We start from the raw sequence: 51651 nt of genomic DNA, 5'->3' as shown, positions 1-51651 counted from the left end.
GGCGACCTCCCCCACCAGCGATCGTCCAACCAGCCGACCTACACCGTCAAGCCAGCCAGCACCTTGACAGCCGATCCCCGATAGGGAATCAGTCGGTCACGATCAGGCTGTCGGTCACGAGGCTGTTCCTGTGGGTGCCGTTCGGCTCCGGATAGGTGGCCCCCTCACTCCCACTCCAGAACACCGTCGCCCGGTACTCACCGGCCTTGCCGGCACCCAGCCCGGGGCGTCGGACCGAGACGGACAGGTCGAGCGCCACGGTCTCCGTGACCGCCAGCGCCGCCAAGCGACAGGTGAGGGTGATCGTGCGGTCGCTGGAGACGAACCTGCTGCAACCCCTGGGAAGCGGGGTGACGTCGAACCCTGCCGGGAAATGCACCCTCACCTGCGGTTCCGTAGCTGGCTGCGGTCCTTGGTTGCCGATGATCAGGCTGAGGACGCCCTCCGCCTGATCATCGTCCACCCGGGCGAGTCGCAGCTGGCCGCCGCTGATCGACAGGTCGGTGATCCGCGGGTTGGCCGGGAAGACGGTGGGCCCGCCCGACTGGACGAAACTCGCGCCCGACCAGGAGTAGGCCCGCCATTGGTGCTGCGCGAGGCTGTCCGGGATGCCGTCGCTCGAGAAGTCGACCACCTCCGCCTCCACGGCGGAACCAGCCGGCCGGATCCGTTGGATGCCCGCGATGTCGCCGGTCTCGGCGACCACCAGGCCCGTCGTCACGATGGCGTCGGACTGGTTCCGGTCGAACGCCAGCACCCGTGACTCGCTCATCTCCAGCCCGCCGCAGTTGATCAGCGCGGCGGTCTCCGGTGCCCCGTCGCGATCCAGGTCGGCGTGGACGACCTGGAGAATCTTGACCTGGAGGTCCGCGTCGGGCGAGAGCTGGGCGCGGCCGTCCGAGAACCGTACCCGTCCCGTCGGGCAGTGCTCCCTCAGGTACGCCGGCCAGGCCGGCAGGTCGAGGGTGGCGTTGCCGAGCTCCTTCTCACCGATCCGCCCGTTCGGGGGCGGCGCGGCGGGGCTCGACGTCACCGACGGGCTCTCGCAGCGAATGGCGAACGCGCTGTCGCAGATCGACGGGGTGGGTGCCGTGGTGGCAGGCGAGGTGGGCGTGGGGGTCCCGGCCGGTGGCACCGGAGGTTCCCGGTCGAGCCAGGTGCCGGCGAACGCCGGGGTGGCCACAAGCACCGCCGCCAGCACGCCGGAGGCGACGATCCGGGCCGTACGGCGCCGGCGGGCGACCTGACGTGCGGCCGCGACGCCGGGCGGCACCACCAGCGGGCCGCCGGAGGTGTAGGCGGCGAAGAGGTTGTCCAGGTTCGGTGAAGTGTCGTGCTCAGACATGAGGCTCCTCCGTCCGCGATTCGGAGAGGGCGGCGGCGAGCGCGGTGCGGCCCCGGTGTAGCCAGGACTTCACCGTCCCGGGGGCGACCCCCTCCTGGTCGGCGATATCGGCGATGCTGAGGTCGGCCACGTGGAAAAGCACGACGGCTCGCCGCTGGGTCTCGGGCAGGGTCGCGAGGGCGCGGGCGAGCGCGACCCGTTCCGGACCGGGGCCCTCGACCACTTCTTCGCGATGGAACCTCGCGTGGACGCGGGCGGCCCGCAGCCGGCGCCACCGGTTGCGCACCACGTTCATGGCGACCGTGCGCACCCAGGCCGCCGGGCGCTCGTACCGGACCAACCGGTCCCACCGGGCCCAGGCGCGGCTGAACGCCTCCTGCACGGCGTCCTGCGCCTGGCCGACGTCGGCCGTGTACGCGTACAGCTGAAGCATCAGCGGTTGGAAGTTCGCCGCGTAGAACTCCTCGAAGCTGTCGCCCACGGCCCCCGTGGCCGTGGGTGACAGCTTCTCCCGGACGTCGCCGGGGTCGTGCTCCCGCACCATCACGATGGCGCCTCCCCTGCTGCTTTCGCCGCGTGGTCGCGGCTCTGCCCAGCACACCCCGGGTGGGCGGTGCAGGTTGCAGCCGGTTGGGTGTCGCCTTCGCGTCAGCGGCGCGGGGTCACCGTGGCGAGCAGTTCGGGCATGCGGCGGTCCAGCACGTCGCCGGCCAGGTACGCGCCGAGCAGCGCGGCGCCCAGCCCGTACGCCGCGCCGACCGGCAGGGCCAGCCAGAGCCAGACGTCGCCGAGCAGCCCGGCGGCCACCACCATCGGCACCGCGGCGACCGCCGAGGCGAGCATGGACAGCAGGGTGAGGAAGCTCTTCGCCACCCCGGCGCCGCTGTTCAGCGCGAACGGGTTGCTCGTCTCCGGCAGCGAGTACGCCCCGAGCACCGAGACGAAGGTGTTGACGGCGAGCCCCACGCCGTAGGTGGCGATCAGGGTGCCCGCCATCAGCCCGATCCAGCCGGGCTCGCCGAGGACCACCGCCACGACCACGGAGATCACCGCCAGCATCGGCAGCAGGTAGATCGAGAACGCGGCCATCCGGGCGCGCAGTTCCACCTGCCCCGGCACGCCCGCCACCACGTTTGCGGCGTACGCGCTGCCGTCGAAGCCGAACTGGTTGGCCAGGGTGATCGCGGCGAGCAGGCCCACGAAGAGCATCGACAGGCTGACCAGCACCGGCGACGCCGTGTCGGGGACGGTGAACCCCTGCTCCGCCCCCACGCTGAAGCCCGAGCCGCCGAGGTTGACCATGACCGGCACGAAGAGACCGACGACCGCGACGGTGATCAGGTTGGCCCGCCGCCGGGCGTCCCGCCACCAGTAGCGGGCCTCCCGGGCGACCAGCGCGCCGAACCGGTCCCGGCGGGCCCAGCCGACCACGCGCGGGAAGAGTTGGGCGACCGCCCCGCCGGCCACGCCGCGTCGGTCCCGGGCCGGGCTGGCGCTGGCCGCGCCCACCATGGCCGACTCGAGCGAGCGGGACCACCAGGCCAGCAGCGCGACGATCGCCGCCGCCGTGATCAGCAGCTTCACCGGGGCGGCCCAGGCGCGGCCCTCGGCCACGTCGATGCCGGCCGTCCAGGGGGCGCCGAACGGCGTCCAGCCGATCACCTCGGCCACGCCGTCGAGCCGGTCCCAGTCCGCGTCCCCGAGGGCGGCGACGCCCGCGAGCTGCAACGGGCCGAGCAGCGCGGCGAGCACGGCGAGCAGCACGGCGGCCAGGTCACGGACCCGGCGGGACCGCAGCGCCGTGGCGAACGCGCTGGTGACCGCCCGGGCCCCGGCGACACAGAGCAGGAGCCCGGCGACCACCCCGACCGACATCACCGCGGCGGCGGACCAGCCGCCCAGCGCCCCGGCGGTGACCACCAGCCCGGAGAGGGCCAGCAGCACCGCGAGCGTGGGAACGCTGACGAAGGCGGCGGCGAAGAGCCCGGTGACCAGCGTGCGGCGGGGCAGCGGCAGCAACGCGAACCGGGCCGGGTCCAGCGTCTCGTCCACCCCGAAGAAGACCAGCGGCAGCAGCAGCCAGCCGAGCACGGCCAAGCCGCCGCCGAGGGAGGCGACCATCAGCGCGTAGCGGCCCCCGTCGGCCAGGCCGGGCGCGGCGAAGAGGAAGAAGCCGGTGCCGCCGAGCCAGAGGCCGGCCAGCACGCCGGCCACGAAGAGGCCGACCCGCCAGCCCTGGCCCCGGAAGTTGTTGCCCATCACCCGCAGCTTGAGGCGGACGAAGTGTCGGGCGGAGACCCGTCGGACCGCCGTCGTCGGGCTGGCCGGGTGCGTCACCGCGACAGCCACGCCAGCTCCTCACCGGTCGCCGTGCGGCCGCCGACCACCTCGACGAAGACCTGCTCCAGCGGCCGGCCACCGCGCACCTCGTCGATGGTGCCGACCCGCTTGATGGTGCCCGCCGCCAGGATCGCCACGTGCGAGCAGAGCCGCTCGACGACCTCCATGACGTGGCTGGAGAAGACGACCGTCCCGCCCCCGGTCACGTACCGGTGCAGGATGTCCCGGATCAGCGCGGCCGACACCGGGTCGACCGCCTCGAAGGGCTCGTCCAGCACGAGCAGCCGGGGCCCGTGCAGCAGCGCGCAGGCCAGGCCGATCTTCTTCTTCATGCCGGCGGAGTAGTCGACCACCAGGGTCCGCCCGGCGTCGCCGAGCGCGAGCACGTCCAGCAGCTCCGCCGCCCGCTGGTCGACCACCGCCGGGTCCATGCCCCGCAGCAGGCCGTGGTACGCGAGCAGCTCCGCGCCGCTGAGCCGGTCGAAGAGGCGTACGCCGTCCGGCATCACGCCGAGCAGCTGCTTCGCGGCCACCGGGTCGGCCCAGACGTCGTGCCCCAGCACCCACGCCCCACCGGCGTCGGGCCGGAGCAGGCCGACCGCCATGGACAGGGTGGTCGTCTTGCCGGCGCCGTTCGGGCCGAGCAGGCCGTAGAAGGATCCGGCCGGGACATCCAGGTCGACACCGGCCACCGCGACCTTGCCGTCGAACTGTTTGGCCAGGCCACGGAGGGAGAGAGCCGGGTGCTCAGCAGTCATGCGTCCGACCGTATCCGGCATCGGCCGGCCACCGGTCCGGCCGCAGGATGATCCCCGATCATCCCCGAGACGTACCCGGGGCGTGGCGGCGGTCGCTCACAGCCGCAGCGCCTCCGGCGTGTGCAGCCGGAGCATGGTGGCCCCGACGTCGGCCGGAGCCCGGCGGCGGGTCGCCACGGAGACCGCCACCATCACGGTGAAGGCCAGCGGCACCGTCCACGCGGCCGGCTGCGCGGTGAGCGTGGCCGGCCAACCGGAGAGTGGCGGGCCGAGCACGGTGACCAGGACCGCCCCGACAGCGGCACCGCCGCCGACCAGGATCCCGGCGGCGGCGCCGAGGTCGGTCAGCCCGCGCCACCAGATGCCCAGCACCAGCAGTGGGCAGAAGCTGGACGCGGCGACCGCGAACGCCAGCCCGACCACCTGGGACACGTCCAGCCCGGCGAGGTTGAGCGCGAGCACCGCCGGCACGCCGCCGGCGATCACCGTGGCCAGCCGGAACCCGCGGACCGAGCCCCGGCCGAGCACGTCGGTCGAGATCACCCCGGCGACGCTGGTGAGCAGCCCGGACGAGGTGGACAGGAAGGCCGCGAACGCGCCGGCCGCGACCAGCGCGGCGAGCAGCCGCCCGGTCGCCCCGTCGCCCAGCGTGGCGCCGGGCAGCAGCACCACCACCGCGTCCGTCTGGCCGGTGACGAGCAGTTGCGGGGTGTAGATCCGGCCGAGCACCCCGTAGATGGTGGGCAGCAGGTAGAACGCGCCGACCAGAGCCAGCACCACCAGCGTGGTGCGCCGGGCGGCCGCGCCGTCCGGGTTGGTGTAGAAACGCACCAGCACGTGCGGCAGCCCCATGGTGCCGAGGAAGGTGGCCAGGATCAGCGAGTAGGTCGCGAACAGGCCCCGGTCGTCGTCCCCGGCGGTGCTCGGCAGCAGCCAGTCGGCCGCGTCGGTGGCCACCCCGGAGACCTCCGGCACCGGGTCACCGGCGGCGAACGACAGCTCGTCGCCGGGGCGTACCTCCCGGATCTGGCCGTCGGGAAGGGTGAGGGTCGCGCGGTGCTCGACCACGACGGTGGTCGCGGTCCGGAACGTCGGCCCGTCGGGCGGGGTCACCGCCGGCCGGGCGTCGGCCTGCCACTGCAACGCCAGGAAGATCGCCGGTACGGCGAGCGCGGTCAGCTTCAGCCAGTACTGGAAGGCCTGGACGAAGGTGATCGCGCGCATGCCGCCGAGCGCCACGTTCGCGGTGACCACGACGGCCACCAGTAGGGCCCCCAGGGGGTACGGCGAGCCGGTCACCGTGGCCAGCGTCAGCCCCGCCCCCTGGAGCTGCGGCACCAGGTAGAGCCAGCCGATGAAGATCACGAAGGCGGTGGCGAGGGTGCGTAGCCGGCGCGAGCCGAGCCGCAGCTCGCAGAAGTCCGGCAGGGTGAACGCGCCGGAGCGGCGCAGCGGCGCGGCCACGAAGAGCAGCAGCGCGAGGTAGCCGGCGGCGAAGCCCACCGGGTACCAGAGCACGTCGACGCCGTACTTGAGGATCAGCCCGGCGACGCCGAGGAAGCTCGCCGCCGAGAGGTACTCCCCGCCGATCGCCGCCGCGTTCCAGGTCGGGCTGATCGCCCGCGAGGCGACCAGGAAGTCGGAGGTGGTGCGGGCCAGCCGCAGCCCGTAGAAGCCGATGCCGACGGTGACCAGGGTGACCGCCACGATCGCCGGGACGACGAGATCGTTGCCCACGTCAGCGCTCCGGCCGCTGGACCAGGTCGGTGAAGTCCTGCTCGTTCCGTTCGGCGAGCCGCACGTACGCCCAGCCGACCGCGATCAGGAACGGGAACGAGACCACGCCGAGCAACAGCCAGGGCAGGTTGACGCCGAGCACGGTGATCCGGCCGACGTCGGGCGCGATGGCGAACAGCCACGGCAACCCGCCGAGCCCGATCGCCACCACCAGGGAGAGCCGCAGGGCCAGCGCGAGCTGGGCCCGGACCAGCCCCCGGACGAGCGCCTCGCCGACCCGGGTCTGCTGGGCCAGCTCGGCGCGGGTGCGCTGCGCCCGGTCCTCGCGGCGGGACACCTCGGCCAGCACGATCCGGGCCCGGGGCTGGGCGGCGGGAGTCTGCCGCGGCACCACGGGCCGGCCCGTCCGCCCCGGCGTTTCGGGCCGGCCCGACCGGGGCGCCGGGACGGGATCGTCGGCAGCGGCCACCCCGGCAGTCTGGCCCGCTCACCGCGATTGTCAAGGGCAGTCGTCGCACCGGCCACACCTGCCGCGAACGTCCCAAGCCGTGACGCGGTCGCGGCCGTCGCGCCCGCCGCAGCCGTCGCGGGGATGGTCCACACCGGGCTGTGCACAACCTGTGGAGAACGCGTCACCCCTGTGGATAACTCCCGTGGGCACCCTTTCGATCGGCCGGGGAACCTGCCGCCGTGCTCGTGGGTGGGATAGGTGGAGGAGGGAGGTGACGGTGTCCGACGGCGATCTGATCTCGGAGCTCTACGCCGGGTGTTTCCGCCGGCTCGTGGTGCAGCTCTACGCGGTGACCGGTGACCTGAACGAGGCGCAGGAGGCGGTCCAGGAGGCGTTCACCAGGGCGCTGGCCGCGCCCCGGCGCTTCGCCCGGCTGGAGAACCCGGAGTCGTGGCTGCGGCGGGTCGCGGTGAACGTGGCCCGCAGCCGGTACCGGCGACGGCGAGTGCTCGACGGGCTGCTGCGCCGGATCGGCCCGCCGCCCGCCGTCGCCGACCGTGCGCCGGAGCACCTCGCGTTGCTGGCCGCGCTGCGCGGGCTGCCCGACGGGCAGCGGCACGCACTCGCCCTGCACTACCTGGTCGACCTGCCGGTCGACGAGGTGGCGGCGACGCTCGGCGTCTCCGCCGGCACGGTCAAGTCCCGCCTGTCCCGCGGCCGGCAGGCGCTGGCGGCGCTGCTCACCGAAGACCGCGACCACGAGGTTAGGCGCGACCGCGACCAGGAGCCCGCCGACACCGCCGAGACCACGCAGACCGGGAGGGCCGATGTCCGATCGTGAGTTCACCGGGTTCGACGCCGAGACCGTCGCAGTCGCCGTCCGTCAGCCGCCGCTCGGCGACCTCCGGCGCGCGGCCCGGCTCCGGCGGCGCCGCCGGGCGGCCGGCGTCGGGTCGGCGGTCGCACTGGCGCTCGGCGGCACGGCGGTCGCCCCGTTCGCCGGGCACGGGAGCGGGGTGGACTGGGCCGGTCCGGACCCCACCGACCCGCCGGCCGACCCTCGCGTGAGCCATCTGGTCGTGCTCTCGGAGCGGTCGGCGGTGGCGGTGGAGGAGGCCGACAACGGTTGTCGGCTGAGCTTCACGGCCACCACCGACGCCGGGCGTACCTGGTCGGGCTGGCGCACCAACTACCTCGACGGCCCGTGCAGGTCGGACGCGGAGGGACGCCGCACCTCGGACGTCCGGTTCACCGTGCTCGACGAGCAGCGGTACCTGGTCAGCATCGACGGCAGCCAGGTCGTCTCGCTGGACGCCGGCCTCACCTGGCGGAGTCTCGCGTCGGTGGCGACCGAGGTTCGCGCCTTCCCCGAGAAAGCCCGTCCGGCTCGCTGCGCGGAATCCTGCGGGGCGATGCCGCGCCCGCTGGCGGTCGATTCGGGCACCTGGCGGGTGTACCGGCTCACGGACGCGCCCGGGGAGGTCGTGCCGCAGGCGGTGGACCAGGCCGATGACGGCGCCCTCTGGCTCATGTCGCCCGCGCCCGACCACGGTGCGCCCGCCTCGGTCGCCCTCAGCGTCGACCGGGGAGCGACCTGGCGCACGTCGACGGTGCCCGAGGGTGTGTGGGCGAGCTCGTTGGTTGCCGTGAGCGCGCAGGAGGCGTACGTGCTGGGCGGGACCATCTCCGCCGACCCGCACGGGGAGCGACCCGCCGGTCCGGCCCGGCTGCTGCACACCACGGACGGCGGCCGGTCCTGGGCGGATGTCGGCACCGACCTCCCCTCGACGGACCTGGTGCGGGGAATCACCCGGGGCGCGAACGGGGCCCTGCTCGTCGGCGACGTGACGCAGGACGGCGTCACGTCGTTCGTGTGGATCAGTCGGGACGGCGGGCGGCACTTCAGCCGGAGCACGCGGACCGGCAACGAGGGCACGTCGTTCGGCACCTCTCGGGGGCTGGTCTGGCTGGCCGATCGGGAGGACCCCACCGACGCCAACTCGGTCGTCGTCCACGTCAGTGCTGATGGTGAGAACTGGAGCCGGCTGACGTTGCCCCGGTGAGTGGAGGCGGGACGGCCGGGATACCCACCCGGCCGTCCCCGCGACCGTCAGCCCAGCCCGATGCGCTCGGGGCGGGCGGTGGCGGAGCCGAGCCAGGTGTGCGGGTTGCCGTACCAGCACCAGCCGAGCTTCGGCGCGCCCTGGCTGATCCAGATCGCCGGCACCCGCCTGTCGCCGCAGCGGGAGCCGACCAGCGAGAAGCACTTGTTCTTCGCCAGTGCCTCCGGGTGCAGCGTGACGAAGGCGAGCCCCTCGTCGATGGAGAGCGGCAGCCGGCCCTGGCCGGTGATCACCTCCATCGCGGCGGCGGGGGCCAGGTTCAGCGTCTCCTCGCCCCGGTCGACGTCGAAGAGCAGGTACGCCGGCCCCGCCGGCACCTCCAGCTCCTTGATCGGGTCGAACTTCGGCAGGTCACCCTCGGCGTAGTGCCGGTCTACAACGCCCGGCTTCCGCTTGCCGGCCAGCGTGGTGAGTGCGACCCGCGCCTCCACCGGCACCAGCTCGCGGGTGATCACCAGGAGGAACGGCACCCGGCCCTCGGTCGGCGCCGGCAGGCCCGCCGCACCGGTGACGGCCGCCGCCCGCAGCGGGGCGACGAGGGCACGGAAGGCGTCCTCGGTCAGGTCGGCCAGGGCCGGGTAGCCCAGCTCCACCAGGCGGTCGAGCTGACGGTCGAATTCGGTCGCGGCATCGAACAAGGCGGCCTCCATTTTCGTACGGAGTACCGTACAGCGTACGACAATGCGAGCTTATTCCCGCCTCAGCGGTTCCAGTCCTGCTTCGCCGCGCGCACCAGCTTGTCCTTCAGCTCGCGGGTGTGCCGGCGGCTGACCGGCAGCTCGGCCGAGTCCACCACCACGACATAGCCGGAGTTGGCCAGCCGCAGCTCGGCGATCAGCTTGAGCTGCACCAGGTACGACCGGTGGATCCGGACGAACCCGGCATCCGCCCAGCGCTCGGCCAGGGTCGCCAGCGACACCCGGACCAGGTGCGAGCCGTCGGCGGTGTGCAGCCGCGCGTAGTCGCCCTGTGCCTCCACCCAGCGCACCGCCGAGCGGGGCAGCATCCGGGTGGTGCCGGCCAGCTCGATCGGGATGGTCGGGTCCTCCTCCGCCCGCGCGAGGGCCGCCGGGTGGGACGGCACCACCCGCGCGCCGATCACCCGGCGCAGCGACTCGGCGAGGCGCTCGGCGCGTACCGGCTTGCGGACGTAGTCGGTGGCGCCCAGGTCGAACGCGTCCACCGCCCCGTCGTCGTACGCCGTGACGAACACGATCGCCGGTGGGCGGGCGAACCGGCGCAGCACCCGGGCCAGCTCCATGCCGTCCAGGCCGGGCATCCGGATGTCGAGGAAGACCACGTCCACGTCGCCGTCGCGGAGCACCCGCAGCGCCTCGGTGGCGTCCCCCGCCGTGTGCAGCCGGGCCACCCGGGGGTCGGCCCGCAGGTGGTACGCCAGCTCGTCCAGCGCCGGCGGCTCGTCGTCGACCGCCAACACCCGGAGGAAACCGGACGCGTTCACCCCGCCGGTCCGGTCGGTCACGAGCCCGCCCGTACGCCGGGGTGGAACTTCGGCACCCGCATGCTCACCTTCGTACCGGAACCGAGACCCGTCTCGACGACGAGGCCGAAGCCGTCCCCGAAGACCGAGCGGAGCCGCTCGTCGACGTTGGAGAGGCCGACGTGCTGGCCCGGGTCGTCGCCCGGGTCCACGGTGGCGCCGGCCAGCTCGGCGATGCCGGCGGTCAGCGCGGTCGGATCCATCCCCACTCCGTCGTCCTCCACCGTTATGTGGCATTCCGTGCCCGCGTCCCGGGCCTCGATGCACACCATGCCCGTGCCCGGCTTGCGGGACAACCCGTGCCGGACGGCGTTCTCGACCAGCGGTTGCAGGCACAGGAACGGCAGGGTCACGGGCAGCACCTCGGGGGCGATCTGGAGGCGCACCTGGAGCCGGTCGCCGAACCGGGCCCGCTCGATGGTCAGGTAGCGGTCGATCGAGCGCAGCTCCTCCGCCAGCGTGGTGAACTCGCCGTGCGCCCGGAACGAGTACCGGGTGAACTCGGCGAACTCCAGGATCAGCTCCCGGGCCCGGTCCGGATCGGTGCGCACGAAGGAACCGATCGCGGTCAGCGCGTTGTAGATGAAGTGCGGGCTGATCTGGGCGCGCAGGGCGCGCACCTCGGCGCGGGCCAGCCGCTCCCGGGAGGAGTCCAGCTCGGCCAGGGCGAGCTGGTTGCCGGCCCAGTGTGCCGTCTCCAGGGTGGCCTGCACCAGGCCGGGCTCCGGCTGACCGTCGGCGACCGCGACCAGCGCGCCGACCGTGCGCCCGTCGGCACCGGTCAGCGGGGCGACCACCGCGCCGCGCACCGGGCAGTCCACCCGGTCGCAGTGCAGCTCCGAGTCGCCGAGCACGGTCGAGCGGCCCGTCGCCACGGCCCGCCGGGCCGCCGCGACCAGTTGGTCGTCGTGGTGCCCGCCCCGCCCGTCCAGGGCGAGCAGCGTGTCCCGGTCCGTCAGCGCCAGCCCGGCCGCCCCCACCAGGGCCCGCAGGTGGCGTACGGCCTTCGCCGCGTTGGCCGCGCCCAGCCCGGCGCGCAGCGGCTCGGCGGCCAACCCGGCGGTGTGCAGCACCTCGTAGGTGGCCCGCTGGGTGGCCGTGGCGATGCCCCGCCGCCCGCGCAGCCGGAGCACGGCGAACAGCGCCGCGGCCAGCGCGGTGACCAGCGAGACGACGCCGAAGACGGCCGAGAGGTTGCCACCCACGCAGCGATCCTGGCCCCTGCCGGCCTGTTCGCCAAGGGGTCAGTACGCGCCCTTGCGGGCGAGCACCACCCCGACCGTGCGCCACAGGATGCTCAGGTCGTACGCCAGCGACCAGTTGTCGACGTAGTAGAGGTCGAGCCGGACCGCCTCGTCCCAGGACAGGTCGGAGCGGCCGGAGACCTGCCACAGCCCGGTCATGCCCGGCCGGACCAGCAGGCGCCGGCGCACGTCGCCGAGGAAGTCGCCGTCGTCGGCGGGCAGCGGGCGCGGCCCGACCAGCGACATCTCGCCCTTGAGCACGTTGATCAGCTGGGGCAGCTCGTCCAGCGACGAGGCCCGCAGGAAGCGGCCCACCGGGAAGACCCGCGGATCCTGCTTCATCTTGAACAGCATGCCGTCGGTCTCGTTCTGGTCGACCAGGCTGGCCAGCCGGTCCTCCGCGTCCACGTACATGGTGCGGAACTTCCAGACCCGGAAGGTGCGGCCCTCGTGGCCGACCCGGGGCTGGCGGAAGAACACCGGGCCGGGGTCGGAGAGGCGGATCGCGATCCCGATGGCCAGGAAGACCGGGACCAGCAGCAGCAGGCCCAGCCCGGCGGCCACCCGGTCCATCAGGTTCTTGGCGAGCAGCGCCGGCCCGGACAGGGTCGGCTCCTCGACGTGCAGCAGCGGCAGGCCCTCGATCGGCCGGATGTGCACCCGGGGGCCGGCGATGTCGGTGAGCTGCGGGGCGACGACCAGGTCGACGCCGGAGCCCTCCAGCTGCCAGGCCAGCCGGCGCAGCTCGCCCGGTTCGGCGCTGGCCGAGCCGCAGACCGCGATCGTGTCGCCGCCCACCTCGCGGACGAGGGCGAGGACGTCCCGGCCCGCGTACACCGGGACCGGGGTCTCGATGCCCTTGGCGGCCGCGTAGCCGTCGGTGACGTGGATGGCGACCGGCACCAGCCCGGCGGCCGGGTTGCGGGTGACCGCGGTGTAGACCTCCAGGCACTCCGGCAGGGTGCCGACCAGCACCATCCGGTGGCCGGCCTGGCCGATGTTGCGCCGGACCACGTGCAGCACGAAGCGGCAGAGCATCCGGTTCAGCAGGATCAGCAGCAGCGCGGCGAGCAGGGCGGTGCCGACCGTGTAACGGGACAGGTCGGTCTTGGTGGCGAAGGCGAGGAAGGACACCGTCGCGGTGACGGCCACGCCGGCCCGGATGACCCGCTTGTACTCGTCCGGCCCGAGGCCCAGGTAGCGCCGGTCGTAGGCCCGGTTGGCCCAGAGGCTGACCACCCAGCCGAGCGGCAGCAGCACGAACGCCACCGTGTGGAACCACGTCGGGTCCTGCTCGGCGTTGTAGAAGCCCGCCGTGGACTGGTCGAACGTCTCGATGGCGATCAGGCTGGCGACCGCGGCGGCCGCGAAGTCGAGCAGCAGCAGGAGGGTGATGTAGGGGCGGTGCCAGCGCGACACCCGGCGGCGGGCCCGGGCCCACGCGGACCGGGGCACGCCGTTGGGGGACGGCGACGCCGGCGGCTGGATCTCGAAGCTGTCGACGTGCCGCACGAGTTTGCTCCGGCCTGTGTTGGTTACCGGGCGCTGGAGGCTTGTCGTCACCTCACCCATGTCCTCCCGCATGACACGTGCCGCTCACTCGCCGTGAGGGCCCGGGTCGCCCACCGTCCCAGTCTCCCACGCGGTGCCGACCCCGTACGCCGACCCGAGGGACATTGCGCGGGTGTGGTGCCGCCTGGCATCTGGCCGGCTTCGCGCCATTTCAGAAGCCGGGGACCGAGCCACTATACCGATGGATTGCGGCCCCGGTAGAGCTCCGACTCCGACCTTCGACGCAGGATGGCCGATTCCTCTGCGTAGTGGGGCAGTGTCGTTACTCACCGTACGAGCCGCGACAACCTACGGTCAGCGAGGGGCTTGCCGCCGGTCTGACAGGTGGCGCAGTACTGGAGGCTGGAGTCGGCGAACGAGACCTCGCGGACGGTGTCGCCGCAGACCGGACAGGGCTGCCCGGTCCGGGCGTGCACCTTCAGGCCCGAGCGCTTCTCGCCCTTCAGCTCGGCCGCCTTCTGCCCGACCGACCGGCGCACCGCGTCGCCGAGCACCTCCCGGGTGGCCGCGTGCAGGGCCGCGAGTTGGTCGTCGGTCAGCCGGTGGGTCAGCGCGAACGGCGACAGCTTCGCCGCGTGCAGGATCTCGTCGGAGTACGCGTTGCCGACACCGGCCAGCACCGTCTGGTCGGTGAGCACCCCCTTGACCTGGCCCTTGCGGCTGCGCATCCGCTCGGCGAAGGTCGCCGGGTCGGCGGCGAGGGCGTCGGGGCCGAGCCGGGCCACCCCGGGCACCGCCGCCGGGTCCGCCACCAGGTAGACGGCGAGGCTCTTCTGGGTTCCGGCCTCGGTCAGGTCGAAGCCGGAGCCGTCGTCGAGGCGTACCCGCAGGGCGACCGGGCCCTTGCCGGGGCGCAGCGGGGCGGCGGACGGGAACGCCTCCCGGTAGTGCAGCCAGCCCGCCCGCGCCAGGTGCACCACCACGTGCAGGTCGCCGTCGAGCACCACGTCGAGGAACTTGCCGTGCCGGCGGGCGTCCACCACGGCCCGCCCGGCGGCGGCGGTCGGTGCCGGGTCGTACGTCTTCAGGGCGCTGATCGCGGCGACCTCGACCCGGTCGACGCGCCGCCCCACCGCGCGCTCGCGCAGGTAACCCGCGAGCGCCTCAACCTCCGGTAGTTCGGGCACCAGCCAACGGTAGCCTTCTTTCCCGTGAGCGCGAGGAATGAGCTTGCGAGTCCCGCAGTCGCGAACGAAAGGCAAGCTCCGTGAGAATCGTGGTGGCGCACAACCGGTACCGGGAAGCCCAGCCGTCCGGTGAGAACACGATCGTCGACGCGGAGATCGCCCAACTGACGGCGGCCGGCGTCGAGGTGCTGCCGTTCATCCGCAGCTCGGACGAGATCCCGACGATGCCGAAGACGGCCAAGGCGCTGCTGCCGATCTCCCCCATCTGGGCGCCCCGCGCGCAGGAGGACCTGAGCCGGCTGATCACCGAGCACCGGCCGGACGTGCTGCACCTGCACAACCCGTACCCGCTGATCTCGCCCTGGGTGGTGCGGACCGCGCACCGGCACGGCGTGCCGGTGGTGCAGACGGTGCACAACTACCGGCAGGTCTGCTCCTCCGGGCTCTACTTCCGGGACGGCATGATCTGCCAGGACTGCCGGGGCCGGGCGCTGGGCGTGCCGGCGATCGTGCACCGCTGCTACCGGGGCTCGCGGGCGCAGAGCGCGCTGATGGCGACGACGCTGGCCGTGCACCGCGGCACGTGGCGCTCGGTGGACCGGTTCATCGCGCTCACCTCGGCGGTCGCCGACCACCTGCGCGACTACGGCATCCCGGCCGGGCGGATCGTGGTCAAGCCGAACGCGATCCCCGACCCGGGCCGCCCCGCCCCGCTGGGTGCGGGGTTCCTCTTCCTCGGCCGGCTCTCCCCGGAGAAGGGGCTGGACCTGCTCCTGGACGCCTGGCGGCGACACCCGGACGGGACGCTCGGCCCGCTGCGCATCGCGGGCGACGGCGAGTTGCGCCCGCTGGTGGAGGCAGCGGCCGCGGACCGGGCGGACGTGACCTTCCTCGGGCCGCTGGACCGCGCGGGGGTGCGCGCCGCACTGGAGGCGAGCGCGGTGGTGCTGGCCACCTCGACCTGGCACGACGTGCTGCCCACCGTGATCATCGAGGCGCTCGCCGCCGGCCGCCCGGTGCTCGGCACCGCGCTCGGCGGCATCCCCTACCTGGTCGGCGCGGACGCCCCCCGCGAGCCCGCCGGCACCGGGCCGGCCGCCGTCGCCTCAGCCGTCGCCGGGGACGGGCCGGCGGCCCTGCCGGTGGGTGCGCGGCGGGGCGAGGCCGGCTGGGTGGCACCTCCCGAGCCGGCGGCGTTGGCCGCCGCCCTGCCGGTGGCCGCCGCCGGGGCCGCGGCGCTGGCGCCGGCCGCCCGGCTGCGCTACGAGCGCACCTTCCATCCCGACGTGGTCACCAAGCAACTCCTCGACATCTACGCCGGTGTCCTGCGCACCGGCACGCCGGCCGGCCGCTGAGCCGGCCGGCGTTCCGGTCGACCGCTGAGCCGGCGGCGCTAGGTCGGCTTCTGAGGGTGCCGGCCCTCGGTCGGCGCTGAGCCGCTGTCGCTCCGGTGGGACGCGGAGCGTGCCGGTGAGCCGGTCGGCCGTCACTCCACGTGACTGTCCGTCAGGGAGCGGCTTGCGTCACTGAGCGTGACTGAACTCGCTCTCGTGTGGTGTCCTATATGTCACCTTAGTTGTCACACAAGCCTGTTGAGCAGCGTCTTCGCCATGATCCGCGTTTCCGCCCCGGTGGCCACTCGCCGACGCTTTGCTCTGCACCCATCCACGCACCGGACACGTGCGGTAGCTGGTGCGCCGGTGGGTGCAGAGCAAAGCGAGCGGGGCGGGAAACCGGTGGGTGCCGCGACACGCGCATGACGATCACGGAGGGTGACTGCCCGGTGCCCGGTGCCCGGTGCCGGGCGCCGGGCCGGGTGTTGGTGGCAGCCGGGCGGACCGGGAGGTGGTCGGATGTTCCCCTCAGCGCAGCGAGGCGCGGGCGGAGAAGGCGATGCTGGCGAGCAGGAAGCCGCCGTTGACGATCGTGAAGGCGACCATCACCCAGAGGGCGAGGGCGGGGGCGAACATCAGCACCAGGGCGGCGGCGAAGATCACCGCGCCGTAGTCGCGGACCAGCTTCACCAGGCGTACGGGCAGCGAGGTCGAGGTGACCATGCTGGCCGCGTTCGGGCCGGCCTGCATCACCGAGGTGACCAGGTTGACCATCCAGGTGCCGGCGAAGATCGCGACGAGCCAGCTCGGCGTCGACGGCTCCTGCGCCACCGCCGTCGCCGACAGCGCGGCGACCAGAGCGATCTGGGCGGCCACGTCGCAGAGCACGTCGACCCGGGCGCCGGCAGCGCTGCCCTGCCCGGTCACCCGGGCGAGCTGACCGTCGGCGCAGTCCAGGGAGTACGCGACCTGCCAGCCCACCAGGGCGAGCAGACCGACCGCCCAGGCCGGCACCTCGCCGGCGGCGACCCGACCGGCGAGCGCGACCACGGTGATCGAGGTGGCCAGGCCGAGCACCAGGTTGAGGATGGTCAGCGCGGTCGGGCGCAGCCCGAGGCGCTGGGCGACAAGCGCGAAGACCGCGCCCAGCCACTGGCTGACCGATTCGCTGAACAGGCCGCCGCCCCGGTTCACCCGGTGGAAGTCGGCGACGGTGGGGCGGGGCTCAGCCAAGGTGGTCGCGGATTGCACCGGCGTAGTCTGCCAGCCGCTCCCGGATCTCGGTAGACGACATCGCCAGGTGTTCGAGGATGGTGTAGCGGTCCGGCCGGGTGGCCGGCGCGAACTGTACCGCCTCGACAAACTGGTCGTCGGTCAGCTCGACCTCGGCCGGCAGGCGCGGCAGCCCGTGCCGCGCCAGGCAGGCGGACATCTCTACGAACCGGCGCTCGTCGCCGCGCAGGAACGTGCAGAACAGCGCGCCGATCCCGGCCAGTTCGCCGTGCGACGCGGTGCCGGGGAACAGCGCGTCGATCGCGTGCATGATCTCGTGGCAGCCGCCGCTGCACGGTCGGCTGGTGCCCTCGATGGCCATCGCCAGGCCACTGGAGATCAGCGCGTCGGCCAGCACCGTGACGAACCCGTCGTCGCTCATGTCGCCCGGGTGGTTGAGCACGGCCTCCGCGCCGGCGCGCGACAGCGAGGCGGCCAGCCCGTCGACCGGCTCGCCGCGTACTCGCCGGGCCAACTCCCAGTCGGCCAAGGCACTGATGTTGCTGACCACGTCGCCGATGCCGGCGCGGTTGTGCCGCTCCGGCCCAGCCTCGACGAAGTCCAGGTCGACGATCACCGCGATCGGGATGTGCACCCCGTAGGAGCCCTTCAGGCCCTCGGTGATCAGGCTGGCCACCGGCGAGGCGATGCCGTCGTTGGCGAGACTGGTCGCCACCGAGACCATCGGCAAGCCGCGCCGGGTGGCAGCGTACTTGGCTACGTCAATCGTCTTGCCGCCGCCGATGCCGACGACCGCGTCGTAGGACCGGTGCCGTAGCTTCGCCCCCAGGTCGTCGGCGGCGTCCAGCGTTCCTCCGGCGACCGTGAACACGTCCGCAGAGCGCAGCGACGGCCGGATCAGCTCGGCGATCCGCTCGCCCTGCCCCGGCCCGACCACCACGGCGACGTCGCCACCTGCGGAGATCCGGCCGTCGGACAGGATCGACGCCAGGTCGGCCACCGCGCCCCGGCGCACGTCGATGTGCAGCGGGGTGAGGACGCTACGGGCTAGTAGCGGCACGCGATCTCCCGCGCGCGGGCCAGGTCGGCGTGGTTGTCGACCTCGACCCAGGAGACGTCCCCGATCGGTGCCGCCCGTACCTCGCCGCCCCGGTCGGCGAACTCCTGGTAGCCGTCCTCGTAGTAGAGGTTCGGGTCGCGCCGCCAGGTCGCCTCCAGCGCGTCGGCGAGGGCGTCGGCCACCTGCGGCTCGATCAGCGTCGCGCCGATGTACTCCCCGTACGCCTCGCCCGGGTCCATGATCTTGGTGATCCGGGTGAGCTGGCCGGCCGCGTCGAAGGTGGTCTTCATCTCCTCCTCGGCCAGCGCCTTGATCGTGTCGACGGCGAGCAGGATGCCCGGGCCGCGCTCGGCCAGCAGGGTCTTCTCCACGCTCACCGGGTGCACGGTGTCGCCGTTGACCAGCAGCACGCCCCGGGCGAAGTGCTCCCGGGCCAGCCAGAGCGAGTAGGCGTTGTTCCACTCCTCGGCCTTGTCGTTGTGCACCAGGGTCAGCGTGACGCCGTACCGCTTCTCCAGGTCGGCCTGCCGCTCGCGTACCGCGTCGGCCGCGTAGCCGACCACGATCACGATCTCGGTGAGCCCCACCTCGGCCAGGTTCCCCAGCGCGATGTCCAGGATGGTGGTGTCACCGTCCACCGGCACCAGCGCCTTCGGCAGGGTGTCGGTGTACGGGCGCAGCCGGCGCCCCGCCCCGGCCGCGAGCACCATCCCGATCATTGAGGCGTCCTCCCTCGTACGACTCCCGGTCACCGCTGGAGGATAGCGCCGCGTGACGGCGCCGCTGTGACCAACCGGGTCAGCCGGGCAGCGCCGCCAGGTCCGCCAGCATCACCAGCCGCTCCTCGGCGGTCAGCACGGTGTACGGGCCGGCCGCCCGCCGGTCGGTCTCCAGCTCGATGGCGAGCTGCTCCGGCCCGGGCGGCAGGGCGGCGACGCTCGCCGCGGTGTGCCCGGCGGCGGTCCAGGCGGCGGCGTGCGCGTCGGCCCGGTGGTAACGCAGCGTGCCCAGCCGATTGAGCAGCAGCACACCGGGCGGGGTGCCGTCCGGCTCGTGCGGCGGCGCCATCGCGGCGAACGCGGCGCCGTCGTCGGCGTCCTCCTCCTCGGCGAGCACCAGCGCGTACGCGAGCACCCGGCCGAGCGCCTCCACCAGCCGGAGCACGCGGTCGTCGTGCCCGGCCCAGAGTTCCCTGGTCACCTCGGCGTGCACCTGCCAGATCCCGGCGAGGAAGGCCAGCCCGCGTTCGGTGGCGGAGAGCCCGCCGTCGGGGCTGCGGTGGATCATCCCGTACGCCACCTGCTTGTCCAGGGCCCGCCGGCAGTCGGCCGGGTCCCGGTAGCGGGTGACCGCCGCGAACCCGGCCTCGTCGACCGTCCCGCCGGGCGCCGCGAGGCGGGTGCGGAACTCCAGCAGGAAGCCGGTGGCGGCCGGCCCGCCGTACTGCTGGCTCAGCTCCGCGCCGCCACCGTCGCGGCCGGCCAGCATGCCGGCGACGAAGGCCCGGTCGACCGCCGGGGCGACCAGGCCGGCGAACCGGTGCGGCGCCAGCTCGACGGTGTCGTTCACAGACCGATCGAACGCAGGGCGGCGAAGGCTTCCTCCGCGATCCGCCGGATCAGGCCGTCGTTGACGTCGCGGTGCTCGTCGAGCAGGTCGACCTCGTCGGCGGCGAGCCACCGGAACTCGGTGTGCTTGCCCGCCTCCAGCGTCGGCCGGGCGAGGTCGCCGTCGACCCGGACCAGCCAGTCGCTCTCGATCCGCTCCAGGCCGTCGTCGGCGACGTAGCGGTACTCCCCGACGTGGCCGAGCACGTGCGACACCGTCCAGCCGGTCTCCTCGGTCACCTCCCGGCGCAGCGCGTCGTCCACGTCCTCGCCCGGTTCCAGGTGGCCGCCGACGATGTCCCAGCAGTTGGGAAAGATGCGCCGGTCGGGAGACCGTCGCTGGACGAAGAGGCGGCCCTCGTCGTCGACGATCAGCGCGCCGGCGCAGCGTAGAGGCTCGGTGGACACGCCACGACAGTAGCGAGCGGTCGGGCGTCGCGGCGATGCCCGGTCTTGTCCCGGAAACCTCAGGAGCGGACCATGTCCCCTACCGGATGCCACCGTCCCACAGGGGTGATGCGTGATGCAGGTACGGGAAGCGATGTCCAGCGAGGTCCTCGTGGTCGGCCCGGAGCACACGCTCCGTCAGGCGGCCCGGATGATGTCGGCCCGCGGCGTCGGGTCGGCGGTCGTGATCGATCCCGACTCCGAGGGGGTCGGCATCATGACCGAACGCGACGTGCTCAAGGCCATCGGCGCCGGCCTGGACTGCGACGTCGAGCGGACGGGCGCCCACCTCACCTGGGACGTGGTCTACGCCGGGTCGGAGTGGACGGTGGAGGAGGCGGCCGCCGCGATGGCCCGGGGCGGCTTCCGGCACCTGGTGGTGCTCGACGGGCGCGAGGTGGCCGGGGTGATCTCCGTACGCGACATCATGCGGGTCTGGGCGGCCAGCCGGATGGTCGACGCGAGCTGAGCGGCCGGTCCGGCGCGGGTGTGGCCGGCCGATCGACGGGTAAGGATTCCCTGCGGGCGCGGACGGGCCGTGCCCCGCGGGGAGGCCCTCATGCGCGGCGCGGATCGGCTGGTCGAGCAGCAGTACGCGATGCTCCTGCGGCGGGACGTGGCCCGGCTGCCGGACCTCTACGCGACGGACGCCTTCTACTCGATGCCGGGCGTCACGGTGCGCCCGATCGAGCTGCCCGCACTGCTGCGCACCTGGACCGGGGCCTTCCCGGACCTGTCCGTCGACCGGCTCGGGTCGGTGCAGACCGCCGGGGGCGCGGCCGTCGAGCAGCGGCTCACGGGCACCCACACCGGGGTGCTGCACACCCCGTTCGGCACCGTCGCGCCGACGGGCCGGGTGGTGAGCTGGGACGTGGTCGACGTCGTCCGGGTGCGGCACGGGAAGGTCTCGGCCTGGCGGTCCTACTTCGACTGGGGCCAGCTCATCGCGGCGCTCGGGCTGCACGTGGACGGGCTTTCCCGCGAGGCGCAGCACGACCCGCTCGGCCTTCCGGTCTGATCTGCCGCCGACCGGTTGACGCGGGTCACCCGTCCCGGTGGCTCAGGATGCGGACATCGCCGTGCCGTCGGCGCGCACCCCACCGCCTTCCGTACGCTGAACAGCCATGACCGCCGAGCAGCTGATCTCCTTCGCCCGTGGCGCTCCCTCGCTGGACATCGTCGATGTCGAGGGGCTCAAGGCCGCCGCCGTCCGCGCGTTCGACGCCGACCCCGCCGGGGTGACGGCGTACGGCACCTCCGTCGGCTACCTTCCGCTACGGAAGTGGATCGCCGAGAAGCACGGGGTGTCGGCCGACCAGGTGCTCATCACCAACGGGTCGTTGCAGGCCGACGCGTTCCTCTTCGACCACCTGGTCCGCCCCGGCGACGCGGTGGTGGTGGAGCGCCCGACGTACGACCGGACCCTGCTCAACCTCCAGCGGATGGGCGGCGAGCTGCACGGCGTCTCCATCCAGCCGGACGGCCTCGACACCGCCGAGCTGCGCAAGCTGCTGGAGTCCGGGGTGCGCCCCCGGCTCGCGCACGTCATCCCGAACTACCAGAACCCGGCCGGCGTGACGCTGAGCCTGGAGAAGCGCCGCGAGTTGCTCGATCTCGCCGCCGAGTACGAGTTCACGATCTTCGAGGACGACCCGTACGCCGACATCCGGTTCCGGGGCGAGGCGCTGCCGTCGATGCTCTCGCTCGACACCCGCAACGTCGTGGTGCACGCCTCCAGCTTCACCAAGACGGTCTGCCCGGGGGTGCGGGTCGGCTACCTGGTCGGCCCGGCGGACCTGATCGGCGACATCGCGAAGAAGGCGACCAGCCTCTACATCTCGCCCGGCATGGTCTCCGAGGCGATCGTGCACCAGTTCTGCGTCTCCGGTGACATCGAGCGCTCGATCGAGACGGTGCGCGCCGCACTCGGCGAGCGGGCCCGGGTGCTGGCCGAGTCGCTGCGCCGGCACATCCCCGAGGCCCGGTTCGTGGAGCCGGACGGCGGCTACTTCCTCTGGGTCGAGCTGCCCGAGGACGTCGAGGTCGACAGGCTCGCCCCGGCCGCCGCCGAGCGCGGGGTCGCCGTGGTCAAGGGCAGCGACTTCGTGGTCGACGGCGGGCGGCACGCCCTGCGGCTGGCCTACTCGGCGGTGACCGCCGACCGGATCGAGGAGGGCGTCCGGCGGCTGGCGGAGGCCATGGCGGCCGTACGGGGCTGATTTCTGTCGGATTTCTGACAGTGCGGCGATACCGGCCGTCCCGGGTCTCCCGCCGGGGCGGCCGGTGGCCCACAATGCTGCGAGCGTCACTCACCACGTAGCGCAACTCACCGTTCGGCGCCGGCCCACGCCGCGCCCGACGACGAGATTGACCCGGCCCCCGCCGGGCGGCACGCGGAGCGACGCGAGCAGCACAACCCCCGCCCCCAAGGGTGCCGGGTGGGCCGTGTCGTCCCCTCACCCCCCTGATGCGGCCCGGCCCGCCCGGCGCCACCACGGTCGATCGTCACCGCCCGTGACCGTCGACGGCGGCGTACCCTGCTAGCCGCGGCAGCGCGTGGGGAGGGGGCGTGATGACGGACCGGGGGCAGCGGGGGCGGACGGCCTCGCCGAGCGGCGGGCGGGTGCTCAGGCCCCGGGACTGGGCGGCGCCCGTGCGGGCGATGACCCGCCGGCTCAACCCCGACAACCTCCAGGGCCCCCCGACGCCGGCCGGCCCGCAGCGCAGCGCGGTGGTCGACTGCGCCCTCTACGTCGACGGCCGCCGGCAGCCCGGCGACTGGCGGTACGCCGACGCGCTCGCCGCGGCCCGCCGCGAGGAGAACGCCTTCGTCTGGCTCGGCCTGCACGAACCGGAGCTGGCCGAGATGACCGCCATCGCCGCCACCTACGGCCTGCACGAGCTGGCCGTCGAGGACGCGGTCAAGGCGCAGCAGCGCCCCAAGCTGGAGCAGTTCGGCGAGGTCAGCTTCCTGGTGCTGCGGACCGCGCGCTACTGCGAGCACGCCGAGCTGACCGAGAACTCCGAGGTCGTCGAGACCGGCCAGGTGATGCTCTTCATCGGGCCGAACTTCCTGATCAGCGTCCGGCACGGGGACGCCTGCCGGCTGGCCCCCGTCCGGGCCGACCTGGAGACGAAGCAGGACCTGCTGCTCCACGGGCCCTGGTCGGTGGCGTACGCGGTGACCGACCGGGTGGTGGACATCTACCTGGAGGTCGCCGACCGGCTGGAGGACGACCTCGACACGCTGGAGGTCGAGGTGTTCGACCGCCAGGCGAGCGGCCGGATCCAGCGGATCTACCAGATGAAGCGGGAACTGGTGGAGTTCAAGCGGGCGGTGACGCCGCTGCAACGCCCGCTGATGACGCTCACCGCGCAGCTGAACCGGGACGTGCCCGACGAGATCCGCCGCTACTTCCGCGACGTGCAGGACCACCTCAGCCGCACCGTCGAGCAGGTCAACTCCTACGACGACCTGCTCAACTCCATCCTCCAGGCCCGGCTGGCCCAGGTCACGGTCGACCAGAACAACGACATGCGCAAGATCGCCGCGTGGGCGGCCATCGCCGCCGTCTGGACCGCCATCGCCGGCATCTACGGCATGAACTTCGACGTCATGCCGGAGCTGCGGATGACGTACGGCTATCCGGTCGTGCTGGCCCTCATGCTCGCGATCTCGCTGGCCCTCTACCGCTGGTTCCGCCGCAACGGCTGGCTCTGACCGGGGGCGGGGACGCGGAAGCGCCGGCGGCGCGGGGTGACCCGCTCTGCCGGCGCTTTCCGGGGACTTCGGGGCGTCAGCGGCGCCCGTTGGTCTTGGCGCCTTTGCCCAGCGCCTCGGTCAGGTCGTCCGCCGGGCGGCCCGACACGTTCTTGGCGCCCTCGGCCACCGACGGGACCTTGTCCGTCGCGTGGACCGTCGGCTGCGTGCCGGGGGCGGTGGTGGAGGTGCTGTCGCCGCCGGCCACCGCCGAGCTGCCGGCGCCGGTCGGCCCGCCGGCCATGCCCGAGCCGCTCGACAGCGTCGAGGCGTCGGTGACCGGGGTCCGGATCTCCATGGTCTCGACCTCGTCGCGCATCGGTTCCAGCGTGCGGGTCGGGTCGTACTCGGCCCACTCCTGCTGCTCGCGACGGCGACGCATCGCCATCGCGGCGACGCCGGCCACCGCGCCGGCCGCCAGGAGACCGGTCAACATGGACCCGCCGCGCCGTGCGTTCTTCTTCCGGGAAGCCTTCATGTTCTTCGCCTTGACCTTCCTGGTGACCGCGGCCTGCTTGGCTGCGGCGGCCTTCCTGCCGGTGACCGCCTTGCCCGCCGCCTCGGCCTGGGCCTTGCGGACGGCCAGGGCCAGCGGCGCGAGCGCGGCGACCGTGGACGCGAGACCGCTGGAGGCGCGGTCGCGCACGATGACGGCGGTCGGCGCGACGGCGCCCCGGGCCGCCTGGACCCGCGGGCCGACGGTGGCGCCGGCGCCCTTCGCGGCGTAAGTCGCGGCCTGCCTCAGGTGACCGAGGCCCTGGTTCAGCTCCGCCTTGGCCAGCTGCCCCTGGGTCTTACGCCGCCCGATTCCAAACACGGTCCCACCTCCTGGGAGTTGTTCCTTCGTCATCCTCCACCTTCGGATGCCTCCGCACTGCCAGATCGGGCACATGGGAGGATCCGCATGGAACTGACCAACGAGTGAGGAGTACCCGTGGCCGAGGCTGTCTACGCCACCTTGCACACCAACGCTGGCCCGATCCGGCTGGAGCTCTTCCCCAACCACGCGCCGAAGACCGTCAAGAACTTCGTCGACCTGGCCGAGGGCAACCGCGAATACACCGACCCGCGCACGGGTCAGCCGGGCAGTGGGCCGTACTACGACGGCACCATCTCGCACCGGGTGATCAGCGGCTTCATGATCCAGATGGGCGACCCGACGGGCACCGGCCGCGGTGGCCCGGGGTACAAGTTCGCCGACGAGTTCCACCCGGAGCTGCGCTTCGACCGGCCGTACCTGCTGGCCATGGCGAACGCCGGGCCGGGCACGAACGGCTCGCAGTTCTTCATCACCGTCTCGCCGACGCCGCACCTGAACAACCGGCACACCATCTTCGGTCAGGTGGCCGACGAGCAGTCCGCGAAGGTCGTCGACTCGATCGCCAACACCCCGACCGGCCCGAACGACCGGCCGCTGCAGGACGTCGTCATCGAGCGGGTCGAGATCGAGCGCTCCGCTGCCTGAGCCGTCCGCGAGGTACCTTTGCCCACATGACTGAGCGCTCCGAAGGTCGGGACCGGTTGGCGGGCCGCGCGGCCCGCGTCGGCGGGCGGGCGCGGTGAGCGAGTCGCCGCCGGTCACCCCGGTCTGCTACCGGCACCCCGGCCGGGAGACGTACGTCCGGTGCACCCGCTGCGACCGGCCGATCTGCCCGGACTGCATGCGGGAGGCGTCGGTCGGGTTCCAGTGCCCGGAGTGCGTGGCGGAGGGACGTCGTGGCGTGCGGCCGGCGCGCACCGTCTTCGGTGGCGGTGCCGCCGGCCGGCACGGCTATGTCACCAAGGCGCTGATCGCGCTGAACGTGCTGCTGATGCTGCTCTCCATCGCCTCGGACCGGGGCGGGGACGCGGCGGTCGGCGGCTCCGGCTTCGGCGGCCTGATGGGCGGCAGCACCCCGCTGACCGACTGGGGCGCGGTGCTCGGCGGCGCGATCTTCCCCGACGGCACGGTCGGCGGCATCGCCGAGGGCGAGTGGTACCGCCTGGTCACCGCGATGTTCCTGCACTACGGCGTGGTCCACCTGCTGCTGAACATGTGGGCGCTGTGGGTGCTGGGCCGGTCGCTGGAGGCCAGTCTCGGGCCGCTGCGGTTCGGCGTGCTCTACCTGGTCTCCGGGCTGGGCGGAAACGTCGCCGCCTACCTGTTCAGCGAGCAGAACCAGCTCACCGCCGGCGCGTCCACGTCGATCTTCGGCCTCTTCGCCGCGCTGGTGGTCATCGAACGCAAGATGGGGCGGGACATCTCCCAGGTGCTCCCCATCCTGGTGATCAACCTGGTCTTCACGTTCACCGTGCCCGGCATCTCGATCCCCGGGCACCTGGGCGGGCTGGTGGTCGGCGGGCTGGTGGCGCTCGTGTTCGCGTACGCCCCACGGTCCCGGCGGACGCTGGTGCAGTTCGCCGGCGGCGCGGTGGTCGTGGTGGCGCTGCTCGGCCTGGCGCTGATCCGCACCGCCGTCATCCTCGGCGGCTGACCGTCCGCTCGGTCGTGCCGCGCGGGACCGACCGGCGGCGGGCCGGCGGCTGACCCGCCGCTCAGCGCGGGCGGGCCTCGTGCAGGGCCTCGGCCACGTCGGCGGGGTCGGCGCCGAGGTCGAGGCGGCCGAAGAGGTGCAGCGACTCCCCGGCGTCGATCTCCAGCACCTCGCTGGTCAGGCCCAGCCGGGCGCGGCGGTCCACGGTGACCCGCTCGACGGCCGGCCAGGGCAGCCGGCGGCAACCCGCGAAGCCCTGGACGACGGTGACCCCCTCCGGGTCGACCGCCAGCCGGACCGGCGCCACCAGGTCGCGCGCCGCCCAGCCGGCCAGCGCGGCGGCCGCGACCACGGCCAGCCCCAACTGGACCGGGTCGCCCTCGTCGAGGAGCAGCGCGAGCGCGAGCAGCGCGACCGCGCCGGCCAGCTTGAGTGCCGGCAGGGTGGCCGGCACCCGCCACTGGTGGACGGTCGGGGACGGGTCTGGGCGCATCCGTCCAGGATGCCAGCGCACCCCGGGGGAGGACGGCGGCCCGCCCAGGACGTAGTATCGGTGGCAGCCGAAGTTACCGGGGAGTAGTCATGAGTGACGCAGTCATCGTCGGCGCGGTACGCACCCCGGTGGGGCGGCGCAAGGGCAGCCTGGCCGCCGTGCACCCGGTCGACCTCTCGGCGCACGTGCTGCGCGCCCTCGCCGAGCGCACCGGGATCGACCCGGCCCAGGTCGACGACGTGGTCTGGGGCTGCGTCTCCCAGGTCGGCGACCAGTCGTGGAACATCGCCCGCAACGGCGTGCTGGCCGCGGGCTGGCCCGAGTCGGTGCCCGGCACCACGCTCGACCGGCAGTGCGGCTCCAGCCAGCAGGCCCTGCACTTCGCCGCCGCCACCGTGCTCTCCGGCCAGGCCGATCTGGTGGTCGCCGGCGGCGTCGAGTCGATGACCCGGGTGGCCATGGGCTCCAGCGGGGCCGGCGGGATGCCCTTCAGCGAGCAGCTCCGCGACCGCTACCGGGGCGTCGAGGGCTTCGCCGAGGATGCGCCGCTGCCGTTCAACCAGGGCGTCGGGGCGGAGCTGATCGCCGCGCGCTGGCGCTTCTCCCGGGCCCAGCTCGACGAGTTCGCCCTCGCCAGCCACGAGAAGGCGGCCGTCGCGCAGGACGCCGGCGCCTTCGAGGCCGAGATCACCCCGGTCGCCCTGGCCGACGGCGGCAAGTTCGTCGCCGACGAGGGCATCCGGCGGGACACCTCGCTGGAGAAGCTCGGTGAGCTGGCCACCCCGTTCCGCCCCGACGGCGTCGTCACCGCCGGCTCCGCGTCGCAGATCTCCGACGGCGCGGCGGCGCTCGCCGTCACCACCAGCGAGTGGGCCAGCCGGCACGGCCTGCGCCCGCTGGCCCGGATCCACACCGCCGTGGTCGCCGCCGACGACCCGGTCACCATGCTCACCGCGCCCATCCCGGCCACCGCGAAGGCGCTGCGCCGCGCGGGGCTGGGCATCGAGGAGATCGGGGTGTACGAGGTGAACGAGGCGTTCGCCCCGGTGCCGCTGGCCTGGCTGGCGGAGACCGAGGCGGACGCGGAGCGGCTCAACCCGCGCGGCGGCGCGATCGCCCTCGGCCACCCGCTCGGCGCCTCCGGCGCCCGGATCATGACCACCATGCTCGCCCACATGCGGGACAACGACATCCGCTACGGCCTCCAGACCATGTGCGAGGGCGGCGGCATGGCCAACGCCACCATCGTCGAGCTGCTCTGACGCCCCGCCTGCCGGGGCGGGAGCTACGCCCCGGCGGGCCGGCGCGCCACCATGTGGCCCTGCGGGGTCTTCTCGGTGCCTTCGGGCTCCTTCACGACCGTGGCCCACAGGTCGAAACCGGCCTCGCGCAGCAGCGCGGCCACCTCGTCCGGCTGCTGCCGGTACCAGTCGGCGCAGATCGGTTTGCCGAAGGCCTCGTCGAGGTGCAGGCATTCGTCGCCGACCTGGAAGGCGAGCATGAGCTGCCCGCCCGGCGCGAGCACCCGGTGGAACTCGGCGAAGACCTCGGGCCGCCGCTCCCAGGGGACGTGGATGATCGAGTAGTAGGCGAGTAGCCCGCCGAGGGAGGCGTCCGGCAGGTCCAGCGCGAGCATCGAGCCCACCTCGAACCGCAGCCCCGGGTACGTCTCCCGGGCCAGCGCGACCATCCCGGGCGACAGGTCGACGCCGAACGCGTCCAGGCCCAGTCGGTGCAGCAGGATCGTGACGCGGCCGGGCCCGCAGCCGACGTCGGCGACGGGGCGGTTGCCGTTGGCCTTCACCGCCTCGGCGAAGGCGGCCAGCAGCGCGCGGTCGAGGGGTCTCTCGTCCATGTCCGTGCGGAGCCACTCGGCGTAGTCGACGGCCATGGTGTCGTAGGAGTCGCGGGTGGCGGCGAGGAATGAGGCGTCCGGCATGGCGGTGAAGGGTAGCCGTCCCCTCCGCCGGCCGCGATGATCATCGCCGGGACCGGCGGGGCGTGTCGATCGCCGCCGGGCACGGGGTGCGCCGGGGATAAGGTGTCGCCCCGGCGCCGGGGACCGGGCTAGATTCCGCGGCGTGACCACTGCCTCCATGCCGTACGCCGACTGGGCCGACCCGTACTGGCGGGACACCGCGCTCGGCTGGGTCGGCGACCAGCTCGGCCGGCACGGCCGGCGGGTCGTCGGGCCGGTCGAGCCCCGGGTCCGGCCGTGGTCCCTCGTCTGGCGGGTGCCCACCGACGCCGGGGACGCCTGGTTCAAGGCGAACAACCCGGGCACCCGGCACGAGGCGGCGCTGCTGGCCGCACTGGCCCGGCTCGCCCCGGGGCGGGTGCTCGACCCGATCGCGGTCGACGCCGACCGCGGCTGGTCGCTGCTGCCCGACGGGGGCCGCTCGCTGCGCGACGCGCTGGGCGGCGACCGTGACCTGCTGGCCCGCTGGGAGCAGGTCCTGCCGGAGTACGCCGACCTCCAGCGCACGGTCGCGCCCCGGGCCGGTGAGCTGCTCGCGCTCGGGGTGCCCGACCACCGGCCGGAGGTGCTGCCGGAGCTGTTCGAGTCGCTGCTGGAGGACGAGGAGTCGCTGCTGCTGGGGGCGGAGGACGGGCTCGACGTCGAGGCGTACGGGCGGTTGCGCGCCCATCGGGACACCTTCGCCGAGCACTGCCGACGGCTGGCCGACTCGGGCATCGAGCCCAGCATCCAGCACGACGACCTGCACGACGGCAACGTCTTCGTCGCCGACGACGGGCACCGGTTCTTCGACTGGGGGGACGCCTCGGTCGCCCACCCGTTCGGCACCCTGCTGGTCACGCTGAACTCGGTCGCGGACGCCTTCGAGCTGCCCGCCGGCGACCCGACGTCGGCGCGGCTGCGGGACGCGTACCTGGAGCCGTGGTCGGACCGGCACGACCGGGCGACGCTGCGCGAGGTGGCCCGGCTGGCCGTCCGCGTCACCCGGGTGAGCCGGTCGCTCTCCTGGCGCCGGGCCCTCATGACGCGGGATCCGGCCCGGGCGCAGTACGCGTCCGCGGTGCCCGGCTGGCTGACGGAGCTGTTCGAGCCCGACCCGGTCTGAACCCGGACGGGCGGCGCGCGGCCCCGCCCAGCAGGCGCGAGGGCCCGCCCGCGACACTTCCGGCCCGTCCGGTGCCGGCCACGACCTCGACAGGAGCCGTCGACTGTGGTCAGAATCAGCGGGCCGGCGGCGCGAGTGACGCGTCCGCCCGCCGGCCGTCCGACTCACGGGGACAGATCGGGGAAACGTGAAATCCACACTCTCGCCGGCCGGGCTGCGCCGTGCCGCCCGCCGGACCGTGGCCCTCGCCGCCACCACCGTCGTCGGCACCGGCCTCGCGTTGACAGCCGTCACCAGCCCGGCCCACGCCGCCGTCCCACCACAGCCCGGCACCTACACCGGCCTCGGCTTCGACGCCTGCACCGCGCCGACCAGCGCACAGATGCAGGCGTGGCGCGACCACTCGCCGTACCGGGCGGTCGTCATCTACTTCGGCGGCAGCAGCCGGGGCTGCGCACAGCCCGCGCTGACCCCCGAATGGGTCGCGGAGCAGACGGCGGAGGGCTGGCACCTCGTCCCGATGTACGTCGGGCTCCAGGCCCCCTGCCTGGCGACCAGCCGGCCGCGCATCGACCCGGCCCAGGCGGCGGCGCAGGGCCAGGCCGAGGCCGACGACGCCGTGGCGCGGGCGGTGGAACTCGGCCTGCCCCGGGAGAGCGTCCTCTTCTACGACATGGAGGACTACGACGGCGGCGACGCCGCCTGCACCACCGCGGTCCTCACCTTCATGAGCGCGTGGACCGCCCGGCTGCACGACCAGGGCTACCTCTCCGGCTTCTACAGCAGTGTGGCCCGGGGCGTCGCCGACCAGGTCGCCGCCTACGACACGCCCGGCTACGTGCGTCCGGACTACCTCGACTTCGCGCGCTGGGACAACGACGCCACGGTCGAGGACCCGACCATCCCGGCCAGCTACTGGATGCCGAAGCGGCGGATGAAGCAGCACGTGGGCCCGCACGACGAGACGTGGGGCGGGGTCACCATCAACATCGACGGCGACTACCTCGACGTCGCCCCGCTGCCGGCGACCCGGTTCGGCGACTTCACCGGCAACGGCTGGGCGGACCTCGGCTACCGGGAGCCGTCCACCGGCCGGGTGTACGTCTATGGCGGCAACGGCACCACGCTGAGCGGCCGGATCACGCTGGGCGCCGGCTGGAACGGCATGGACACGATCATCCGGGCCGGCGACTTCGACCGGTCCGGCGGCGAGGACGTGATCGCCCGCGAGCCGGCCACCGGCTACCTGTGGCTCTACCCGGGCACCGGGTCGGGGATCAGCGGCCGGATCAACCTCGGCGCGGGCTGGAACAGCGTCCGGGAGATCACGCCGATCGGCGACTACAACCGCGACGGCTTCCAGGACCTGCTGGCGGTGCAGAGCTCCACCGGCGCGCTCTACCTGTATCCCGGCACGGGAGGCAGCGCGTTCACCAGCCGCATCCTGCTCGGCTCCGGCTGGAACACGGTGGACGAGCTGAACGGCGGCGGCGACTTCAACAACGACGGCTACCCCGACGTGGTCGCGCGGGAGAAGAGCACCGGTGACCTCTACCTGTACCCGGGTCGTGCCGGCGCGCCCAACACCCGTACCAAGGTCGGCGCCGGCTGGAACACCATGCGCGACCTCGTCCAGCTCGGCGACTTCGACCGGGACGGCCGGCCGGACATGGTGGCCGTGCAGAATTCGACCGGCTACGTCTACCGGTACCGCTGGCTCGGCACCGCCTGGGCGTCGCCCATCCGGCTCGGCACCGGGTTCGGCTCCATGACCCCGCTGCTCTGAGCGACCAGGATCGAGGACTCGTGACGCTCCGTTCCGCTCTGCCCGCCGGGCTGCGGCGTACCGCCCGGCGGGCCCTCGCCGCGACGGCGGCCACCGTGCTCGCCGCCGGCGCCGCCCTGACCGGCACCGCCGGGCCCGCGTGGGCCGCCGGCTACACCGGGCCGCACCCGGGCGCGTTCACCGGCCTGGGCTTCGACACCTGCACCGCGCCGTCGAACGCGGCCATGAACGCGTGGCTCGCCTCGCCGTACCGGGCGGTGGGCATCTACATCGGGGGGAACGGCCGGGCCTGCGCCCAGCCGAACCTGACCCGGGAGTGGGTGACCACGCAGGCGGCGGCGGGTTGGCGCTTCTTCCCGCTCTACGTCGGGCCGCAGGCGCCCTGCCGCAGCACCAGCAAGCCTCGGATCGACCCGGCGCAGGCCGCCGCGCAGGGGCGGGCCGCCGCCGACGACGCCGCGGCGCGCGCCCGCGACCTGGGGCTCGCCCGGGAGAGCACCGTCTTCTACAACATGGAGAAGTACCCGGCGGGCGACGCGACCTGCACGGCGGCGGTGCAGACCTTCACCCACGCCTGGACCATCCGGCTGCACGACCACGGCTACTTCTCCGGCTTCTACACCGACGTGGCCTCCGGCGGCCTCGCCGACCAGGTCTCCGCGTACGAGCGGGCCGGCCACGGCCGGCCGGACTACCTGGACTTCGCCCGGTGGGACGGCGTGCAGACGGTGGCGGACGAGGCGCTGCCCGAGTCGTACTGGATGCCGAAGCAGCGGATGAAGCAGTACCGGGGCGACCACCACGAGACGTGGGGCGGGGTGACCATCAACATCGACAGCAACCACCTCGACGTCGCCCCGCTGCCCGCCACCCGGTTCGGCGACTTCACCGGCAACGGCTGGGCCGACCTCGGCTACCGCGAGCCGGCCACCGGCCGGCTGTACGTCTACGGCGGCAACGGCGCCACGCTGAGTGGGCGGGTCTCGCTCGGCGCGGGCTGGAACGGGATGGACGCGATCGCCCGGGCGGGCAACTTCGACCGGGCCGGCGGCGAGGACCTGCTGGCCCGCGAGAAGTCGACCGGCTACCTGTGGTTCTACCCGGGCAACGGCACCGGCGTGACCACCCGGGTCAGGGTCGGCAGCGGCTGGAACGGCATGCGCGAGATCACCCCCGTCGGCGACTGGAACGGCGACGGCTTCCAGGACATCGCGGCGGTGCAGACCTCCACCGGCGTGCTCTGGCTCTATCCGGGCACGGGCACCGGCTTCGGCAGCCGGGTCGCCCTCGGCGGCGCGGGCTGGAACGCGATGGACGAGCTGACCGGCGGCGCCGACTTCACCGGTGACGGGCGCCTCGACGTGCTCGCCCGGGACACGGCCACGGGCCGCCTGCACGTCCACCCGGGCGGCCCGGACGGGCTCCTCGGCGCCCGGCTCGACGCGGGTGCCGGCTGGGGCGGCATGCGCGACCTCGTCCAGCTCGGCGACTTCGACCGGGACGGCCGGCCCGACCTGGTCGCGGTCCAGAAGTCGACCGGCAACGTGCTGCGGTACCGCTGGAGCGGTGGCGGATGGCTCGCCCCGAACCGGCTGGGCAGCGGTTTCGGCGCGATGCAGCCGTTGCTCTGACCCGTACTTCCGGGCCCGTCCGGCGCGACGGGCCCGGAAGTCGGACAGGCGGTGCGACGCGCGGGTGTGGAAGTTCTGCAATTTGCGCGTGACCCACGTCACCCTCCGGCGCCCGTCGTTGGGCAGGGCATGGACGTCTTCTCCCGAACGTTCCTCCCGGCCGCCTCCGAGGCCGGACTGGCGATGCAGACTGTCAGCCGGCACATGCCGGTCTTCCGCCGCTGCGTCGGCTCCGGCGACGCCACCATCCTGGTCACCCGGTGCAGCCGGCCCGACCGCCCGATGGCCGGCGAGTACCTCTTCCTGCTGACCCACCGGCGGCTGGTCGTCACCCAGCAGACCCGGGTCCTGCACCGGCTGCGCCTGCACCTCAACACCGAGCTGCGGGAACTCAGCAACGTCACCTGGAGCCCGGACCCGCGCCTGCACTCGGTCGAGCTGGCGGCCACCGCGATCGACGGGGTCCGCGAGCGGTTCCTCATCCACACCCGGCACCCGAAGCAGGTGTGGCAGCTCGACGCGCTGCTCAACCACGCCTTCCGGACCCGGCTGCGGACGCCCCGGGAGCGGCTCGTCGCCACCATCGGCGAGGCGCCGGCGGTCGCGCGACCCGCCGCGTTCCGGCCGGCCGTGGTGCGCTGACCGTCTTCTTACCGAACCCGAACATCCGCTGACCCGCCCGACGCCGCCGCGTCGGGAATCATGGGCCGGTGACCGTCGACGCCCCGACCCGCGGGCTCGTCCTCGTGGTGGAGGACGAGCCGGCCATCGCCGACCTGGTCCGGCTCTACCTGATCCGCGACGGGTTCGGCGTACACCTGGAACGGGACGGCGCCGCCGGCCTGGCCGCCGCCCGCCGGCTGCGGCCGGTGGCCTGCGTCCTCGACATCGCGCTGCCCGGCCTCGCCGGCACCGAGGTCTGCCGGCGGCTGCGCGAGGCCGGCGACTGGACGCCGGTCATCTTCCTCACCGCCCGGGACGACGAGGTGGACCGCGTCGTCGGGCTGGAACTGGGCGCCGACGACTACGTCACCAAGCCGTTCAGCCCGCGCGAGCTGGTCGCCCGGGTGCGGGCGGTGCTGCGGCGCACGGCCGGAGCGCCCGGGGGAATGGGCCGGCCGCGGGTCGTCGGCGCGGTGACGCTCGACCCGGCCCGGCGCACGGTGACCGTCGCGGGGGCCCCGGTGCAGCTCACGTCGACCGAGTTCGACCTGCTCGCGCACCTGATGGCCCGGCCGGGCCGGGTCTTCACGCGGGAGGAACTGCTCGCCGGGGTGTGGGGGTACGCGGCCCACGCCGGCACCCGCACCGTCGACGTGCACGTCGCGCAGGTCCGCGCGAAGCTCGGCGCGGCCAGCGTGATCCGCACCCACCGGGGCGTCGGGTACGCCGCCGATGGCTGAGCCCACCGTCGCGCTGCCGGTGGTCGGCCCGCCGGCGCGACCGCCCCGCCCCCGCCCCGCCCGTACGCTCACCTCCCGCGCGGTGCTGGTCACCTGCGCGGTGGCTCTGGTCTCGGTGCTGGTCACCGCGATCGTGGCGGTGCCCCTGGCGGTGCGCGGCGTCGAGCGGCGCGACCAGGAGGCGCTGGCCGCCCAGGCCCGGCTCGCCGCCGAGGTGCTGCGGCCCCGGCTGGAGACCGGGCGGACCGCCGACGAGGAGCGGCTCGTCCGCCAGTTGCGCGCCCAGGGCGTCGACGCGTACCTGGTCCGGCGGGGCGTCGCGGACCGGCCCGGCCTGCCGCCCCGGGTGGTGCAGCGCGTCGCCGAGGGACGGAACGTGTCGACCCGCCGGCCCCTCGACGGGCGGCGCACGCTCATCGAGGGCCGCGCCCTGCCGGGCGGCAACGGGGTGGTGCTGACCCGCTCCCGGGCCACCGCCCCGTGGCGGCAGGTGCTGCCCAGCCTCTGGCTGCCGCTGCTGGCCGGGCTGGCCGCCGGCGTGGTCGCCGGGCTGCTGCTGGCCCGCCGGCTGGCCCGGCCGATCCGGCGCGCCGCCGACGCCGCCGCCCGGCTGCGCGCCGGGGACCGGACGGTACGCGTGCCGGTGGAGCCGCCCGACGAGGTGGCCGACCTGGCGTACGCGCTGAACGGGCTGGCCGCCGCGCTGGCCACCAGCGAGGGCCGGCAGCGGGAGTTCCTGCTCTCCGTCTCGCACGAGCTGCGCACCCCGCTGACCGCGATCCGGGGCTACGCCGAGGCGCTGGCGGACGGGGTGATCGGGGCGGCGGACGCGGCGGGCACCGGCCGTACCGTGCTCGCCGAGGCGGAGCACCTGGACCGACTGGTCAGCGACCTGCTGGCGCTGGCCCGGCTGGAGGCCGCCGACTTCCCGCTCGAACCGGTGCCGGTGGACCTGGCCCGGCTGGCCGCCGACGCCGGCCGGACCTGGGCCGACCGGTGCGCGGCGATGGGGGTCACGTTCCGTGCCGAGGTCCCGGAGCAGCCGGTGCCGGCGTACACCGATCCGGGGCGGATCCGGCAGGTGGTGGACGGGCTGCTGGAGAACGCGCTGCGCGTCGTACCGCCGGGGGCGCCGGTCGTGCTCGCGGTCCGGGCGGCCGGCGCGGACCCGGCGGCGGGCGGCGTCGTGGAGGTCCGCGACGGCGGACCCGGTTTCACCGACGACGACCTGGCGGTGGCGTTCGAGCGCGGCGCCCTGCACCAGCGCTACCGGGGGGTGCGCAAGGTCGGCAGCGGGCTGGGGCTGGCGCTCGCCGCCGGCCTGGTCCGCCGGCTCGGCGGGGAGATCATGGCCGGGCACGCGCCGGAGGGCGGGGCGGCGTTCACCGTCCGGCTGCCCCCGGATCCTTACCAAGCTCGAACATCGGCCTGACCCGCCGCTCGCCCGACGGCGGGAGGCTGGGATTCCACGGACGGACGAGAGGGAGACTCATGGCACGTTGGGGAATCGCCGCCGGCACGCTGTTTGCGGCGGTCGCGTTGGGGCTCACCGGCTGCGGCGCGGCCGAGGTGGCGGGCCAACCGGCCCGCGAGACCGCCGTCGAGGTCGTCGCGGCGCTCGGCGCGGAGGGCCAGGCGCTCGCCGCGATGGGCTTCGACGCCGGCGACCTGGACGTCGACCCCGTGGCCGCACCCGCCTCGCCGACGGCCTCGCCCACCGCGACCGGGGAGAAGCCGCGACGCGAGCGCGCGGAGGAGTGGCGCAAGCGCCGGCAGGCCCGGGTGCTGCTGCGGAAGAACACGCTGCACGGCGAGGCCGTGGTGCGGACGAAGGACGGCGGCACGAGGACCGTCGCCGTGCAGCGGGGCGAGGTGACCGCGATCGACGGCGGGAAGATGACCGTGAAGTCCACCGACGGCTTCACCATGACCTGGACCTTCGGCGACGAGCTGCGCGTCGTCGAGCGTCGTACGACGATCGCGTCCACCGACATCGGGGTGGGCACGACGGTCGGCGTGGCCGGCGCCAAGGAGGGGGACGGCGGCGTGGCCCGCCTGATCGTCGTGCCGGTCAAGCAGAAGTAGGTGTGGCCGCCGTGCCCGGCGGAGGGATCAGGCCGGACCGCCCGGAGCCGGGCACGGCGGGCCACACCCCACCTCAGTACACCCGGGAGCCGATGAAGTCGTCGTGCCCGTAGCCCACCGGGTTGGCGAAGGCGCGGGACTCGAACGACCACTGCTGGCGCGTGCTGGTGGAGCAGGTGGCCAGCCGCAGCCGCGGGGTGCCCAGCCACGGGTCGTCGAAGGCCAGGCAGAGGTTGGTGTTGCCGGCCGCCTTGATCTGGTTGCCGGCCAGCACGAACCTCTGGTTGGCGCCGCCGTGGCAGTCGTGGACGTTGACCGCCGTGCCGGAGTTCAGCGTGCCGCCCGAGACGTCCAGGCAGCGGTCGTGGGAGAGCTCCGAGTGCAGCGACTGCCGGGCCGGGTCGTACCAGAAGCCCTGGTTGCGCCCGCCGTGGCAGCCGTACGACTGCTGCGGCGTGCCGTTGCGCGAGTCGTAGCCCTTGCCGTCGACGCAGGTGCCGGTGGCGGCGTTGCGTAGCTGCCTGAACTCGAACAGCCCCGAGTAGAGCACGCCGTTGCCGGTGCTGGCCGGGTCGACGCAGGTGGCGCGCTGCTGCCCGGAGTTCCAGAACTGGGTGACGCACTGGGCGAACATGCCGTGCCCCCGATAGTTCGGGTGGAACGACTGCCGCGCCGCGTTCTCGTCCCAGACGCCGATCTCGATGTGGAGGCCGCGGACGGCGGTGTTGTCGGTGCACACCTCGTGGCCGTGGAACAGGCGGCTCGCGTCGAGATAGCGGGTGCCGGTGTTGGTCGCCGCCGCCCGCAGCGCCGACTCGAACAGGGGCACCGCCTTGTTCCGGGCGAACGCGGCGTCGGCCAGGTAGAGCAGGCAGCCACCGGCGTACCAGCCGGGGAAGTTCGGGTTGTCCTCCACGTCCGGGCTGCCGGGGCTCGGGTACGACATGAGCACCAGTTCGTAGTCCGACCGCAGGTAGCCCGCGCCCGTCATGGTCTGCCGGATGTCGGTGAGCGTGTCCTCGACCGCCTGTCGGCTGCCGTCGGTGCGCACCGTCCACTGGTCGGTGTAGGTGGGGTAGCAGGGGCCCTGGAAGAAGACCCGGCGGATGGTGCAGTCGGTGGCGACGGGGCCGAACTGGATCGTGCCGTCGCCGTTCGCGCCGACCACCACCCAGATCAGCTTGATGTGCGTGTTGCGCGCCTTGATCGCCAGGTGGTCGCCCTGGTTCAGCTCGTTGTGCTGGGTGGGCCCGCCCCGGATCAGGTTCCACGGGGTCGCCCCGGAGCAGGCGATGTTGTACTTCTCGTCGGCCGGGATCCCGGTGCGGAAGACCGCCTGGTCGTACGAGCGGTCGCACCAGTTGCCGGGTTCGTGGGTGCCGGGGACGTAGTTGCCCACCCCCTCGCCCGAGATCTCGCTGTCGCCCATCGTGATCAGCGCGGTGCGGCGCTGTTCGATGGGGCGGATGGCGGGCGCGCCGTAGAGGGCGGTGGCCTCGGCGGCGCGGATCGCCTCCAGGTTGCCGGGGAGTGGCTGGATGGCCGGACGGTCGGCCGCGGTGGCGGGGGAGGCCGTTCCGGCGAGCATCGGCAGGACGAGAGCGGCGGCGACGACGACGGTGAGCACCCGTCGTCGGGTCGCGCGTTCGCGTCTGGCAGGGGAACCATGCATCGACGCACTCCTTTCGGCTCGATCGCGGGACGTCGATCGAGTTACCAGAAGGTAACGCCGGCTTCGAGATATGTGAATGCGTCTCGGAATCCTTGCGCGCGGAGTGTAGAACCGGACGATCCGGGCGAGGCGGACGACGTCAGGGGTGCTGCGGCCGTCGCTCCGGCCGCCCTCTCCGGGTGGCCGGGCGGCATCGGCGGTGTCCGGCCGGAGGCGCCGGGCGGCGTCGGCGGTGCGCGGCCCGGACGCGCCGGGCGGCGCCGGCGGTGCGCGGCCCGGACGCGCCGGGCGGCGCCGGCGGTGCGCCGGCGGAGACGCCGGGCGGGTCAGCGCCCGGGCGGCAGGGCGTAGCCGACGTAGCCCCGGAACTCGACGCGCCAGCCCGCCGGCACCAGCTCCGCGCACGCCGGCCGGCTGCCGGTGCAGACGATCGCGTCCACCGAGGCGGGGTCGGCCGGCGGGCGCCCGGGCAGCACGGACTGCAGCGCCACCAGCTCCGGCTGGCGGCCGTCGGCGTCCCGCAGCAGCAGCCACCAGGGGTACTCCCAGTTGTCGTTCTGCTGCACCAGGCCGATCCGACGGGCGTCCGTCGCGCGTACCGCGCCCGCCGCCCAGCGGAACTCCTCCGCCCACTGGGGGCGCCGCAGGAACCGGGTCTCCCACTCGGAGGTGGTGAAGACCGAGCCCGCGCCGACCAGCCGGCGCGGGAAGCCGTACGACACCGCGAGCACCCCGGCCAGCGCGCAGGTGGCCAGCACGGTCACCGCGAGCCCGACCGCCACCGACCGCCGTCCCGCGCCGCCGTCCCGCGCGGTCGACCGGCGGCGGAACAGCGCGTCGAGCCAGAGCCCCGCCAGCGGTACGGCCAGCGCCAGCGCGTAGAGCAGCAGGCGGTTGCCCCACGGCTGCCACTTGACCATGGCGGTGTGCAGCAGCACGGCCACCACCACGACCACCGCGTACGCGCGCAGCGGCCCCGCCTGCGTCGGGCCGACCCGGCCCGGCCTGGCCAGCGCGAACCCCGTCCCGATCAGCGCCAGCGCCCCGGCCAGCGGGAAGGCCACCCGGTCCTCGTCCGGGTACCAGGACGGCACCGGGAAGCGTTCCCGCCCGAAGGTGGTGGCCCGGTCCTGGGGGTCCACCCCGATCAGGTCGGCGCTGGCGACGATCGCCTCGGCGCCGGCCCGGCGCAGCGGCGCGAGCGGGGTGTCGAACGCCGTGTGCGCGATCCGCAGCGCGTTGACGAGCACCGAGGGCGGGTCGTGCCGCTCCATCGGGACGGACTCGCGCAGCCGGGGCGGGCCGAGCGGGTGCCCGAACTCGGCGGTCACCCGGGCGAGGAACGGACCGACCACGACCGCCGCGACCAACAGGATCAGCACGGACCCGGCCACCGTCCGGGCCACCTGGCGCCCCGGCCGGAGGCCGCCGGGCGCGGCAGCCCCACCGGCGTGACCGACATCCGGGCCGCCCACCGCGCCGGCCCTGTCGGGCACCGCTCCGGCGCGCTCCCGCGCGGTGCCCCGCGCCAGTCGGAGCTGGGCGAGCCCCCAGAGCACCAGCAGCGGCCCGAGCGCCATCAGGCCGTTGGTCTTGGTGACCGCGGTCAGCCCGGTGGCCGCCCCCAGCCCGAGCATCGTTCCGACCCCGGCGCGCCGGCGCAGCCCGTCCAGCGCGAGCGTCGCCGCGCAGGCCACCCAGGCGGCGCAGACCAGGTCGGTCTGGGTGCTGGTCGCCTGGAGCGCCACCATCGGCGTGGTGGCCAGCACGAACGCGGTGAGCAGCTGGGCCCGGCGGCTCCCGCCGAGCTGGGCGGTGATCCGGGTCGCCGCCAGCAGGACGCCGACCCCGGCGGCCCACTGCACCAGGTGGTGCAGCGCGTCGCCGCCGGTGAAGAGGCGCAGGTGCAGCAGCAGGTACTCGGCGCCGGGCGGGATGGTCACCTGGCGGTGGATGGCGGTGGGCCAGAAGTCGAGGTCGCCCTGGGCCACCCAGTGCTCCACCTTCGGCAGGTGGTAGGTCTGCGAGTCGAAGTTGTTCGGTTCGGCCAGCAGGGCGATCAGCAGCTCGACCAGGAGCAGCCCGCCGACCGTGCCGGCGAGCAGCCGCTCGCCCCGCCCCGCCGTACGCCAGACTTCGGCCAGACCGGTCCACCAGCCGGACCGGCGGGCCCCGGCGGCGCCCGGCGCGCCGGCATCCGGTGCGGGCGGCGGGGCCGGGGCACCGGTGGTGGGGCCGGTGGTCGCGCCGACCAGGGCGCGGCGTGGCGCCGCGACCGCCGCCGCCCGTCGCGCGGCGTCCCGCCACCGGCGCTGTCCGGCGGCCGCGCCGGTGGCGGCGAGGAAGAGCAGCCAGGCGACGGCGAACGCCGGCAGGGTGAGCAGCCCCAGCGCGCCGAGCAACTCCACCGTGAGTACCGCGAACGCGCCCGTGACCAGGGCGGCCCGGACCAGCGCGAGGCGCAGCGGCGCCACGGTCTCGGTGGCCAGCGGCCGGAGGGCGACGGTGAGCAGTCCGATCGCGGCGACGGGGGCCAGGGCGAGCGGGTAGCCGGCTGCCGACATGGCGGAAGTAAACACCATCTTCCTGAGGCCGCCACGGTCGATGCCCGCGGTGCTGGGCACCGTCCCGCTGACCAGCCAGGCTAGGCTAGGGCCGACGTATTGTCGCCACCGTGGAGATTCCCGTGAAGCTCTCGATCCTCATGCCGGTCTACAACGAGGAAGAACGCATCGCGGATGCTCTCAAGCAGGCGTTGGCGGTCGACTACCCGTGCGAGATCGAGCTGGTCGTGGTCGACGACGGCAGCCGGGACGGCACCGGTGAGATCCTCGGCCGGGCCGACGACGCGCGCCTGCGGGTCATCACCCACCAGCGCAACGCCGGCAAGGGCGCGGCCATCAAGACGGCGGTCGACAACGCGGAGGGTGATTACCTGGTCATCCTCGACGCCGACCTGGAATACGACCCGCAGGACATCCCCAAGCTGCTCGACCCGGTGCTCGACGGGCGGGCCACGGTCGTCTACGGCAATCGCACCTTCGGCAGCCACAGCGCCTACAGCTTCTGGTACGTGATGGGCAACAAGGGCGTCACGATGGCCGCCAACGTGCTGTTCAACTCCTACATCGGCGACCTGGAGACCTGCTTCAAGCTGATGCCGGTCGACCTCTACCGCTCGCTCGACGTCCGCTCGCGCGGCTTCGGCATGGAGGCGGAGGTGACCGGCAAGCTGCTGCGCCGCCGGATCCGCCCCTACGAGGTGCCGATCAGCTACCGGGCGCGGGGCCGCGAGGAGGGCAAGAAGATCACCTGGAAGGACGGCGTCGAGGCGCTCTGGATCCTCGGCCGCGAGCGCACCCGCCGCCGCCCCCTCGGCGCCCCCACCCGCTGACCCGCCGCCGAGACCTGCCCCGCGGCGGGTCGTCGCGGCTCAGCGGCCGGCCGGCGCCAGCGCCGACTCCAGGAACCCGCCGACCGAGCGGCGCAGCCCGGCGGCGTCCAGCCCGTGCCACCGGGTGTGGTCCTCGGCCGACCCGTAGCGGCGCAGCTCCTCGCGCCCGACGCCGAGCGCCAGCAGCCGGTGCGGCCGGTCGGCCAGCGCCGCCGACACCACCCGCGCCGACGTCCCGGCCAGGTAGGGCTCGACCAGGATCACCTCCGTGCCGGCCAGCGCCCGCAGCCCCGCGGTGTCGAACGGCCGGGGCCGGTGGGTGTACGCCACCGTGACGCCCAGATCGGCCGCCGCGGCGAGCGACGCGTCCAGCACCGGGCCGACCGCGACCAGCAGCGGGGCGCCCGGCCCCGCGTCCCGGAGCACGCGCAGCGCGCCGTCGCCGCCGTACGGCCGGTCGTTGTGCTGGGTGGAGAGCCGCAGGTACGCCGAGCCGTCGGCGGCCACCGCGTCCCGCAGCAGCGCCGGCACCTCGTCGGGGTGGCCGGGGACGTGCACGGTCCAGCCGTGCAGGGTGTCGATCAGCGAGACGTCCGCCGGCGAGAGGTGGGTGCGCCCGGCAGCCGCCCGGTCGTACGACGCGCCGACGCTGACCAGCACCGCGCCCACACCCTGGTGGTCGAGGTCCAACTTGAGCTGCTCGTACGCGCGCTCGACCAGGAACGGGGCGTAGCTGTGCGCGATCGGCCGCAGCCCGGTCAACGCCAGCCCGCCGGCCACGCCCACCATCAACTGCTCGCGGATCCCGACGTTGAGGACCCGGTCCGGGTGTCGCCGCGCGGCCGGGGCGAACGCGGCGGCGGAGATGTCCGCCAGCACCAGCGCCGTACGCGGATCGTCCGCGAGCAGCGCGGTGGTGGTGTCGACGAAACGGTCCCGCACGGTCACTCCCCCTGGTCGACGACCGCGACGACGACGTGCGGCCGGTGGTTGTCCTGCCCGGTCAGGGCGGTGTGCAGGGCGTCGTGGTCGCGCCCGTCGACGGTGGCGGCGGTCCAGCCGTTGACGGTGAACCGGGCCGCGGCGCCGCCCGGCCAGCCGTGCGTGGCGGAGCCGTTGTCGATCACGATCGCGGTCAGGTTGCCCAACCCGGTCGCGCCCGCGTACGCGATCGCCTCGTGGTTGGATCCCTCGTCCAGCTCCGCGTCGCCGAGCAGCACGAAGACCCGGGGCGTGAGCAGGCCCTGGGCGCGCAGCCCGAGCGCGGTGCCCACGCCGAGCCCGAGCCCGTGGCCGAGGGAGCCGGAGCCGATCTCCACCCCGGGCACCAGCATCCGGTCGGGGTGGTCGCCGAGTCGGCTCCCCGGGCCGCCCTGGTCGTCCAACCAGTCGGCGGGGACGAAGCCCTTCGCGGCGAGCACGGCGTAGTAGCCGGCGACGGCGTGCCCCTTGGAGAGCAGGAACCGGTCCCGCTCCGGCGCGTCGACGGTCTCCGGGGTGATCCGCAGGATCCGGTCGTAGAGCACCCAGAGCACGTCGACCGTGGAACGGACGTTCGCGCCGAACTCCCGGCCCGCGCGGACCCGCTCGTACAGCGCGGCGACGGGCCCGGGCAGGGGCGGCACGGTCGGGTCGTCCGGCGGTGGGGCGGTCGCCACCCGACCCGCGTTGGCGGTCATCGTGGTCATGCCGCTAGCCTGCAAGTTGAAGTCCGCTTCAACTCAAGGCGACGTGATGCACGAGTCACTGACCATCGGCCAGCTCTCCACCCGCAGCGGCGTGGCCCCCTCGGCGCTGCGCTACTACGAGCGGCTCGGGCTGATCCGGGCCGAGCGGACGGGCGGCAACCAGCGCCGGTACGCCCGCACCGAGCTGCGCCGGGTGGCGTTCATCCGGATCTCCCAGCAGGTCGGCATCTCGCTCGAGGAGATCCGGGAGGCGCTGGACTCGCTGCCGGCCTCCCGTACCCCCACCGCGGAGGACTGGGCGCGGCTCTCCGCGGCCTGGCGGGAGCGCCTGACCGAGAAGATCCGGCTGATGACCAAGCTGCGCGACGACCTCGACGGCTGCATCGGCTGCGGCTGCCTGTCGCTGCGGCGCTGCACGCTCTACAACCCGGACGACTCGCTCTCGGGAGAGGGCTCGGGGGCCCGCCTGATGCTCCCCCGCCCGGCCGCCGACCCGGCGCCGGCCGCCTGACGGCGGACGACGCGGCGGACGACGGCGGCGCGGCGGACGACGGCGGCGGACATGGCGGCCGGCGGTGGCGGACGACGGCGGCGCGGCGGCCGACGGTGGTCGGCGCGGCACCGGCTGCCGCGGCGCGGCACCGGCCGCCGGCCGGCCAGCTCGTGATGCTGCGCCGGCCGATTGACGCGTCAGCCGGTGGTGAGCAGCACCTTGCCGACGTGGTCGCTCGACTCGACCAGCCGGTGCGCCTGCGCCGCCTCGGTGATCGGCAGCCGGCGGTCCACGATCGGCCTGACCGCGCCCGCCTCGACCAGCGGCCAGACCTGCTGGCGGACGCCCCGGACGATCTCCGCCTTCTGATCCCGGGGCCGGGACCGCAGCGCGGTGGCCGCGACCGTGCCCCGCTTGGCCAGCAGCGCGCCGAGATCCAACTCGCCCTTGCGACCGCCCTGCATGCCGATGACCACCAGCCGGCCGTCGGTGGCCAGCGCCGCCACGTTCCGGGGCAGGTAGGAGGCGCCCATGATGTCGAGGATGACGTCGGCGCCCCGGCCGTCCGTGACCCGCCGGACCTCCTCGACGAAGTCCTGCTCGCGGTAGTCGATCGTGTGCGCCGCGCCCAGCTCGCGCAGCCGCTCGTGCTTGGCCGCCCGGGCGGTGACCACCACCGTGGCGCCGAGCGCGACCCCGAGCTGGACCGCGAAGGTGCCAATCCCGCTGCCGCCGCCGTGCAGCAGCAGCGTCTCGCCCTTCGCGAGCCGGGCCAGCTGCACGACGTTCGACCAGACCGTGCAGGCCACCTCGGGCAGCGCCGCCGCGTCGACCAGGTCGACCCCCGCCGGCACCGGCAGCAACTGCCCGGCCGGCACGGCGACGCGCTCCGCGTACCCGCCGCCGGCCAGCAGCGCGCAGACCTCCTGGCCGACCTCCCAGCCGGCCACGTCGGGCCCGGTCGCGCTGATCACCCCGGAACACTCCAGCCCGGGGTACGCGGGCGCGCCCGGCGGCGGCGGGTAGTGCCCCTGCCGTTGCAGCAGGTCCGCCCGGTTCACGGCGGTGGCCCGCACGTCGACGACCACCTCGCCGGGGCCGGGCTCGGGATCGGGCACCTCGCTCCAGACCAGTGCGTCGGGTCCGCCGGGCTCCGGGATCGTCATCGCGCGCATGCCCTGTGTCTACCCCACCCGCCCGTCGGTCCACGCCCGGGACAGGATCTCGTCCACCGTCTGCCCCGGCGTCTGCGCGGAGGTGTCCAGCCAGAGCCCCATGCGGGGCGTCTCCGCGCGGAACCCCGCGTCCAGGTCGGCGACCGGCCAGTCGCCGTACCCGGTCTTCTCCCGGGCGTCCTCGCGGGCGGCGACGACCTCGGGGCTCGGCGCGAGCACGACGACCGCCAGCGGGCGGTGCCGGATGCGGTCGACCATGCCCGGCAGGTCCGCACCGAGGATCACGTCCTGGAGCACCACCGTGAAGCCCGCGGCCGCGTAGCGGTCCGCCGCCGACGCCGCGAGGTCGTAGCGCAGCCGCAACTGCCGCCACGCCTCCTCCGACGGCTCGGCGGTCATCTCCTCCCGCCCGCTGACCACCATCCGCCGGAAGACGTCCCCACGCAGGTGCACCGCGCGCGGCAGCCGCCCGGCCAGCGCCTCGGCCACAGTGGACTTGCCGGCGGCCATGATGCCGGTGATCAGCACGACGGACGGGGTCTCCCACATGCCGCCGATCATCTCAACGCGGGTGCCGTGCCCGCTCGCCCGGTGCGCCGCCGTGGCAGACTAGGCACGGTCGCGTACCCCTGCGGGGCGCGGCCCGGGAGGGTTCGCCTAGTGGCCGATGGCGCTGGTCTTGAAAACCGGTAAGGGCAGCGATGTCCTTCGTGGGTTCGAATCCCACACCCTCCGCCGATAAACAGCAGAAACGCCCCCTGACCAGCGCGAACGCCGGTCAGGGGGCGGGTCTACGGACGGTGAGCGGGTTTCACTTCGTCTCGCTCCGGGCCGCCGCGTCTGGGACGCTGTCGCCGTTGTCGGTCTCCGCGTCGGCGATCAGAATCGTCACCGGGGGCGCTCAGTGGGCCGCCACGCCCGACAGTTCAGCGTGCTGCTCCCTGTCGCTGGGCGACGCGGACCGCCGACGCGCAGCGACGACCACCGCAGCGGTCGTCACGAGGATGAACACCGCCACCCCGGCGAAGGCGACCAGTGTCTGCCGATCGAGACGGGTCACCGGCATGCCCCGCTTCGCCTGCCAGGTGAATATCGCGAACACACCGGTGTAGCCGAGGCTGGCGACGCCGACCAGTCGGGCCCGCACCCGTTCGTCGCGGAGCCAACGATGACTGGCCGCGAGCACACCCAGGATCGCGGTGACGAGCAGCAGCACCTGGATGGCGTGCAGGCCGACGAAGTGCGGTACGCGGAGGTCGCCGCCGGTCGTACTCCAGTTGGTGAGGAACATTCCGTTGCCGTCGGGGTCACCGATTCCGTGGCCGCCGGTCATGGACACCGGGTGGCCGTTGGCGTCGGTCACCGTGCGGGGTGCTGCGCTCGAGGAGTTGCCGAGCCAGAGGGCCACGACCATGCTGGCGACGGCAAGCCCGAGTCCGGCGCGCAGGGCGCGGGTCATGGCGCGGTCGCCGGTGCGTTGGATCAGGACCAGGACCGCGATGATCAAAGTGGTCAGCAGGAGTGGCGCGACGCCGATGGAGAACACCGTCCGCACGGTTTCGGCGACAGGCTCGGCATTGTTGTTGAAGTGGCTGAAGGTGCCGTGTGCGGCAGCGTAGGCGACGGCACCGACGTCCAGCAGACCGGCGACCGCGAAAACGGTGCCGAGCCACCAGCCGAGACGCCTGCCCTTGCTCAGCTTGCTGAGCAGCCACGCCAGGGTCAGGCCGTACACCCCCATGGCGAAGCCGAACTTCATCGGCTTCACCCAGACCGATTCGCCCATGAGCAGGCGATCGTCGACGAACAGGCCGACGGCGGAGACCAACGTCAGGGTGAACATGAGCGTCACGTTCGCCACCAGCGGGCGGTGCCAGCCGCGTAGCGGGCTGAGGCACGTTGCAACGATGGTCATCGGGCTCCAGACGAGGATCAGGGGGCCGGATCTGTTCGAACGAGCCCGCCGTGGACGGTGCTGATGCGTCCACCAGCCTCAGCGACTTCGCCCCGCTCAACCATCCGATCAGCCCCCGGACGCGTCCGCCGGTCAACCCCCGGCCGGGCCGGGGGTTATCCCCCGGCCCGGGCAGGCGCGCCGAGATCGATCCTCACCCGAGTTCGGAATGTTTCGAGCCGAGTCTCGGCCGGCGCCGGCTGCACACCATCCGGCCCGGAACAGCACAACGCCCCCTGGCCGGCGCGAACCCTGGCCAAGGGGCGTCGTGGTGCCCGTTCGGGTGGTGCGTCAGTAGTCCAGCAGCAGGGGCTGACGGTGCTCGATCGCGGTCTCGGCGAGATCGAGCATCACGGCGAGGCCGAACCGTGCGAACTCCACCAGCGACGGGTCGTCGGTGAACAGCCCACGCCGAAGCTCCGCCGGGTCGTACCCGGCGAGGAGACCGGCGCGTTCGTCCAGCAGGCGCAGCTCCGCCGCCAGCCGATCGATCGAACCCATCCGGGTCGGCTGACCCGTCGGTCGGGACGCCTCGAACACGAGCGGATCCTCGGCGAGCGGCAGCCACCACTCCACCCCGGACAGCAGAGTGACGTAGCGCTCGGGCTGTGCCGAGGCCGCCTGGTACGCGGGCGCGTCAGCGAACTCGCGCGGGCTGTCTTCCTTGCCCCAGGGGCCCGGATGCAGGTCCGGGCGCTCGTCGTACGCGGCGAACAGCAGGACGGCGCCGAATCCGTCCCAGTCGGGTTTGTCGGTCCAGTACGGCTGAACCGCGCCCTCCGGCCAGTCCACGGGGCCGCCGAGCGCCTCCCCGAGCCACTGTTGCCACTCCCGTACGGCGTTCTGAACCATGTCCGGGTCGGTCTCGTGGTCCTCGTCCTCGTGCGCCCGGACGATCCGCACGTCGTATCCCTCCTGTGCGCCGATCTGCTGTGTGATGGTCAGCCAGTCGTTCAGGTGGTAGCGGGTCAGCGGTCCGACGTAGAGATCAAGGCCCATGGGGAGGCATTCTTGCCCACGGCGCGTGCGACGCGTCGATCCGGGTCAAAGTCGCCTCGTACGGGACGGCGGGCGCCGCCGGTTCGATCTCGGGCGTCGACGGGGTATGAAGGGCGGAGGACAACCGCGCTCACCGGAAGGACCTGTCCCGATGACCCTGGAACGACCGATCGCCCCGGACCCGTACGAGCTGCTGCCGACCGTGTCGTCGTTCACCCTGACCAGCGACGACGTGCAGAACGGCGAGCCGATGGACACCGCGTACGCCCACGGCAGCGTCGGGGGCGGGAACGTGTCGCCGCAGCTCGCCTGGTCCGGCTTCCCGGCCGAGACCAAGGGCTTCGTGGTGACTTGCCTGGACCCGGACGCCCCGACGGGCAGCGGGTTCTGGCACTGGGTGCTGGTCAACCTGCCGGCGAGCGTCACCGAGTTGCCCAGAGGAGCGGGCGCGGAGGATCTCGGCGGTGCCTTCACGGTCCGCAACGACTACGGCGACCAGGGCTACGGCGGCGCCGCGCCGCCGGCCGGTGACCGCCCGCACCGCTACGTCTTCGCCGTGCACGCCCTGGACGTGGAGCGCCTCGACGTCACGCCCGACGCGACCCCCGCCGCGGTCGGCTTCAACCTGGCCTTCCACACCCTGGCTCGCGCCGTCTTCCGCCCCACCTACCAGATCAAGGAGTAGTCCCTCCGCCCGTCAGCTCCCGTGATCTTGCACTTGCTGACCGGACGTAACGGACGAAAGCCTCGGAACGAGGCCGGAAAGTGCAAGATCGCGGGAGCGGGAGCGGGAGAGCGGGTCAGGCGGGGACGCGGGCGACGGCGAAGACGGACTGGCCGAACGGGGGGCGGACGCGCTGCTCCGCCGCCTTGGTGGCGGGGAGCACGAGGGTGTCGTAGACCTTGACCATCGGGCCCTCCTTCGGCATCAGCCGGAAGACCTTGGTCGCCATGAAGTAGCCGATCAGCCCGAGCGCGTTCGCGTAGTGGATCTTCTCCACCGTCAGGCCGGCGGCGGTCATCGCGTCGGCCAGGGTCTTCTTGGTGTAGCGGCGCACGTGGCCGGTGGCGATGTCCGCCGGGCTCATCGCGAACTGGAACGCCGGCACGATGATGATGACGTTGCCGCCCGGCCGGACCAGGTCGCGCATGCTGCGCAGCGCGCCCACGTGGTCCTCGATGTGCTCCAACACGTTGTACGACACGGCCGCGCTGTAGTCGCCCCGCTCCGAGTGCGGCAGCAGCATCTGGCGGACCTCGATGTTCGGCTGGTCGGCCAGCCGCTCCTTCAGGGAGACGAGCCGGTCCGGGTCGGCCTCGGTGGCGGTGAACCGGGGCAGCCGCTCCGCCCACTCCAGCGCGTAGTCGCCGAGCCCGCTGCCGATCTCGATCGGGTTGTCACCGAGGTGCGGCACCGCCAGCTCGACAAACCAGCGTCGGTGGTTGACCGCGGTCGCGAGGCCTTCCAGGACCTCGGACTGCACGCGCTGATCCCCAGTGATTTCTGCCATGCGTCGATTCCTCACGATATGACTCGACCCGCGCCTGGACCGACAGAGTGAATCATCCGCGCTGACGGCAGAAGAATCGGGGCACCTGGGTGGCCGAATTGCGGTCGGGGGGTGGGCACGTGATCGGCGGTCGGCGAACCCGGCACATGGTACGCCAGTACCCCGAAACATGTCACGGCGGTGCCATAGCCTGACTACTCTACGAATCGTTATGACTACTCCTGAATCGGACCTCCCCGCCGGCGTGCCGGGACGCGGAGCGCCGGAAAGCGGGTCCGACCGGGGCGTACGCCCCTGGAAGGGGTGGTGGACGGACCTCGCCGCCGTGGCGAGCTTCGTCCTGCTCGGCTTCTGGGTGACCGCGCGGCTGTGGCTGCGTCCGTCCCACGGCATCCGGGACAACCGTACGGACCAGTCCCAGTTCGAGTGGATGATGGCGCACGGCGCGCGGGTGGTGACCGATTTCGTTTATCCGTTCACGTCGGACCGGATGAACGTGCCGGACAGCGTCAACCTGATGGCAAATACGTCCGTATTATCCGTGTCTATCCCAATGACGCCCGTCACGCTGTTGTTCGGCACGCGGGCGTCGTTTCTGCTGTTCCTCACATTGGGCATGATCGCCACGGCGACGGCCTGGTACCTCCTGCTCTCCCGGGTGGTCGTCGGCTCCCGGGGGCCGGCCTGGCTCGGCGCGGCGTTCTGCGCGTACGCCCCGGCGATGATCTCGCACGCGAACGCGCACCCCAACATCGTCTCGCAGTTCGTCGTGCCCCTGATCATCTGGCGCACGCTGCGGCTCGCCGAGCCGGGGCGCTGGCTGCGCAACGGTTTGCTGCTCGCGCTCGCGATCGTCTGGCAGGCCTTCATCAACCTCGAAGTGCTGCTGATGACCGCGATCGGGCTGGGCGTGGTCGTCGGGGCACTCGCCCTCGGCCGGCCCGAACTGCGCCGCCGGGCCCGGCCCTTCCTCGCCGGCCTGGGCACGGGCGCCGTGGTGGCGCTCGTCCTGCTGGCGTACCCGCTGTACGTCCAGTTCTTCGGGCCTGGGGCCTACCACGGACTGTCGTGGCTGATCCGCGGCTACTCCACGGACCTCGCCTCGTTCGTGGCGTACTCCCGGGAGTCCCTCGCCGGTGACGCGCGCACGGCGCAGGGACTGGCGAAGAACCCGACCGAGGAGAACGCCTTCTTCGGCTGGGCGCTGGTCGTGCTCGTCGTCGCCCTGCTCTGGTGGCTGCGCCGGCACGTCGTGGTGCGCGGGCTGGCCGCCCTCACGCTGCTCTTCGGCCTGCTCTCCCTGGGGCGGGAGATCCAGCTCAACGGGAGGGGGACCGGGGTGCCCGGCCCGTGGGCGGCGCTGGAGGGCCTGCCGATCCTGCACTCGGTGGTGCCGACCCGGTGGGCGCTGGCGATCACTCCGATCGTCGGGGTGCTGCTCGCCTACGGGGCGGAGCACGTACGCGTCCTGGCCGCCCGGCATCCGCGGGCCCGACCGCAGATCCGCTTCGCCGCCGCCACGGTGCTCGCCATGGCGCTGCTGCCGATCCTGCCCACCCCGCTGCCCACCACCCGGCTCGACCCCGTCCCCGACTTCGTCACCTCCGGTGCCTGGCGGCCGTACGCGGCCGGCGGACGGAGCATCGTGACGCTGCCCCTGCCCGACACCCACTACGCCGACCCGCTGCGCTGGTCGGCGCGGACCGGGCTGGACATGCCCATCGCCCGCGGCTACTTCCTCGGCCCGGACACCCGCCCCGGGCGGGACCGGGACGCGCTGTTCTCCGCCCCGCCCCGGCCGACCAGCGAGTTCTTCGCCGAGATCCGGCGCACCGGCGCGGTGCCGCCGATCACCCCGCAGGCGCGGGTCGACGCGGTCGGGGACCTGCGGTACTGGCGGGCGGGCGCGGTGGTCCTCGGCCCGCACCGGCACGCCGACGCGCTGCGCCGGGGGATGACCGAGCTGACCGGCATCCGCCCCACGTACGCCGGAGGGGTCTGGCTCTGGGACGTCCGTACGCTCACCGATTGAGGCGGGACCGGGAGTTCGGGCGTTACGGGCGGACGCAGCAGCCCTGGCAGATCTTGGGCTTGGGGAGGGTGAAGGCGAGGCAGCAGGTGCGGCGCTGCACGGTCGGCTCGCCCGTCGGCCCGGGGACCAGTTCCACCAG

General features: G+C 73.6%; 50 protein-coding genes and 1 tRNA gene (1 of these 51 only partly in view). 22 read left to right on the top strand and 29 right to left on the bottom strand.

Annotated features, from left to right (window positions below):
• Positions 1-88: 88 nt before the first annotated feature.
• The 6 genes from ACGFZ2_RS30255 to ACGFZ2_RS30230 all read right to left on the bottom strand — a co-directional run bounded on the left by ACGFZ2_RS30255 (position 89) and on the right by ACGFZ2_RS30230 (position 6571).
• Positions 89-1345 carry a hypothetical protein gene (locus tag ACGFZ2_RS30255; protein WP_393459431.1) on the bottom strand — a complete coding sequence of 419 codons (1257 nt, stop codon included), beginning with the start codon at positions 1343-1345 and terminating at the stop codon, positions 89-91.
• Complete coding sequence (locus tag ACGFZ2_RS30250) at positions 1338-1892, bottom strand: SigE family RNA polymerase sigma factor (RefSeq protein ID WP_393259413.1); 555 nt, start codon at positions 1890-1892, stop codon at positions 1338-1340. Before ACGFZ2_RS30250 ends, ACGFZ2_RS30255 begins: the two co-directional genes overlap by 8 nt.
• A gap of 101 nt (positions 1893-1993) precedes the next feature.
• Positions 1994-3694 carry an ABC transporter permease gene (locus ACGFZ2_RS30245; protein ID WP_393459429.1) on the bottom strand — a complete coding sequence of 567 codons (1701 nt, stop codon included), beginning with the start codon at positions 3692-3694 and terminating at the stop codon, positions 1994-1996.
• Complete coding sequence (locus ACGFZ2_RS30240) at positions 3679-4443, bottom strand: ABC transporter ATP-binding protein (RefSeq protein WP_350702602.1); 765 nt, start codon at positions 4441-4443, stop codon at positions 3679-3681. The genes ACGFZ2_RS30245 and ACGFZ2_RS30240 overlap by 16 nt, the downstream gene beginning before the upstream one ends.
• A 96-nt stretch (positions 4444-4539) precedes the next feature.
• A complete protein-coding gene (locus ACGFZ2_RS30235; RefSeq protein WP_393459426.1) occupies positions 4540-6180 on the bottom strand; it encodes a cation acetate symporter in 1641 nt (546 codons plus the stop codon).
• Between the two features lies 1 nt (position 6181).
• The gene (locus tag ACGFZ2_RS30230) at positions 6182-6571 is read right to left on the bottom strand and encodes a hypothetical protein (RefSeq protein WP_393260619.1); all 390 of its coding nucleotides are present in this window, start codon (positions 6569-6571) and stop codon (positions 6182-6184) included.
• A gap of 337 nt (positions 6572-6908) precedes the next feature.
• Between ACGFZ2_RS30230 and ACGFZ2_RS30225 the strand changes: the two genes are divergently transcribed.
• On the top strand, positions 6909-7472 hold the full coding sequence (locus ACGFZ2_RS30225; RefSeq protein ID WP_393259407.1) for an RNA polymerase sigma factor: 564 nt from the start codon (positions 6909-6911) through the stop codon (positions 7470-7472).
• The gene (locus tag ACGFZ2_RS30220) at positions 7459-8694 is read left to right on the top strand and encodes a WD40/YVTN/BNR-like repeat-containing protein (protein WP_393459423.1); all 1236 of its coding nucleotides are present in this window, start codon (positions 7459-7461) and stop codon (positions 8692-8694) included. The genes ACGFZ2_RS30225 and ACGFZ2_RS30220 overlap by 14 nt, the downstream gene beginning before the upstream one ends.
• Before the next feature lie 47 nt (positions 8695-8741).
• Here the strand turns inward: ACGFZ2_RS30220 and ACGFZ2_RS30215 are convergent, their stop codons facing one another.
• The 5 genes from ACGFZ2_RS30215 to ACGFZ2_RS30195 all read right to left on the bottom strand — a co-directional run bounded on the left by ACGFZ2_RS30215 (position 8742) and on the right by ACGFZ2_RS30195 (position 14198).
• Entirely contained in the window at positions 8742-9392 is a 651-nt protein-coding gene (locus ACGFZ2_RS30215) for a DUF5701 family protein (RefSeq protein WP_393459420.1), read from the bottom strand.
• A 62-nt stretch (positions 9393-9454) separates the two neighbouring features.
• Complete coding sequence (locus ACGFZ2_RS30210) at positions 9455-10216, bottom strand: LytR/AlgR family response regulator transcription factor (protein WP_393260617.1); 762 nt, start codon at positions 10214-10216, stop codon at positions 9455-9457.
• A 17-nt stretch (positions 10217-10233) separates the two neighbouring features.
• On the bottom strand, positions 10234-11460 hold the full coding sequence (locus ACGFZ2_RS30205) for a sensor histidine kinase (protein ID WP_393259401.1): 1227 nt from the start codon (positions 11458-11460) through the stop codon (positions 10234-10236).
• Positions 11461-11499: 39 nt separating this feature from the next.
• Positions 11500-13071 (bottom strand): sugar transferase, encoded by a 1572-nt coding sequence (locus ACGFZ2_RS30200; protein ID WP_393260615.1) that lies wholly within the window; start codon positions 13069-13071, stop codon positions 11500-11502.
• A 266-nt stretch (positions 13072-13337) separates the two neighbouring features.
• Complete coding sequence (locus ACGFZ2_RS30195) at positions 13338-14198, bottom strand: Fpg/Nei family DNA glycosylase (protein WP_393259400.1); 861 nt, start codon at positions 14196-14198, stop codon at positions 13338-13340.
• Positions 14199-14278: 80 nt separating this feature from the next.
• On the opposite strand from ACGFZ2_RS30195, the gene ACGFZ2_RS30190 reads away from it, so the two are divergent.
• Entirely contained in the window at positions 14279-15553 is a 1275-nt protein-coding gene (locus tag ACGFZ2_RS30190; RefSeq protein ID WP_393259398.1) for a glycosyltransferase, read from the top strand.
• A gap of 507 nt (positions 15554-16060) precedes the next feature.
• Here ACGFZ2_RS30190 and ACGFZ2_RS30185 read toward each other — a convergent pair.
• From ACGFZ2_RS30185 to ACGFZ2_RS30165, 5 genes are all read right to left on the bottom strand, one after another.
• A complete protein-coding gene (locus ACGFZ2_RS30185) occupies positions 16061-16783 on the bottom strand; it encodes a CDP-alcohol phosphatidyltransferase family protein (RefSeq protein WP_393459417.1) in 723 nt (240 codons plus the stop codon).
• Entirely contained in the window at positions 16758-17825 is a 1068-nt protein-coding gene (locus tag ACGFZ2_RS30180) for an iron-containing alcohol dehydrogenase family protein (RefSeq protein WP_393459414.1), read from the bottom strand. The genes ACGFZ2_RS30185 and ACGFZ2_RS30180 overlap by 26 nt, the downstream gene beginning before the upstream one ends.
• A complete protein-coding gene (locus tag ACGFZ2_RS30175) occupies positions 17813-18544 on the bottom strand; it encodes a sugar phosphate nucleotidyltransferase (RefSeq protein ID WP_393260612.1) in 732 nt (243 codons plus the stop codon). Before ACGFZ2_RS30175 ends, ACGFZ2_RS30180 begins: the two co-directional genes overlap by 13 nt.
• A 79-nt stretch (positions 18545-18623) precedes the next feature.
• Positions 18624-19394 (bottom strand): hypothetical protein, encoded by a 771-nt coding sequence (locus tag ACGFZ2_RS30170; RefSeq protein WP_393459411.1) that lies wholly within the window; start codon positions 19392-19394, stop codon positions 18624-18626.
• Positions 19391-19840 (bottom strand): NUDIX domain-containing protein, encoded by a 450-nt coding sequence (locus tag ACGFZ2_RS30165; RefSeq protein ID WP_350682518.1) that lies wholly within the window; start codon positions 19838-19840, stop codon positions 19391-19393. The genes ACGFZ2_RS30170 and ACGFZ2_RS30165 overlap by 4 nt, the downstream gene beginning before the upstream one ends.
• A 115-nt stretch (positions 19841-19955) precedes the next feature.
• On the opposite strand from ACGFZ2_RS30165, the gene ACGFZ2_RS30160 reads away from it, so the two are divergent.
• The 4 genes from ACGFZ2_RS30160 (at position 19956) to corA (ending at position 23600) form a co-directional block, all read left to right on the top strand.
• A complete protein-coding gene (locus ACGFZ2_RS30160) occupies positions 19956-20348 on the top strand; it encodes a cyclic nucleotide-binding/CBS domain-containing protein (RefSeq protein ID WP_393259390.1) in 393 nt (130 codons plus the stop codon).
• Between the two features lie 90 nt (positions 20349-20438).
• The gene (locus ACGFZ2_RS30155) at positions 20439-20897 is read left to right on the top strand and encodes an ester cyclase (RefSeq protein ID WP_393259389.1); all 459 of its coding nucleotides are present in this window, start codon (positions 20439-20441) and stop codon (positions 20895-20897) included.
• A 106-nt stretch (positions 20898-21003) separates the two neighbouring features.
• Positions 21004-22098 carry a PLP-dependent aminotransferase family protein gene (locus tag ACGFZ2_RS30150; RefSeq protein ID WP_393459408.1) on the top strand — a complete coding sequence of 365 codons (1095 nt, stop codon included), beginning with the start codon at positions 21004-21006 and terminating at the stop codon, positions 22096-22098.
• A 353-nt stretch (positions 22099-22451) separates the two neighbouring features.
• Positions 22452-23600 carry a magnesium/cobalt transporter CorA gene (gene corA / locus ACGFZ2_RS30145; protein ID WP_393260610.1) on the top strand — a complete coding sequence of 383 codons (1149 nt, stop codon included), beginning with the start codon at positions 22452-22454 and terminating at the stop codon, positions 23598-23600.
• A gap of 76 nt (positions 23601-23676) precedes the next feature.
• On the opposite strand, the gene ACGFZ2_RS30140 is transcribed toward corA, so the two are convergent.
• The gene (locus tag ACGFZ2_RS30140) at positions 23677-24489 is read right to left on the bottom strand and encodes a hypothetical protein (RefSeq protein ID WP_393459405.1); all 813 of its coding nucleotides are present in this window, start codon (positions 24487-24489) and stop codon (positions 23677-23679) included.
• Positions 24490-24573: 84 nt separating this feature from the next.
• Between ACGFZ2_RS30140 and ACGFZ2_RS30135 the strand changes: the two genes are divergently transcribed.
• Positions 24574-25104, top strand: a complete 531-nt coding sequence (locus ACGFZ2_RS30135) for a peptidylprolyl isomerase (RefSeq protein WP_350682508.1) — start codon at positions 24574-24576, stop codon at positions 25102-25104.
• A gap of 94 nt (positions 25105-25198) precedes the next feature.
• Positions 25199-26113, top strand: coding sequence for a rhomboid family intramembrane serine protease (locus tag ACGFZ2_RS30130; protein WP_393459402.1), 915 nt, complete (start codon positions 25199-25201; stop codon positions 26111-26113).
• A 61-nt stretch (positions 26114-26174) separates the two neighbouring features.
• On the opposite strand, the gene ACGFZ2_RS30125 is transcribed toward ACGFZ2_RS30130, so the two are convergent.
• A complete protein-coding gene (locus ACGFZ2_RS30125; RefSeq protein WP_393459399.1) occupies positions 26175-26606 on the bottom strand; it encodes a PH domain-containing protein in 432 nt (143 codons plus the stop codon).
• Positions 26607-26695: 89 nt separating this feature from the next.
• On the opposite strand from ACGFZ2_RS30125, the gene ACGFZ2_RS30120 reads away from it, so the two are divergent.
• Entirely contained in the window at positions 26696-27868 is a 1173-nt protein-coding gene (locus ACGFZ2_RS30120) for a thiolase family protein (protein ID WP_393259379.1), read from the top strand.
• 23 nt (positions 27869-27891) lie between these two features.
• On the opposite strand, the gene ACGFZ2_RS30115 is transcribed toward ACGFZ2_RS30120, so the two are convergent.
• Positions 27892-28545 (bottom strand): class I SAM-dependent methyltransferase, encoded by a 654-nt coding sequence (locus ACGFZ2_RS30115; protein WP_393459396.1) that lies wholly within the window; start codon positions 28543-28545, stop codon positions 27892-27894.
• 142 nt (positions 28546-28687) lie between these two features.
• Between ACGFZ2_RS30115 and ACGFZ2_RS30110 the strand changes: the two genes are divergently transcribed.
• The 7 genes from ACGFZ2_RS30110 (at position 28688) to ACGFZ2_RS30080 (ending at position 36594) form a co-directional block, all read left to right on the top strand.
• Positions 28688-29689 carry a phosphotransferase gene (locus ACGFZ2_RS30110; protein ID WP_393459393.1) on the top strand — a complete coding sequence of 334 codons (1002 nt, stop codon included), beginning with the start codon at positions 28688-28690 and terminating at the stop codon, positions 29687-29689.
• A gap of 187 nt (positions 29690-29876) precedes the next feature.
• The gene (locus tag ACGFZ2_RS30105; RefSeq protein ID WP_393259374.1) at positions 29877-31475 is read left to right on the top strand and encodes a glycoside hydrolase domain-containing protein; all 1599 of its coding nucleotides are present in this window, start codon (positions 29877-29879) and stop codon (positions 31473-31475) included.
• 20 nt (positions 31476-31495) lie between these two features.
• A complete protein-coding gene (locus tag ACGFZ2_RS30100; protein WP_393459390.1) occupies positions 31496-33106 on the top strand; it encodes a glycoside hydrolase domain-containing protein in 1611 nt (536 codons plus the stop codon).
• Between the two features lie 129 nt (positions 33107-33235).
• Entirely contained in the window at positions 33236-33748 is a 513-nt protein-coding gene (locus ACGFZ2_RS30095) for a hypothetical protein (protein ID WP_350702644.1), read from the top strand.
• Between the two features lie 68 nt (positions 33749-33816).
• Positions 33817-34509, top strand: coding sequence for a response regulator transcription factor (locus tag ACGFZ2_RS30090; protein ID WP_357698310.1), 693 nt, complete (start codon positions 33817-33819; stop codon positions 34507-34509).
• Complete coding sequence (locus ACGFZ2_RS30085) at positions 34502-35941, top strand: sensor histidine kinase (RefSeq protein ID WP_393459387.1); 1440 nt, start codon at positions 34502-34504, stop codon at positions 35939-35941. Before ACGFZ2_RS30090 ends, ACGFZ2_RS30085 begins: the two co-directional genes overlap by 8 nt.
• A gap of 59 nt (positions 35942-36000) precedes the next feature.
• The gene (locus ACGFZ2_RS30080; protein ID WP_393459384.1) at positions 36001-36594 is read left to right on the top strand and encodes a hypothetical protein; all 594 of its coding nucleotides are present in this window, start codon (positions 36001-36003) and stop codon (positions 36592-36594) included.
• Positions 36595-36667: 73 nt separating this feature from the next.
• Here ACGFZ2_RS30080 and ACGFZ2_RS30075 read toward each other — a convergent pair whose 3' ends face one another.
• Positions 36668-38266, bottom strand: coding sequence for a ricin-type beta-trefoil lectin domain protein (locus ACGFZ2_RS30075; protein ID WP_393459381.1), 1599 nt, complete (start codon positions 38264-38266; stop codon positions 36668-36670).
• A gap of 326 nt (positions 38267-38592) precedes the next feature.
• Positions 38593-40830, bottom strand: coding sequence for a hypothetical protein (locus ACGFZ2_RS30070; protein ID WP_393459378.1), 2238 nt, complete (start codon positions 40828-40830; stop codon positions 38593-38595).
• Between the two features lie 122 nt (positions 40831-40952).
• Between ACGFZ2_RS30070 and ACGFZ2_RS30065 the strand changes: the two genes are divergently transcribed.
• Positions 40953-41660 carry a glycosyltransferase family 2 protein gene (locus ACGFZ2_RS30065; protein ID WP_357698383.1) on the top strand — a complete coding sequence of 236 codons (708 nt, stop codon included), beginning with the start codon at positions 40953-40955 and terminating at the stop codon, positions 41658-41660.
• 39 nt (positions 41661-41699) lie between these two features.
• Here ACGFZ2_RS30065 and ACGFZ2_RS30060 read toward each other — a convergent pair whose 3' ends face one another.
• A complete protein-coding gene (locus ACGFZ2_RS30060; RefSeq protein ID WP_357462836.1) occupies positions 41700-42602 on the bottom strand; it encodes a transketolase in 903 nt (300 codons plus the stop codon).
• A gap of 2 nt (positions 42603-42604) precedes the next feature.
• The gene (locus ACGFZ2_RS30055) at positions 42605-43348 is read right to left on the bottom strand and encodes a transketolase (protein ID WP_393459375.1); all 744 of its coding nucleotides are present in this window, start codon (positions 43346-43348) and stop codon (positions 42605-42607) included.
• A 46-nt stretch (positions 43349-43394) separates the two neighbouring features.
• On the opposite strand from ACGFZ2_RS30055, the gene soxR reads away from it, so the two are divergent.
• Complete coding sequence (soxR, locus tag ACGFZ2_RS30050; protein WP_393459372.1) at positions 43395-43859, top strand: redox-sensitive transcriptional activator SoxR; 465 nt, start codon at positions 43395-43397, stop codon at positions 43857-43859.
• 179 nt (positions 43860-44038) lie between these two features.
• On the opposite strand, the gene ACGFZ2_RS30045 is transcribed toward soxR, so the two are convergent.
• Positions 44039-45016, bottom strand: a complete 978-nt coding sequence (locus ACGFZ2_RS30045) for an NAD(P)H-quinone oxidoreductase (RefSeq protein WP_393459369.1) — start codon at positions 45014-45016, stop codon at positions 44039-44041.
• Between the two features lie 9 nt (positions 45017-45025).
• Entirely contained in the window at positions 45026-45565 is a 540-nt protein-coding gene (locus ACGFZ2_RS30040; RefSeq protein WP_393259357.1) for an AAA family ATPase, read from the bottom strand.
• Positions 45566-45662: 97 nt separating this feature from the next.
• On the opposite strand from ACGFZ2_RS30040, the gene ACGFZ2_RS30035 reads away from it, so the two are divergent.
• Positions 45663-45751: transfer RNA gene (locus ACGFZ2_RS30035), tRNA-Ser, on the top strand.
• 166 nt (positions 45752-45917) lie between these two features.
• Here the strand turns inward: ACGFZ2_RS30035 and ACGFZ2_RS30030 are convergent.
• On the bottom strand, positions 45918-46931 hold the full coding sequence (locus tag ACGFZ2_RS30030) for a hypothetical protein (RefSeq protein WP_393459366.1): 1014 nt from the start codon (positions 46929-46931) through the stop codon (positions 45918-45920).
• A gap of 330 nt (positions 46932-47261) precedes the next feature.
• Positions 47262-47969, bottom strand: coding sequence for a hypothetical protein (locus ACGFZ2_RS30025; RefSeq protein ID WP_393459363.1), 708 nt, complete (start codon positions 47967-47969; stop codon positions 47262-47264).
• A gap of 151 nt (positions 47970-48120) precedes the next feature.
• Here ACGFZ2_RS30025 and ACGFZ2_RS30020 point away from each other — a divergent pair, with 151 nt between their 5' ends.
• The gene (locus tag ACGFZ2_RS30020) at positions 48121-48654 is read left to right on the top strand and encodes a YbhB/YbcL family Raf kinase inhibitor-like protein (RefSeq protein WP_393459360.1); all 534 of its coding nucleotides are present in this window, start codon (positions 48121-48123) and stop codon (positions 48652-48654) included.
• A gap of 115 nt (positions 48655-48769) precedes the next feature.
• Here the strand turns inward: ACGFZ2_RS30020 and ACGFZ2_RS30015 are convergent, their stop codons facing one another.
• Positions 48770-49480: a class I SAM-dependent methyltransferase gene (locus tag ACGFZ2_RS30015; protein WP_350712433.1), complete on the bottom strand. Its 711-nt coding sequence runs from the start codon at positions 49478-49480 to the stop codon at positions 48770-48772.
• A 211-nt stretch (positions 49481-49691) separates the two neighbouring features.
• Here ACGFZ2_RS30015 and ACGFZ2_RS30010 point away from each other — a divergent pair, with 211 nt between their 5' ends.
• Positions 49692-51512, top strand: coding sequence for a hypothetical protein (locus ACGFZ2_RS30010; RefSeq protein ID WP_393459357.1), 1821 nt, complete (start codon positions 49692-49694; stop codon positions 51510-51512).
• A 22-nt stretch (positions 51513-51534) separates the two neighbouring features.
• Here ACGFZ2_RS30010 and ACGFZ2_RS30005 read toward each other — a convergent pair whose 3' ends face one another.
• Positions 51535-51651 carry the 3' portion of an IucA/IucC family C-terminal-domain containing protein gene (locus ACGFZ2_RS30005; protein ID WP_393260607.1) on the bottom strand. 663 nt of this gene lie beyond the right edge of the window, so the window shows 117 of its 780 coding nt (coding positions 664-780); its start codon lies off the right edge, out of view — the gene reads right to left on this strand; the stop codon is at positions 51535-51537.

The organism is Micromonospora sp. NPDC048063, assembly GCF_043202855.1.
Taxonomy (GTDB): Bacteria; Actinomycetota; Actinomycetes; order Mycobacteriales; family Micromonosporaceae; genus Micromonospora.
Note: the sequence above shows the minus strand (reverse complement) of the source record. Positions and strands in the feature narration are given on the sequence as shown.

What these genes read in the sequence shown, in the direction of transcription:
- ACGFZ2_RS30255 (WP_393459431.1), bottom strand. Translation starts at nt 1,345, where the DNA reads ATGTCTGAGCACGACACTTCACCGAACCTGGACAACCTCTTCGCCGCC.
- ACGFZ2_RS30240 (WP_350702602.1), bottom strand. Translation starts at nt 4,443, where the DNA reads ATGACTGCTGAGCACCCGGCTCTCTCCCTCCGTGGCCTGGCCAAACAG.
- ACGFZ2_RS30220 (WP_393459423.1), top strand. Translation starts at nt 7,459, where the DNA reads ATGTCCGATCGTGAGTTCACCGGGTTCGACGCCGAGACCGTCGCAGTC.
- ACGFZ2_RS30200 (WP_393260615.1), bottom strand. Translation starts at nt 13,071, where the DNA reads ATGGGTGAGGTGACGACAAGCCTCCAGCGCCCGGTAACCAACACAGGC.
- ACGFZ2_RS30175 (WP_393260612.1), bottom strand. Translation starts at nt 18,544, where the DNA reads ATGATCGGGATGGTGCTCGCGGCCGGGGCGGGGCGCCGGCTGCGCCCG.
- ACGFZ2_RS30160 (WP_393259390.1), top strand. Translation starts at nt 19,956, where the DNA reads ATGCAGGTACGGGAAGCGATGTCCAGCGAGGTCCTCGTGGTCGGCCCG.
- ACGFZ2_RS30155 (WP_393259389.1), top strand. Translation starts at nt 20,439, where the DNA reads ATGCGCGGCGCGGATCGGCTGGTCGAGCAGCAGTACGCGATGCTCCTG.
- ACGFZ2_RS30150 (WP_393459408.1), top strand. Translation starts at nt 21,004, where the DNA reads ATGACCGCCGAGCAGCTGATCTCCTTCGCCCGTGGCGCTCCCTCGCTG.
- corA (WP_393260610.1), top strand. Translation starts at nt 22,452, where the DNA reads ATGACGGACCGGGGGCAGCGGGGGCGGACGGCCTCGCCGAGCGGCGGG.
- ACGFZ2_RS30140 (WP_393459405.1), bottom strand. Translation starts at nt 24,489, where the DNA reads ATGACGAAGGAACAACTCCCAGGAGGTGGGACCGTGTTTGGAATCGGG.
- ACGFZ2_RS30125 (WP_393459399.1), bottom strand. Translation starts at nt 26,606, where the DNA reads ATGCGCCCAGACCCGTCCCCGACCGTCCACCAGTGGCGGGTGCCGGCC.
- ACGFZ2_RS30120 (WP_393259379.1), top strand. Translation starts at nt 26,696, where the DNA reads ATGAGTGACGCAGTCATCGTCGGCGCGGTACGCACCCCGGTGGGGCGG.
- ACGFZ2_RS30115 (WP_393459396.1), bottom strand. Translation starts at nt 28,545, where the DNA reads ATGCCGGACGCCTCATTCCTCGCCGCCACCCGCGACTCCTACGACACC.
- ACGFZ2_RS30095 (WP_350702644.1), top strand. Translation starts at nt 33,236, where the DNA reads ATGGACGTCTTCTCCCGAACGTTCCTCCCGGCCGCCTCCGAGGCCGGA.
- ACGFZ2_RS30085 (WP_393459387.1), top strand. Translation starts at nt 34,502, where the DNA reads ATGGCTGAGCCCACCGTCGCGCTGCCGGTGGTCGGCCCGCCGGCGCGA.
- ACGFZ2_RS30080 (WP_393459384.1), top strand. Translation starts at nt 36,001, where the DNA reads ATGGCACGTTGGGGAATCGCCGCCGGCACGCTGTTTGCGGCGGTCGCG.
- ACGFZ2_RS30075 (WP_393459381.1), bottom strand. Translation starts at nt 38,266, where the DNA reads ATGCATGGTTCCCCTGCCAGACGCGAACGCGCGACCCGACGACGGGTG.
- ACGFZ2_RS30070 (WP_393459378.1), bottom strand. Translation starts at nt 40,830, where the DNA reads ATGTCGGCAGCCGGCTACCCGCTCGCCCTGGCCCCCGTCGCCGCGATC.
- ACGFZ2_RS30055 (WP_393459375.1), bottom strand. Translation starts at nt 43,348, where the DNA reads ATGACCACGATGACCGCCAACGCGGGTCGGGTGGCGACCGCCCCACCG.
- soxR (WP_393459372.1), top strand. Translation starts at nt 43,395, where the DNA reads ATGCACGAGTCACTGACCATCGGCCAGCTCTCCACCCGCAGCGGCGTG.
- ACGFZ2_RS30045 (WP_393459369.1), bottom strand. Translation starts at nt 45,016, where the DNA reads ATGCGCGCGATGACGATCCCGGAGCCCGGCGGACCCGACGCACTGGTC.
- ACGFZ2_RS30040 (WP_393259357.1), bottom strand. Translation starts at nt 45,565, where the DNA reads ATGTGGGAGACCCCGTCCGTCGTGCTGATCACCGGCATCATGGCCGCC.
- ACGFZ2_RS30030 (WP_393459366.1), bottom strand. Translation starts at nt 46,931, where the DNA reads ATGACCATCGTTGCAACGTGCCTCAGCCCGCTACGCGGCTGGCACCGC.
- ACGFZ2_RS30025 (WP_393459363.1), bottom strand. Translation starts at nt 47,969, where the DNA reads ATGGGCCTTGATCTCTACGTCGGACCGCTGACCCGCTACCACCTGAAC.
- ACGFZ2_RS30020 (WP_393459360.1), top strand. Translation starts at nt 48,121, where the DNA reads ATGACCCTGGAACGACCGATCGCCCCGGACCCGTACGAGCTGCTGCCG.
- ACGFZ2_RS30015 (WP_350712433.1), bottom strand. Translation starts at nt 49,480, where the DNA reads ATGGCAGAAATCACTGGGGATCAGCGCGTGCAGTCCGAGGTCCTGGAA.
- ACGFZ2_RS30010 (WP_393459357.1), top strand. Translation starts at nt 49,692, where the DNA reads ATGACTACTCCTGAATCGGACCTCCCCGCCGGCGTGCCGGGACGCGGA.